Raw genomic sequence first — 57,671 nt, forward strand, 5'->3', positions numbered from 1 at the left:
CATGACCACCGCCACCGCCATGACCACCTTGTTCAAATGCAGCATGACCATATTGGTCAAACGCAGCACGCTTTTGGTCGTCATTTAGAATTTCATAAGCTTCTTTAACTTCTTTAAATAGCTCTTCTTTGTCTTTATCACCGGCATTACGGTCAGGATGAAGCTTCATCGCTAAACGTTTGTAGGCTTTTTTGATATCACGCTCAGACGCATCTTTTGATACTTCTAGCACTTCATAATAATCGCGTTTTGACATAGTGACTTCTTTTAACTGGTGTTGAAATTTTAGATATTAATTAAGTAAAATGACATTATAAATAGTTAGCTATTTTCAATGGCATTTTATAACGATTTTTAACGTAAGAAGCGCTGGTGTTTAAACCAGCGCTTATATATTTTCCGTTATTGAAGACTATTTGTCTTCTTTAACTTCTTCAAATTCAGCGTCAACAACATCGTCATCAGCTGGCGCAGCGCCGTCTGATTCAGGAGCGCCTTCTTGAGCACCGGCTTTCGCTTGAGCAATTTCCATTAACTTAGCTGATGCTTCGATAACGGCTTGAGATTTAGCTTCAATCGTTTCTTTATCATCGCCTTTGATCTCAGTTTCAAGTTCAGTTAATGCTGTTTCAATTTTTTCTTTGTCTTCGCTTGGTAAGTCATCGCCCGCTTCTACAATTTGCTTGCGAGTGGTATGAACTAGACCGTCAGCTTGGTTACGTGCTTTAACTAATTCTTCAAACTTAGCATCTTCATCAGCGTTAGCTTCTGCGTCACGTACCATTTGTTCTACTTCTTCATCAGATAAACCAGAAGAAGCTTTAATGGTAATCTTCTGTTCTTTACCTGTGTTCTTATCTTTAGCTGTTACGTGTAAAATACCATCAGCATCAATATCGAAAGTTACTTCAATCTGTGGTGTTCCACGTGGTGCTGCATCGATACCTTCAAGGTTAAATTGACCTAAAGATTTGTTTGCAGACGCTTGCTTACGCTCACCTTGAACAACATGAACCGTTACCGCAGCTTGATTATCGTCAGCTGTAGAAAAGGTTTGTGACTGTTTAGTTGGGATAGTGGTGTTTTTATCGATAACTTTCGTCATCACGCCGCCCATTGTTTCGATACCTAATGATAATGGCGTAACGTCTAATAAAAGTACGTCAGTTACATCACCAGAAAGAACACCTGCTTGTATTGCTGCACCAGCGGCAACGGCTTCATCAGGGTTAACATCTTTACGAGGTTCTTTACCGAAAAATTCTGTTACTGCTTTTTGTACCATTGGCATGCGTGACTGACCACCAACTAAGATAACATCATTGATATCACTTACTGATAAGTCTGCGTCTTTAAGCGCTTGTGCTAATGGTATTAACGTTGCTTTAACCATGTCTTCAACTAAAGACTCTAATTTAGCACGCGTTACTTTAATGTTCATGTGCTTAGGGCCGCTGCCGTCAGCTGTGATGTAAGGTAAGTTAACATCTGTTTGTTGTGCTGAAGAAAGTTCACATTTAGCTTTTTCTGCTGCTTCTTTCAAACGCTGCATTGCAAGAGGATCAGTCGTTAAATCCATACCTTGGTCTTTCTTAAATTCAGCAACAAGATAGTTGATTAAACGGTTATCAAAATCTTCACCACCTAAGTGAGTATCACCGTTAGTCGCTAATACTTCAAACGTGTGCTCGCCTTCAACTTCATCAATTTCAATAATTGAAATATCGAAAGTACCACCACCTAAGTCGTAAACAGCAATAACTTTATCGCCTTCTTGCTTGTCCATGCCGTAAGCAAGAGCAGCAGCAGTTGGCTCATTGATAATACGTTTAACTTCAAGACCAGCAATACGACCCGCATCTTTAGTTGCTTGGCGTTGTGAATCATTGAAGTAAGCAGGAACTGTGATTACAGCTTCTGTTACTGCTTCGCCTAAAAAGTCTTCAGCAGTTTTTTTCATTTTCTTTAAAACTTCAGCTGAAACTTGTGGTGGTGCAACGTTCTTATCACGTGTTGTAACCCAAGCATCACCGTTGTCAGCTTTAACAATACCAAAAGGCATAATTTTAATATCACGCTGAACTTCTTCGTCTTCAAAGCGACGACCAATTAAACGCTTAATCGCGTATAATGTATTTTTTGGGTTTGTAACAGATTGGCGTTTAGCAGGTTGACCTACTAACGTTTCGCCATCTTCTGTGTATGCAATAATTGAAGGAGTTGTACGATCGCCTTCTGCATTTTCAATTACACGTGCTTTGCCGCCATCTAGTACAGCAACACAAGAGTTTGTTGTCCCTAGGTCAATACCGATTATTTTGCCCATCTTGAGGATCTCCGAATACTAATTAAAATAAAGCTTATTAAAGTAAGATTTTTTAATAAACCTGTTGATGAAACAAATAGTGGGGGCAGTAAAATCCTTTTCAACTAATTTCCAAGAAAAAAAGTAAATTTATTTCATTATTTAGCTATTTGTGAAGATTTTTTTGTTGTTTCACACCGATAGCGATAAAACGCCCTAATAAAACTTATTTGCCTGCTAAAAACAAAAAAGCGGTAAGAAGTTTTATAGAAACTTCTTACCGCTTTTTTTAATGATATTTTTTATGCTGTGGTATCAACTACCGGAGCAGATTTAGAAACCATTACCATCGCTGGACGAATTAAACGGCCATTGAGTTCATAACCTTTTTGCATCACAGCAATAACGGTATTTGGCGCAACGCCCGGAACTTCTTGCATAGACATCGCTTGATGCAATTCAGGATTAAAAGGTTGGTCTTGTGGATCAACACCTTTAACGCCAAATTTTTCTAACGAAGCAATTAAACCTTGTAGGGTTAATTCAAGACCTTCAATAATGCCGGTATTGTTTTCATCTTCTTTATCTATATTCTGCAAAGCACGTTCTAAATTGTCTACTGACACTAACATTTCAGCAGCAAATTTTTCTAAAGCAAATTTACGTGCTTTATCGACGTCTTGTGCGCTACGGCGGCGAATATTATCAACTTCTGCTTTAGCACGAACCACAGAATCTTTTTGATCTGCGATAGTGGTTTGCGCTGAAGAAAGGCTTAACTCAAGTTCGTTAATCTTTTCTTGCTCGGCACTAATCACTTCATGGGCATGAATATGTTGAACTTCGACTTGCTCTTCAGCTTGGTCGATAATTTCTTGCGCCATAATTTCTTCGGGCGTTAAAGCTTCTGTTGATGCTTCAGCTGTATTTTTGTTTTCTGTTGACTCATTAGTCATGAAAGCTCCAAAATAAACTAATAATATATTTAACAATATAAAGGTTATATAAATCTGATAACGGTAATTATGGGGACTTCTTGCTACGATTCAAGCTTAAATACAATTTAATTAAGTTTGTTGTTACTGAGCGCTTGTCAGCGTTTTGAGAACAAATATCATTTTTTTATATATAGTCATTCTATTTAAAAGCAATTACCTGCAGTTATTCCATCGCTTAAAAACGCTTAAAGTTCTATTTTAAAAGGCTTGCAGCCTACGTTATTAGTTTCGAATGAATAAGCATTCTCTTCAATTAATGCCTTAGCCCTAAATCTTTTAAATCTCGATGAAAGCGAAAAATTTAATCAAAATGGTAGTCAGTAAATGATTTATAAAAAAGTCAACTTTACAAGCCATGAAAATACAGCGAAACTATTATTAATCCTAAGATACAAACAACTTACTGCGTAGACATGAGCAAAATTTATAACACCATAGGTTTAATAGGCAAACCAAATCACGAAGGAGCCGGCGCAACAATAACAGCGCTCTATCAATTTCTTACCGGACAAGGTTATCAGGTATTAATTGAAAGCTCAGTTGCCCCATCAATCGATATCGATAATCTAACGATTAGTACCCTAGTAGAAATTGGTGAACAAGCTGACCTGGCTATAGTCGTGGGCGGTGATGGTTATATGTTAGGCGCCGCGAGGGTTTTATCATGTTTTGATATCGGTGTTATTGGTGTAAACAGAGGGAACTTAGGCTTTCTTACCGATTTATCGCCCGATGAATTAATTGAACCACTTGAGAAAATTTTACGTGGCGAGTCGCGCGCTGAGCAACGTTTTATTATTGAAGCAGAAGTTTATCGCCACGGAAAATTGAAAAGCTCTAACAGTGCGGTCAATGAAGCAGTGCTACACGCAGGAAAAGTAGCCAGCATGATTGAATTTGAAGTTTACATTGATGGTAGCTTTATGTTCAGCCAACGCTCTGACGGCTTAATTGTGTCAACACCTACTGGCTCAACCGCCTATTCAATGTCGGCAGGTGGTCCAATTTTAACACCCAATTTAAATGCCTTATCGTTAGTGCCAATGTTTCCACACACCCTAACCAGTAGACCCATAGTCGTCGACGGCAATAGTGAAATAAAACTATTACTCGCCAATGAGAACTATGAAAGCTTACAAGTAAGTTGTGATGGCCATGTTATTTTAGCGGTATTACCAGGTGATGAAGTTATTATCAGAAAAAGTGAATATACGCTGCGATTAGTTCATCCACTAGACCATGACTACTTTAATGTACTGCGAAGTAAATTAAGTTGGGGCAATAAGCTTTATTAATTTTTAACAAATTCAATCTGTTGAATTTTTATTCGATTAACACTTGCACAAAACCACTTTACTGTATAAATTAACAGTTATACATATTTATACAGTGAATTGGTTTCTCATGCTTTTACATCTTAATATTCAAAACTTCGCCATTGTGCGCACCCTAGATATAGATTGGCGCAAAGGTATGACAACCATCACCGGAGAAACAGGTGCGGGTAAATCGATAGCTATTGATGCCTTAGGTTTATGTTTAGGCGATAGAGCGCTCACTAATGTTGTAAGACCCAATACTAAAAAAGCAGAGTTAGCCGCAACCTTTGATATCAACAAAAACATTTCCGCACAAAAATGGCTTAAAAAAAATGGCCTATCCCTAACAGACGAACACGATGCTGAGTTAGATTGTGAATGTATTTTACGCCGAGTAATATCAGCTGAAGGACGCTCAAAGGCTTACATTAACGGTAGCCAAGTTCCGCTTGCCCAACTTAAAGATATCGCACAATTTTTAATAAGTATTCATGGCCAACACGATCACCAACTCATTGTTAAGCCGGCTCAACAGCGTAAAATACTTGATGAGTATGCCGATCATCAGCACTTATTAGACGACGTTCAATATTACTATCAGCAATGGCGAAATCTCAATACAGAACTAAAACAGTTACAAGAAAGTAAAGAGCAACGCGAAGCAAAACTGCAGTTATTACAATACCAAGTGACCGAGCTAGACGAATTTTCACTACAAACGGGTGAGTTTCAAATTCTAGAAAGTGATTACAAACGTCATAGTAACGGTCAGTCATTATTGACCGGCACTTTGAAAGCATTGCAAACTTTATCTGAAAACGAAAATCACAATATTTCAGACAGCCTAAGAAACAACTGCGAACAGTTGAATGATTTAGTTCATATGGATCCTAAGTTAGCAAATATTGCTAATACCTTGAGCGAAGCACTTATTCTTGTAGAAGATGCTAATGATGAACTAAAGCACTACTACGATAAGCTTGAACTCGATCCAGAAGCTTATCAAATGATTGAAGACCGCTACTCGCTCGCTATTCAACTTGCTAAAAAACATCAAGTAGCACCCGAGCATTTGCCAACGTTACACTTAGAGATAAAACAAGCCTTACATATCATAAATTCAGACGGTTCAAGACTAGATACAGCATACGTAGACATTGAAAAAGCTAAAGTACATTACCTACAATCTGCTCAGGCATTATCAACATCAAGAATAAAGTCGGCAAAAAAACTCAGTAAAAAAATCACGCTGAGCATGAAAGAGCTCAATATGAACAACGGCATATTTGACGTATCTGTACAGCAAGTTAATGTTGAAGCTTTATCGCCGTTTGGCCTTGATGAAATAAACTTTCTTATTAGCCTTAACCCAGGGCAAAAATTAGAAGCGATGAACAAAGTTGCTTCTGGTGGCGAATTATCACGTATTAGTTTAGCCATGCAGGTTATTTTGGCTGACAAGGTGATCACACCGACTTTAATATTTGATGAAGTTGATGTAGGTATTAGTGGCCCAACAGCGGCAATGGTCGGTAGCAAGCTACAAGAATTAGCACAAAACACCCAAGTTATCTGTGTAACACATTTACCACAGGTTGCTTGCAAAGGGCATCAACAGTTATTTGTCAGTAAATTAACCGATGGCGAGTTTACAGAAACAAAAGTAACGGAACTAAGTGCTAATGGCAGAGTCCAAGAAATTGCTCGCTTATTAGCGGGAAATAAAATAACAGATAACAGCTTGGCTAATGCTCAAGAGTTACTTGCCGGTTAATAAATTAATTTTAGCGTTAAGTAAATAACCTGAGTTGAGGCACAAAGGTGCAAAATAAATTGAAAATAGTTTTGTATCTCTTCGCGGGCTTAGTTATCATCCCCATTCGAACTTATTAGGATAAATGAAAAAACATGTTATTTCGCATTTTAGCCATTACTATTGCCCTATCTCTTTCTGCCTGCTCAAGCTGGGTCTATCGTTTTGACATTCCTCAGGGAAACTTTTTAGAACAAAAAGATATCGACAAGCTTCAAATTGGCATGACTAAAGAACAAGTAAAATTTGTACTTGGTAGCCCTGTTGTTAACGATGCATTTGGCAATGATACATTGCACTATGTTTACTTATTAAAATCAGGTCGAAGTGAAGAGTTTAACGTTAAGAAGAAATTTATCCTCTATTTTGATAATGAATTATTAGCCAGCGCAGAAGGTGACTTTGTCTTAGGTGACAACTTTTACGTTCCTATGGTTAACTAATAAATATTTTAGTCCCATAAAAAAACGGCCTTAATAGCCGTTTTTTTTACTTTAAATTTTGCGAATTTTTAGCTTGCTTTATTTCGACGCGGGTCAACACGACCACCGGTAACTTTATCGGCACGCCCTTCATCTTTTGCTTTTTCAGCTCGGCGTTTTCTAACCTCTTTTGGGTCAGCAATTAAAGGTCGATATATTTCAATACGATCTAAATCTCGCAAAGTATCCGTTAACTTAGCGGCTCGATTCCAAATACCGACATTATTTACGGTTAAGTCTATTTCTTCAAAAACAGATAAAATGCCTGAAGCAATAATACCTTGCTCTAACAAGGTGCCTTCATCGACTAAAAGCGTTAATAGCTCTTGTCTATCGGGTAGTCCATAAACAACTTCTATTTGTATTTTACGTTGAGCAAGTTCTTGCTCTATCTCTATGTTATCAACCATTAGAATGATAAACCTCTTTAGCTCTTTGTGTAAAAGCTTGTACCATATTATTGGTCAAACTTGTAAAAACACGGCCAAATGCCAAATCGAATACTTTACTCGAAAACTCATACTCTAAATGCAAACTAATCTTACAAGCTTCTTCAGATAATTCAGTTAGTTGCCAGTAACCCGTCAACTTTTTAAAAGGACCGTCAACTAAATCGAGTTGCACTTTATTATTACCAATCAAGGTATTCTTGGTGGTAAACCATTTTTTTAGAACCCCCTTCGAAACCATCAAAGCAGCAGTAACTTCATTACCTTGCTGAGAAATTATCTTACTGTCACCACAATTTGGGATAAATTGAGGATAAGCAACAATATCATTAATTAATTGATACATTTGGTCAACGCTATACATCACTAAAGCGCTGCGACTAATTACGGGCATTTATTTTCCTCAACTTTAAAGGGTAATGATAACAAAGCCGTGAGCAAAAGGCATTAAACAGAAAAATTGAAATTAATCATTCAAATATCAATAATTCTCCGTATAATGTTTGCGATTGCTATTTTTGATGGCAAACAAAATGGAAATATAATGGCACAGAAAAAAAAATCAAACAGCAATACTATTGCGTTAAACAAAAAAGCTCGTCATAACTATTCTTTAACTGATAAGTTTGAAGGTGGGATGAGCCTGCAGGGTTGGGAAATTAAAAGTATCCGTAGCGGAAAAGTTAATATTTCTGATTGTTATGTACACGTAAAAAACGGTGAAGCTTATTTACTGGGTGCTGAAATAATGCCGCTCAATGCTGCTTCTAGTCACGTAGTATGCGAACCTAATCGTGACCGCAAGTTACTGTTGAATCGACGCGAATTAGAGAAAATAACCGCCGCTGTAGAGCGTGATGGTTATTCATTAATTGCCACGGCGATGTATTGGAAAGCAAATTGGGTCAAACTCGAATTTTATTTGGGTAAAGGTAAGAAAGACCATGATAAGCGTTCTGATATCAAAGACAGAGAATGGGCTGTTGATAAAGGCCGATTAATGAAAAATAAGAATTTAGATCGATAACAAGTTAACAATTAACACGTTGTTTATTTAAAAGAAGCGCTGTACAATGCGCTTTATAGACTGAATAAGTTTATAATTAAGATGTAAAAACTTTGGGGCGGATCTAGGATTCGACAAGATTCATGAAACCCGAGGTGCATGCCCAGGGGCGGTTTGCCTGGTAAAAAGCCGCAAAACTATAATTGCAAACGACGATACGTTCGCACTAGCCGCTTAGGCTAGCCATCGCCTCAAAAATTCTCCTATTGTTTAGAGGATCGATGGTCACCCCAAATAGGATAGCGAGGGAAGCACGCTTAAGGCTGAACCGCGAAATAGTATTAAGCTCACCATGACGAAGCCTGTCGATTGGCGTCTAATTGGTTAAACAAATAATCGACTAAGCATGTAGTACCAAGGATGTAGGCTTTTTGGACGGGGGTTCGATTCCCCCCCGCTCCACCAAATAAAGACCTTTTTAATCCATTAGTTATACCTAGTAACTTTTAGATTTGGCGATAAACAAACCACCGTTTATGATAAGAAACCGCTTAATTGCGGTTTTTTTATGTCTAAAATCTCCTCCCCCTAGATTTTAGCTTTCATAACTTCCCATTATAAAAACTCAAGAAGAATCATTTGATACAGCTTTCATAACTTGGACATCCATTATAAAAATTTAAGAAAATTATTGGATACAAACATATAAATGCTGCCAGAAGTTATACGCAAACCTATCGAGTAGTTGAATAAAACTTATAATATTATTGAAAAAGTCTACATATGATGGGAATTACTGTTTATGGGGATTTAAAACACACTTAACGATAGACGGTTGAGCCCATAGTTTATTACATATTATTTCACAAAATAACTATGCTAATAGTTTTTCGCAGCATGTCAGATTTTGTCGTCGTTTAAATTCATGGTGTTCATAATAAGCCGTTAACGAATCCCTATTGCCTATAGCGCCATGAAACAAGCGTCTAAAATCTTTTGTGAGTGTTAACCAGTTGTCGGTGTTGATATGTAAACGTCGTAATAATTTTGGCTTGCTTTGAACAATATAATCTTTTTTACTTTCTTTTATACAACGCCCTGTTAGTTTGACTAATTGCAGGTAATCCGTTAATTCAAAAGGTAGGCCTTTAGGCATATTAGCTTTGGGATCACCTACAAAAGGCATCAGGTTTTTGGGTTGCTTACCCTTTATAGCTTCGATGGCACGCTTTTTTACACTTGTGTATAGTGAACTCTCTGGCGCATCTGCCATACCGGCTCTAACAGGGTTTAAATCAACATAGGCCATGCAGGCTAAAATCGCTGATTCATCGAGTAAAGCTTGTGACTTAAAGCGCCCTTCCCAAAACCGGCCGGTGCAATTATCTTCTTGATTGGCTTGTCTCGCAATACGCTCATTAAGAACACGCATAAACCAACTTATATCCATTAATCGACTGCGATAGCAGGCTACCGTATTTTTTAATGTTGGAAGTAAGTATTCGGCAATCAATTCACCACGGCAATATTGTTGCGTTAAAAAAGTGCCTTTAAATATTTTATGCCAACGCTGTAATACTTCTTCTGTCGACCATGATTCAGCCCTTAGCTCATCAATAAACAGCACTAAGTGACTATGATTACTCATAACCGCATAAGCACATACATCAATAGCGAAAACTTGACTTAAACTAAGTAACTTATCTTCAATCCAGCCTCTGCGGTGCTCAAAACTCTTACCTGTGAGTTTATCTTCACCGCAAAGAAAAGCTCGGCGAACACAGCGAGAAATGCAGTGGTAATATGGGGTATCAACTAAACTAATCAGTTTTTTTCTGGCAGTAGTCATAAAGAAAATCCTTTTACTTTGACTCTTTTAGTAAGCCTAGTAGAGGGAATGCTATCTTTCAAATTAACTATGGGTGTCCTGGTTAATCCTGTTTAATCGTGCTGGATTGTCTCTTCCGAAATGGGTGCATCCTACTGGCTCACTTAGAAAATTTGAGCCTCTTCCTTTTGGTAATTGACAAACTGCTTGTATGCCGCAACAAAAAACCCAGTGAATGTTATCTGTTCAGCTATGTCTGATGAGCCGTCATGCTTTAGCAGTTCATCCACTACAATAACCCAGCATTGAAATAGGTCCCACACATCAGTCATGTCGGTGGGTTGCCAAGAAGGGGTCTTTAGTGTGTCGCTCGTAATCCTATCAAACTCAAAGGCGGTATCAATAATTAAATCAATTGCGCGCAAGGCTTCCGTCGAGTTGAAAAAAGCCATTACATCGTCTCTGTGAGATGATGATATAGATTCTATAGGTGTTACGTGTATTTTTTTTGGTAATGAATTCCTGATGTTTTTAGACACCACTTCTATTTTTTGCACTGCTTCTGTGAACCGTGTTATATGCTCTGTATTTGCACTCAAAGAGCCTTTCGATAGGAGGTCAGGGTAGAGAGCGTCATGGGCAGCACGGGTGTTTACGAACAATAATTTCACCTCGGGAGCTGTCATTTCCGCAATAAACCTATCCAAGTGCAGGAAATAATTCGCAAACCTATTCTGCGACGACTGCAAATCCGCCATCATCAAAGTTTGTGCCGACCGATGACTTGCTATCATGACCGCTCCCAGTGGGAATGCGAGTGATGCTATAACTAGCGGAACCTTGAAGTGGGTGTAGGCGATTCCAATATTCACACTATTCCATACAGCCAATGACAAGTCATCTAAGTAAAAAATTATAACCATTAATATCACACAGACAACCAAAGGTGTCATGGTTGCGAACCAAAACATCGGGAGTGAAAGTAGGTGTTTATTTTTATCTCGGGTCATATTGCCACCATAATGACTGAGTGGACTGTCAATCCGAACGCAACCATAATCATTATCAAGGGTAGGAAAAATGTGATTGTGGATGGGTATCTTGTTGCTACCGCTATCTTGAGTCTGAATATGGTTAGCTTGTTCTTTAAGGGGGGCTTCTGGGCTCCTGCGAACGTCACTTGATACTCGCCGTCAATGCCCGCCCTTCGGGCTATACCGCTAAGTCTGTTGGCGGGGATGTCCGGCCACTTCGCAGGAAAAGCCAATGACTTTATTATCAGGCTTTGAATGTCGCTAAACTTCCTTGGTAGGTGTTCCCATTCAGAGTCAACCACTCCCCTAAACCCACCCCAAGCACCAAGTGCGAAATACCTATAAGTCCACCATGCCATCATCATCATCCATAAGACGTATAGTAGTCGCTCTGGGTTGTTGAACTTGACATCACTCAGTGGTAATTTAATTGCATCTCCAGTTACAGGAAGGTAACCACCCGCAAAGAAGAATACTATTATCATGAATGACATTACTGTTATGTTTCTGCGTATTGCTTCTAATGTGCTTGCGCTAAGGTCTTGTGTCATAAGAAATTACCAATTTGCTCGATTATCTCTCGAATTACCTGACCAATGGCTTGGTTGGTAGCCATGTCCATTATCTTGGATTTTACTGATGACTTACTGTCTGGGTTGACCTTGACTTCGCATTTTTCGATAAAGCTCGGTGCTGTCTCGGTGATTTCGACCGATGGTGAGCTGGATAGTGTTATGATTGCATCGTGTGCCGTGTAGTTAATGTTACCCGTTTTTCCGACAACAACTATGTGACCACTTTGCTCATCAAGAGCTTCGATTATCCATTGTTTCGTTAATTCTTTATCTGTTGCCGAGTTTAGTATTGCCCTAATCTCATTTTTGATTTTATCTGTGCTATCCATTTCATCATCATCGTTATCAATACTCGTGACCAAATCGTATCACTTGCATAATCAAAGCTCCAAACTATTCATTTAAACAGTCACTTATTAATATTCCGACAGTTAACTATGACAATCCTGCCAATGTAGCTCTAGCACTATTCCGACAATTAATTGTGATAATCCTGCTAGCCATCCCCAATCACTAAAAATAACAGTATAACGCACAAAAACAGTGACTTACAATAACAATCCGGACACCCATTATAAAGATTCAAGAGGAATTATCGAATAGAAACATTTAAAGCTTTCACAAGTTTCACTCAAACCTATCGAGTAGTTGAATAAAACTTATAATATTATTGAAAAAGTCTACATATGACGGGAATTACTGTTTATGGGGATTTAAAGCACACTTAACGATAGACGTTTTGAGCCCATAGTTTATTACATATTATTTCACAAAATAACTATGCTAAAAAATAACTATGCTAATAGTTTTTCGCAGCATGTCAGATTTTGTCGTCGTTTAAATTCATGGTGTTCATAATAAGCCGTTAACGAATCCCTATTGTCTATAACCTATAGCGCCATGAAACAAGCGCCTAAAATCTTTTAGCGGCTTTTTATATATCAAAGCACTTATAACGTTTCTTTGGCTTTATTCGCTGTCCAGACACCGGGCTCTGTTTTGCCTTGTATTTCGACATCATCAAGTAAAAAAGTAGGCTTACCATTTTCTTTGAGTTTCTCGCGAAAGTCTTTAGTTAAATTCAATACGGTTGGGGTCAGTAAAATAATGGCGTAGATATTCACCAACGTCATTAATCCTAGTGCCATATCTGCTAATCCCCACACTTCTTTCAACGAAGCCGTTGCTCCCCAAAACACCATAAATAAATAAATGCTGGTATAAAAGAGTCGCCCTACTTTATTGTCTAGTTTAAATAAATGTAAATTACTCTCTGCATAAGCATAATTAGCAACCACAGAGGTGAAAGCGAATAAGGTAATCGCGGCGGCAACAAAATAGTTTCCACCACTACCAAAATGGCTCGTCATCGCATCTTGTGTCATTCGAATACCTTCCATTTCGCCACTGATATTAATATCTGACAACAAAATAACTACTGCTGTGCAACTACAAAGCACCATGGTATCTAAGAAAACCCCTAGCATTTGTACATAACCCTGAGCAACAGGATGATTAGGAACAGGTGAAGCGCCTGCGGCTGCATGAGGCACACTACCTGCTCCAGCCTCATTTGAATATAAGCCTCGTTGAATGCCATTCTTAATAGCTGCACCTAAAGCGCCGGCACCCGCTTCATTTAAACCAAAAGCTGAATAAAATATATCGACAAACATTGATGGTAAAAGTTGAATGTTCATCAAGGTAATAACGACCGCTGTCCCGACAAAGGCTAACCCCATAAAAGGTACAATAAGTTCGGCAAATCGAGCAATACTGCGCATACCACCTACAACGATACTGCCGGCGAGTACCGCAATAACTACGCCTGAATATTCACGAGGGATGGTAAAAGTATTGTTTAATGCATCTGCGATGGTGTTGGCTTGCATTGCACTAAAAGTAAGACCGTAGCCTAAAAAGAGACAAAGCGAAAAAAGAATAGCCAGCCAAGGTTTGTTGAGTCCGGCCCGAATATAATAAGCGGGGCCGCCCCTGAATTCTTTATGTTCATCTCGCACTTTATATAACTGGCCAAGAACACTTTCAGCAAAGCCGGTCGCCATACCCAATAATGCAATGACCCACATCCAAAATACCGCGCCACTGCCACCCAGCGAAATAGCCATGGCAACACCCGCTAAATTCCCCGTACCAACTCGCGCTGAAAGCCCCGTACATAAAGCTTGAAAAGAACTAATACCTGACTTGTCAGATTGCGTACTGCCTTTCATCACCGTAAACATATATTTGAATTGCAGTATCTGTATCCAGCGAAGTTTGAACGAAAACCAAAATCCGGCAAAAAGTAACAAGTAAATTAATATTTGGCCTTGGCCCCAAAGGATATTGTTGATAGCGCTTACAATCTCATTAACCATTTACTTGCCTTGTTTACTCTTTAATTTTCAGTATAGTACGATACTTTTTTAAATTATATGCTTAATTTTTTTGACTCAATCGTTAATCAATAAATTATCTTTTTGACAAGTGAACCCCTGCCAACATGCAACGTACTGAGCCACCAGCCATTTCAATGGCAGAGACATTCAGAGGAACCAATTTCACTGTTTCTTCTAGCAAGGTTATTTGCTGTGGTGTTAATGCGTTATAGGCAGTTAACGAAAGCGCAAGTATGCGCCCTGAAGTCCCTTGCAATTCGAGTGCATTACCGCAAAATTGATTGATTTGCTGCTCGGTTAAATAAATAATTTTTTTACCTGCATTTTCAAAGCGCTTAATAATTTCATCTCGGCGTTTAGGGTTGGTCATCATTTCAAAGCCGGCCATGACAAAATCACTGCCAATACACATTAATACATTGGTATGGTAAACACGAGTGCCCTTCTTGTCTTGAGCATCGAAAACCATAGGTTCAAAATTAAAGTGAGCGCAAAAGCGTTCAAGGACATGTGAATCGGTTCTTTTTGAACTAACCGCATAAGCAATGCGTTCAATATGGTCTAGCACCATAGCACCAGTACCCTCTAAGTAAATATCATCATATTCTAATCCAGAATAATCAAAAACGACTTGCACACGATATTGTTGTTTAAGCATGGCGATAATGTCTGTGCGGCGTTCCTTGCGGCGATTTCTTGCATACATAGGGTAAATTGCGACTTGACCACCACTATGTGTTGAAAACCAATTATTAGGAAATACTGAATCGGGTGTTTCAAGTCCTTCATCTTCAAAGAGGTGAACAACAACCCCTTCTGCTGCAAGTATGGTTGCTGCGCTAGTTACTTGATCAAAAGCGAGGGCTTTAATTTGGTCTTGGTTTACAAGCTCTGTTGACTGAAAGCTATTGTCTTGCTTTGTTTCTTCGTTAGGAAAAAAGTGATGTGGGCGGATCATCACGACCGCATTTGGTGCTTGTGGAAATACTGGCATAATTTCTCTCTGTTACCTTGTATTTTATGCTTTATCATAATTTCTCTCTTGGCAGATAAAGCAGAGCGCTATACAAAGCTGTTATTTAACTGAACCCTATACTATCTGCTGAAGGTGCTAATCAAAATGGCAATATGTTGCAATTATTGAGTAAATATTTATCATATTGTTTAGTTTTATTATCAAAATGATAATTTGGAGCCGAGTATGACCGAGAACAAGAACCTGAAGAAGCGGGTATTTCTTTACGATGCTATTGATAAAGATCTCATTGCTATTTTACGCCTTGATGCTAGGGCCTCTATTTCTAAGTTGGCAAAATCACTCCACGTCTCGCGTGGCACAGTACAAAATAGAATGGATCGACTGATTAATTCTGGCGCTATTTTGGGATTCACGATTCGAGCTCATGATGAGTTAGAGACTGAAGTCGTTAAAGCTATAATGATGATAGAAGTTGTCGGTAGGTCGACCACACAAGTGATTAATAAACTGCGTGGTATTGCCCAACTTGATAAGATTCACACAACTAACGGTACTTGGGATTTAGTGGCTGAGGTTAAAACATCAAATTTACTCGAGTTTGACCACGTACTGCGAGATGTTAGAACGATAGAAGGAGTGCTTAACAGTGAGACCAGTATTCTTTTAAGCTCAGTTTAACCATTTTCAATTCATCTAGGATATTTATGGGTAATTACACTCAAACGCCCTCTTTGTTAAAGCTGATGGCTTTAATTGCTGCTTATAAGATAACTTTCGCTTTTATCTCTGATAAAACACAATACTAGCGTTAATAACGATAGTATTTTTCAAGCAGTTTATGGATAATATCTCACTTTTAAAGAAATGCTCAATGTGGCATTTTAAGCTGAGCTTTTCCTATGCATGAAATTAGTGGTCGATGGCAACTGGGGTTATTTTTATCCCTTACTACGGCAATATTATGGGGCGTTTTACCGATTGCGCTCAAAGAGCTATTGCAATATATGGACGTAAATACCATTACTTGGTTTCGTTTTCTTATTGCGGCCGTATTTTTGGGCGGATACTTAGTTATCACCAAACGCTTACCTTCATTATCATCACTTAAGAACAATAGAGTCATGGTGTTAATGATACTTACCGTCTTTGGTTTATTAGCAAACTACATTCTCTATATGATGGGCTTGGCCTTAACATCACCAGAAAGCACACAGGTCATGATTCAAATAGCACCGATGTTATTACTTATTGGTGGTGTTTGTGTTTTTAAAGAGTCGTTTAATACCAAACAAAAAGTGGGCTTGTTAACCTTTATCTTAGGACTGGTATTATTTTTTAATCAGCGATTTGAACAATTATTTAGTTTTCAAGGTAACTATGCTCTTGGCCTTTTCTTTATTATTCTTGCGGCAATTCTTTGGGCTATTTATGCCTTAGCACAAAAGCAACTGTTGAAAAACTTTGCCTCTGAAGAAATTATGATACTGATTTATTTAGCGGGAACCTTGGTATTTTTACCGTTGTCGGCTCCGTCTTTAGTGTTTGAACTAGATACTATAGGCTGGTTACTGTTGATTTTTTGTGGGGCAAATACGCTTTTGGCTTATGGCGCTTTTGCAGAAGCTCTTGAACATTGGGAAGCGTCTCGTGTTAGCGCAACGTTAGCCATAACGCCATTATTGACCTTAATTTTTATGCAGATCATTAATTATATTTCTCCAGGAGCGATTACAAACGAACCACTCAATACTACCAGTATTGTCGGTGCAGTGATCTTAGTTATTGGTTCTGGTGTTACGGCGTTAAGTAAAAATAAAACCAAAATAGTATTAACCTAATGGCTTAGATGTCGGCAAGCAAACCGACTCTTTGAAGCCATTAATTATAGATATTTACCTGATAGCCCAGTCATTAACTATCAGTTTTTAACCTTTACTAACTAAATAAAACTGCCCGTATCGGGCAGTTTTAAATTCAACAATCTCCAACAACGTCTTAAAACAACCTAGCTATATCGTATCGATTAAGTACTATAACTACAGGTTTTAAAGGCTATTGTCAGTGAACTATTTGACAATAAACGACCGATATTGCAACCGAAACGATTCAACTGTCTATTTTTATTTAATCTACTGACTTGGTTTATTTTCAGCCCAAACAGCCGTACCTTTATAGGCAGTCTGAAAGATAAACAACCTATCTTCAGAATAAGTGACTTTTATTTCAGCTAAGCTAGGCATGTAACCTATTTTTTTATTTCTGATCGTAATATCTGACATTTCAGTTAGGCTTTGATCACTAACCATGTAATAAATAGTTTCTTCAAATGCTCCCCCGGTGATCCAAGAGAAAAGTAACTTATTATCTAAGTTTTGAATATTAAAATAACTTCTATCTCCTGCTTCACCAATGCTAGCACCTCCAGAAGTAGTTTGCTCTGCGACAGTTATGACGTTAGAAGATACCTTTACATCTGTTAGCAAACCATCACGGCTAATTATTCTGGCTTTAATTGCCTCGTCACTCAAACCTTCACATGTACTACAATATCCCCCTTGTACCCATGAGAAAACAAAGCCATTATCGATGGGGGTTAAATCTTGGAATCGTGCAGTATTTACATTATTTTCATCTATGATTGAAGGTTCAATTTTCCTGACAACGTCAATATCAATATCAATATCGTTAATAAATTTTCCATAGGTAACTATAGGGAAATCATCATTATTCGACTCTTTAGTTGACCAAGAAACTAAAATTTGATTGTTACTAATAGCCGCTTTAATCGTATTATCAATAAGACCGTCTACATATTCATGAATAGAAAATATCTCTGAAGTGACACCCGAAGTATCAATGTAACGCCCCATGATATGTTCACTGCTATTTCCTGTTTTCCAGCGCCAAGTAACTAAATATTTATCATCATCAAAAAGAATGTTTATTTCTTTGTTGTTATTACTAAGTGAAAACTCTCGTTCTAAATATAAATCTATGTATTTACTATAAAATGATACTGGAATACGAACATCATCTAAAACCACTCCCGTTTTTGAGACTCTTTTAGCAACAAGGTGTCGATCATTATAATCAGCGCCATATACAACGAGATATGAACCTTGACTGTATTTAGCATTGACATTTAAACAACCTAAAGATTTATCATCAATTAAAAATTGTTCACTAAAAGTGAGCTCCTGCGACATAATTTTGCCATAGAGCTGATATTCATTAGAATTCTGTGCTGATGGTTCACAAATCAACAATAAAAAATCATCATCTGCCTTTGTTACACTTATCTCGGTAGTCTCATGCGTTAATATACTCAGGTGCGAAGTCCGGGCAATATAGCGAGAAACTTCGATATACCGATCAAACTCTTGGGCTTCCGAAAAAAAGAAAATAGAATAGTAAACGGAGTTCACTTCCACATAACTTTGCATAAACTTTAACGCAACATCGTCAATATTCGCCGTAAATATAACCTCTGTTCCCTCAAAGCTCGAAAAGTTAATGGGCTTAGAAGAGACTTCACTTATGTTTGATAGTCCTTGCCTACTTTGAATAAAACTGTCAGTTTTTACGATAGTAATAACTTTAGGAGAAGTACCTTCGGAATAAAAAGTACTAAGTACAAGAGGCTCTGGATCAAGGCTTTGTTCTTGATACCAACTAAGAGGAATTTTTAAAGTGATCCCCCCTCTAAAAACAGCGTTATATTTGTTTGATATTTCATTTTTATATTTAATACTTTTATAATCAAGAGGAACAACGGCCACATTGGTGCTCGTACCATTAGTTTTAGTGCTGTCACTACTAGAACCTCCTCCACATCCTTGAACAGATAAAATAAATAAAACAATCGTTATTAACTTTTTCACATATATTCCTTTATAAATATATTTTTTGGTCATTAAAATACCTTAACGAAAACGACTATCTGGTTTAACCGTTTTAAGTGGCGATATATAATGAGCAAAAAGGGGATGAACGAAAAATAAAGTGTAACTTTTCTTTGTTCATTGATTTGTTATGTTGAAATTTTATCACCCTTTACAAAAAAAGTAATATAACGCTAAGCAACAATATTAACAAAAAGTTAACGTTAAATCTTTAAAAGGTCGGTTTTAATATAAATAATGTTTGTCAGGCTAACTAAGATAATAAAATAGCGGGGTTATGGTGATTCTAGTTTACTGTATGGATAATATTTACTGCTTCGTTGTCATTTTCTTTAGGTGTTTCTTGCATCTAACAAGCGATAGTTCGCCCACTGTTTTTAGCTTTATATAAAACCACATCAGCAAGTTTTATCAGATCTTCTAATTCATTCATTTGAGCATTAAAATCAGCCACACCAAAACTTGCAGTCATGTATAGAGAAAGACCATCATGTAAAACACTCAGTAAGTTCTCGCTGCGACTTTGTTGAGTGGTTTTTCAGCAATTTTAGTGTTAATCTTTTTTATCTATAAATCAAGGAAGATTAACCCTATAGTGACCACCTACAATAAAATCAAATACTTAACCTTGTTTCTTTGCTTTTTTACGCTATCAACAAGCTCACAAGAGATTACTTTTCAGCCTCATATTGAAATCGTAACCGAGCACCTGCCCCCTTTTCAAATAGATACACCCAATAAAGTAATGGGATTCGCCACAGAAATAGTCTCTTCGGCGCTGTCGAGTACACCGTACACATTCAATATCAATGTCTATCCGTGGGCGAGATCACTTAATATGGCTTTGAATAAAGAAAACACCTGTATTTATTCTATTGCCCGAACCCCAGCACGTGAAGAGCAATTTATTTGGGTAAATACCATCGCCGAGCGTAATATTTCTTTTATCGGTTTAACTGCACGAAAGCTAAGTATTACTTCATTAGAAGATGCAAAAAAACATATGATTGCCGTGATCCGTGACGATGTTACCCACCAACTTTTAGTGAAAGAAGGCTTTACAGAAGGTCTCAATTTAACTGTCGTTAATAATACTCATTCATTATTAATGCTGTTAGTTAAGCGTAAAAGTATCGATTTGATTTTAGCCGATGGATATACCATTAGGTATCGCGCTCAATTTAATAATTTAAACCCTAATTTATTTGAAAATGTTTACCAACTAAATACAAAGCCCTTAGACTATTATTTTGCCTGTAATAAAAAAACATCACCCTATATAATTGAACAGTTACGCTATGCAATTAATCAACTGAAGATAACGGGAAAGATTGATAAAATAATCAGTGAGTGGCAATATCCCGTTATAAGAGTTAATTAACTACAAAGGCTTCATTGATAATTTTAGTGCTATTAATTTTAAAAATATCAGCAACTAACGGTTAATATATGTTACTTTTCTTATCCATTGTATATTCAAAAGATTTTAAATAATGAGCCTGTGGTTGAAGGATGATTTTGCATCCAGAAAAGTAGTTTTACAGCGTGCGGTACTTTTCTCCACAGTTACCTTATTCGTTTTATTTGTATTCCAGCCTTTTGGCACCAACAACCATACTATTCCCTTCAAATTCTTACGACTTTCCGGGTATGGCTTGGTAACCTTTTGCGCGCTATTACTCTCTGGAGCATTAGAAATAGCTTCAACTCGCTTGAAAATTAACAACATATTACGTTTGATGATCATACCTTGTTTATACATTGCTATAGTTTCTGCCTTTAATCACAGCTACTTTGTCGTGGCTATTCTTGGCTCCTGGCATTGGCAAAACCAATTACTGTTCATTTTATATACTTTTGCTATTGGACTGTTTCCAATCATTTTTATGTATCTTGTCAATCGCCATGCGCAGAAAACGGCTTTACCAAGACAAGTTATCGAAACTGACAATGCAACGAATCAACAAAATGAAAATGTTATTAATAGCGAGCGAATATCAACTCAGCCATTAACCTTAACCGGTGATAATAAAGGCGACAAATTACAAGTAGCTTTATCACAGCTGTTATTTATAAAATCCGCTGACAATTACTGTGAGTTAGCCATTATTAAAGATAACAACGTTAGCTATCAATTATTACGCAGTTCACTGATCAGTATCTTAAAACAACTTCCTGTTGACTCAACGGTGATGCGCTGCCATCGATCTTATGCTGTAAACCTAGCCTTAGTAGAACTTAGCACCGGCAATGCTGGCGGTTTGAAATTAATGATGAAACCCCTTGATGTTACTATCCCCGTATCTCGTTCTTATGTAGAGACAATAAAACAAGCCTTGTCATTAGTCCCAAAAGCTTGTTAATCATCCCAATATATTGTTAGTAATACCTTTTTTATTAGCTTACCCCTAATTTATGGATATTCAATTGAGTGTTAGTCATGCTTAATTTGAAATTTAAACTTTAGTTAAGCAGGTAAATATGAATAACAAAATTAAAACACTAATAATGATCACTACCTTTATATTCTGTCGCTATAGTATGAAATACTTTTGGGGAGATACTTGGAGTGAAGCTTTACTGGCACTAGATAATCAATCACACCTTTTATTAACACCCGCGAGCTACCTCTTTATATATAGTCCCTTAGTGTTAGTGGCAAGCTTACTATTTAAGGACGTTGATTTAACTGAGATTTTAGGTCTAAAAATAGCAGGATTTCAACATTACTTTTTAGCGGCGGTTGCCTGTTGCTTGCCGATGACAATCGGTTACGCCTATTTAAGTAGCGAGTTGAACCTTGCCCTATCAGGGATAATGGTTGGCTCGGTATACGCGGGGGTGTTCGAAGAAATTCTTTTTAGAGCGGTATTGTTTGGCGTTTTATTTCGATATTGCCACTTAGGATTTATACCTGCTGCCTTATTTAGTTCTGTTATCTTTGGTTTTGGGCATATATATCAAGGGCATGACCTAATGTCAGCCTTTGCAGCTTTCGCAATAACTTCGGTAGCCGGTACTTGGTTTGCATGGTTATTTTGTGAATCTGGTTATCGAATTTGGTTCCCTTTATGGATGCATATTTTCATGAATGCAGCTTACGGAATATTTGGCATGTCAGGTGGTGCAGCGGGAGACTTAGCGGGCAATATATTTAAAGCAAGCTCAATTATTTTAACTTTGCTTTACATTCATCTGCTTGTTTGCCGTGGTAAAAATCGTGAAATAACCTTTTTAAACTTGTGGAAAAATCAGTCGACCACAAGTACAAAAGCGACATTAACCACTCAAAGTATTTAAAGGGAATTAGCTATGTTTGAATTATTTTTAGTCATGATAACACTGACATCACCGGTATTAATAATTATCTTGGTTCGCCATTACTTTCGTTACAAATCAGCAGCCAATCAACAATTATTAGCGTTACAAAAAGAAACTAATAGTCATACCGCCAGAGCAACACAAGAGAAATTAGCTATACTGGTTGAAAGAGTGATCGTACTGGAGAAAATCGTCACCGATAGCAACACCACACTTCGCCAAGAGATAAAAAAATTATAATGATGTTATTGATATCTCTGTTATACGACCTTGATTATTAAGTCGCTAACTCGACCTAAACAGTGGTATCGGTGTTGTTCGTTATTTTATCAACAAGAGTAACGCCTTAACGCTGATATTCATGGGCCTTTAAAACATCTAATGAGACCACTGTTAGTGCTTTTTGGTTGGTTGCCTCAAGCACAATAGGTGGAGCAACATTGGCTGCAATAGCGTGATACCAGCGAACAGCGCATAAACACCATTTATCACCCGCTTTTAAGCCAGGAAAATTATATTGAGAATTAGGGCTGATCAGATCATTGCCTTGTAATTTTGAGAACTGAAGAAAATCGTCGGTCATAATTGCGCAGACACTGTGGTTACCAAAGTCAACTTCGGGCACAAAACAAAACCCTTTTCGGGTATAGCCCGTATTACTACAACATAACTCTAAATCTGTACCTAATACATTCAGTTGATTGTCCATAAAGGTGCCTTGTGTTAATTAACAAAAATAAAATGGATATACCTACCATGTTAGACAAAAGTAAGCTTAATCCAGTGAAAAATAATACCATTAAACACACGCCAGCTGGTAATTTTAGTCCAGCAGAAATCGCTAAATTTAATAAGTTCGCTGAAAGTTGGTGGGATCCAAACGGTCAATACAAAACGGCACTCGAATTCAATAGAGTACGCGTCGCGTATTTTATTGCAGAAATTTGCGCCTTCTATGGTCGCGACCCTAATCATATAGCACCGCTGCAAGGATTAAAAATTTTAGATGTTGGCTGCGGCGCAGGTCTGGTTTGCGAACCTTTAGCAAAAGCCGGAGCTACAGTGGTCGGTATAGACGTGAGTGAGGTAAGTATTGAAGTAGCAAAACGCCATGCGGTCAAATCTCAACTTGATATTGAGTATCGCAACGAACATGCGCAACATACCAGTATAAGCGATGAACATCGCTACGATGTGGTGATTAATGCGGAAGTCATCGAGCATGTTCCCAACCAAAAAGACTTGGTAAAACAGTGTAGCCAATTATGCAAAGTGGGTGGCTGTGTGGTAATGGCAACGCTAAATCGCACGATTAAATCCTACCTAGTAGGCATTCTTGGGGCTGAATATATTATGCGTTATTTACCTATAGGTACACACAGCTGGCGAGCCTTTGTAACACCACTTGAATTAAACACGATGGCGACGCTAGCACATATGCACTTGGTGACAGAAATAGGCATGGCCTACAGTCTCCTAACCAAAACTTGGCGTACAACCTCAAGTTTAGAAGTCAATTATGTACAACTATATAAACATCTAGCAACCAGTTAGCCTTTCGATAATATCGGCTATAAAAAATAGACAGTCGCTTATTTATTTAGCCAACAATTACCTGATAATAAATGTAAATGTGTCAACACATTCACCCTGCTAAGCAATACAAAGCTCAATAGCAGGTCAACAGGGTAGTGCCCCCTAATGATACAAAAACACCAAGTTTGGACAGATACCTGCTGCCTTATTTACTAAAAAATCGTAATCTTCCCTTGCAATAACACTCGTTTTATTATTAATACAATACTAATAGGTAAACACTGTGCAATAGAGTAAGTATCAATATCTTAATTTTCCCTCAATCAAAATTGGCTAGAAAGCCGATATGAATAATATAGTTAAGCAAGCGATTGTTGCTCTATTATTGTTTGTATTCTCATGGGCAAGTTATGCTCAGCAACTGAGATTTGTTACAGAAGATTTACCCCCCTTTCATTTTATGGGCGCAGATAACAAACCGGCTGGAGCTTTAGTTGATGTTATTGAAGCTTTAATGATTAAAACTCAGCTTTCTGCTCAAATCGAGTTTATACCTTTTGCACGTAGTTATGATTTAGCCTTAAATAATAAAGATATTTTTATGCTATCTTTAATGAAGAGTACTGACCGCAAAGATCTTTTCCAGTGGGTTGGTCAAATATTTAAGAGCAAAGCTTTTTTGGTGGGTCTTCGCAACCGCGAAGATATCAATATTAGTAATATTGAAGAGGCAAAGTCGTTTATCGTGGGTACAATCCGTGGCTATCACTCGGAGCAATATTTAAAAAACACAGGCTTTCTAGAGCAAAAAAATTTACATTTGTCCGTTAGTTATAAACATATGTGGAGCATGCTCTTTGAACAACGAATAGACTTTATTTTAACAAACTTTATTGCAGTAGATAGAGAAATGAAGAGTATTGGGTTTAACAAAGATGACATTAAACCTTTTATTGAACTACATGACTTTCCTGGCGATCTTTTCATCGCGACTGGACTTAAAACAGCAGATAAAACAGTGACTATTTTATCTGCTGCATTACAACAAATAAAAGCCGATGGCACCTATAAAAATATTATGGATAAGTGGGGTTTATAAGTAGCATAAATGCTATTCAACCAATCCATTTCTGCTCTAGTAACCATGAGGTCCTTGAAATCAAGCCTCAAGGAATGGCAGTTTATTACTTATACATAGTTTATCAAATTTTAGGCCTAGTGATCAGGCCCAGCTTTTTACAAAGATGAACGACAGGATATTGTTCATAATCTCCGTAATCGTTTATTTCACCACAGAGCTTTAATCAGCAAGGTTATAATTTAGCTGTTGGCGTGCTAATTGTTAGATTAGCACGTAGCAAATTAATACGGGTTCATTTTTCAAAGCCAACACTTAATGTTTTTCTGATGACTTAAATAGTCATAAAATTCAAATTTCTATTTTTAATACATTGTTGTTTGAGATGTTGTTAGAAGAAAATAAAGGCCATAAGTCATGATGAAAAAAATACGGAAATTAATTATCTCCTTTATTCAAATAGCTGCTGTGTTAATGGTAAATGCGGCAATGGCAGCAAACAGCGAAAAAAACCATTATGAAGCCGCACTTCAAGCTTATAACCAAGGAAAGATTGAAACAGCTTATATTCATTTAAAAAATGCTTTGCAGCAAAGTGAACGTAATTTACCGGCCAAATTATTACTCGCTAAGGTTTTAATAGATAAAAATTCTTACCCTGCTGCTGAGCAAGAACTCAATGATCTACTTGCTCAAGGTGTTGATAATAATTTGATTGTTTTTCCACTTGGTGAGAGCATTTTAAATCAAGGTAAGTTTGATCAAGCTTTAACATTTGCCAGTAAGATGACGCTAAAAAAAGAAGGAGAGTTAGCGTATAACCAAATAAAAGCACGAGCTTATATTAGCTTAGATGACCTAGAAAACGCCAAAATAACCTACCAAAGTATCCTTACTCTGTATGCCAATAATATTGACGCATTATTAGGGTTAGCAACAGTTTATATTTATCAAAAAAATAATATCAAAGCTAAGGTACTGCTTACTAAAGCGAACAAAATTGCGCCTAATAACGAAATACTCTGGCAATTAAAAGGTCATCTTGCTCGTAGTGATGGTCAATTTAATGATGCTATTAACTACCTAACTAAAGCGAATGAACTGAATCCGAAGAATATTGAAACGTTGCGAATTTTAATCGGCTGTTATGTCGATATTCAAAACTTTAACATGGCTAATCAGGTTGCAGATAAAGTACTTGAGACCGCAGAAAATGACCCTCAAACAACATTTATGAAAGCTCTCATTTTAAAAGAGCTTAACCAAGTAGAATTATCAAAAAAAGTGCTTGTTGAACTCAGTAATCAATTATCTAAGCTTGATGAGTCATATCTCCTTTCTCAGCCGCAATTATTATTGCTTGATGCCATGAGCAGTTATGCTCAAGAAAATTGGATACAAGCTGAAAGTAAATTCAAAAGATATCTAAGTCAAAGCTCTACTCAAACTGAAATGAGTGAGATTATGCTGCTTGCTGATGTTTACCAGCAACAGCAAGAACCAAAACATGCCTTATTATTACTCGAAAAGAATGAGAAAGATCTGATCTTCAATAAACAGTACGCCTTGATATTAGCTGGTTTATATCTTAAATTTGACCAAAATTATAAAGCTGATTTTGTTTTATCAAAACTGCGCGTTGATTACCCTACAGATGAAGCGGTGTTGATTCTCTCAGCCAATGTACTAGAAGGCTCTGGCCGTATTGAGCAAGCGCTTGCTTTATTAGAAGATGCAAATATCAAAGGGGGTGAAAGTTATCAATACGCGTTGTCACTGTTGTCATTAAGGGTAGGAGCTTTCCAAAAAAGCTTAAATTATATAACACCATTAATCGATACTTATCCAGAGAATGTCAGCTATCATTTGATAACTGCACAAATATTGATTGAATTACAACAATTTAGCCAAGCCCAAAAAATTATAGAAAGATTGTATTTAAAGCAGCCACAAAATAGTGAAATCAGTACCAGTTATGCATTATTACAACTTAATCTTGGCAAACTAGACTTAGCAAGAAAGATATTGAGCGATGTGCTAAATAAAAATAAAAATAATAATCAAAGTGCATTATTACTTGCCAAAGTTGAATATCGTCTTGGTAATAAAGAGGCGGCTATTGTTGGGCTTGAGCAGCAAGCTAAAATACCATCAGTACAGACAGTTGCACTGACTGAGTTAACGAATATTTATATTGCTGAACAACAATGGCAAGATGCACTGTTAGTTATTGACCAAATGTTGCGGGATAACAGACTAAACATTCAGGCTTTATTTAAAAAAGCTGAAGTATTATTATCATTAGATCAACCGAAAAAGTCTCAACGTAAATTAGATATATTGGCGGGATTGGTTGATGAAAATGTGCCACTATTAATGAAACTAAGTCGACTACAGCTAAAAGTAGAAGACTTTGCTGGCGCAGAGTATAGCCGGGAAAAAGCCTTTAAATTTGCGCCTAATTCATTACCCATTGTTATTGAACTTATTAAGATTAAAATTCAATTAAATAAAATTAACGAAGCCATTGAGTTACTTGCACAAACTCAACAAAGAATACCTAAAGACAATGTCGAGCTTACTATTTTACAAGGCGATATTTATAATGCTGGCAATAATAAGCCTCAAGCTTTTAATTCATACTTAAAGGCGGTTAGTCAAGATCATACTAATTTAACGGCTTTAAGTAAGTTATATCAAATCAGTAAAACAGCCTCTTTGTCAGAAAAATTTATTGCCGAATTAAATAACCTTATCACTGAATATCCTCAATTGTTATTGCATCGTCATTTGTTGGCGGATCATTTGCTAGAAAATAAACACTTTGAAAAAGCAAAAAAACAATATCAAATACTGCTTAAAAATAATATACCACCAACAAAAAGAGCGTTAGCACTGAATAATTTAGCGACTATTTATATTAGAGATAAGAACTTTACTATGGCAATAGAAACCGCTAAACAAGCTTTGAACCTTGACCCTAGAATGCCTTCCATTATAGATACTATTGGCTGGGCATTGGTTTTATCTGAAGAGTTAGATTTGGGTCTATCTTACTTAAGACAGGCATTCAGCTTATCTTCCACTAGCCCAGATATTCAATACCATATTGCTTATGCCCTAGCAAAGTTGCAACGTATCCATGAGGCAAAAAAAGTATTAATTAAATTAATAGCTTTACCTGATGATTTTGAAGAACATCAATTGGCTCAACAATTATTTGATAAATTAGAAAAAAAATAAACAAAATTTACAGCAACTTAACAACTAAAGGTAATTATATTTACAATTAAACGTGCGTTTATTGTACAAATGCCCTGCTCCCACCTATTATATATTGTGTAAAGTATACAACTTATGGATTAAGTTTTTTCGTCTGAAATTTTAAGATATATGACATGGAGTCTATTATGCAGCGCCTTACTCACCTCTTTTTTATCTTAATGATAATCTTAGTTTCTAGTGCAAACGCAAGTTTTCACCCTCTGCTAGATTCAGATCTCAATGATCTATCAGTCTATGCAAACGGTACAATAACAATGGCTGATGGTGTGATTACTCATGGTAATATGCAGGCCCTCACTACAATAACATTAGCGGCCAATGGCCAAGTTGGTGGGAATATTGAGGCTGGTTCTACAGCAACCCTAAGCGATAATGTTATTGTCGCTGGCTATATAGAAGCGAGCACTACCGCAACGCTAGGTGCCGATGTAAACGTTATGGGTAAGGTTCAAACGGGTACCACAGCAACCTTCGGCGCCAATGTGTATGTTGATGGAAATATTGAAGCAGGAAGCACAGTAACGTTAGAGCAAAATGCAGTGGTTATGGGGAATGTTGTAGCAGGAAGTACAGTGACCATAGCTGCGGGGTCACATATTCATCAAAATGTTGATGCCGGAACTACCGCAACCATTGCTGCTAATGTTATTATTGATGGTGGACCAGCTACCAGCGACTCATCAAAAGCCCCACCTCCTGCTCCTGTCGTTACCAGTAAAGAAAATCAAATTACCACGGTGCAAGCCGAGCTAAAAGCATTGGTAACCGATCAAGAACTAGATTGGGATGATTTTGGCGACAACGATGAGTCACTCGTCGCTGGCGTTTATAATTCTGTTAATTATCTCACTATTGCCGCAGGAAAAACACTGACCTTAGATGGTAATGGTATGGATGGCTCTTGGGTTTTCAATATTGCCAATAATCTAAGCTTTGGCATTGACTCCAAGGTCGTATTGTTAAACGTCACCGATAACAGCAGTATTCTTTGGAATGTACTGGGAGAAAGCACAGCAGGCTTAACATCACTTGGGGCAGGTGCAGAAGTTAGAGGTCATATTCTTTCTAAGGGAGCCATTGATGGCGGGGCTATTTCTTTAGTAACAGGTATAGGTGACAGTTGTGGTGGTGTTTTTTCAGCAACCAGTACCGTCACATTTGCCGCAGATAGTATCATTGGACATCAAGGTTGCGGAGCAGTTGACGTACCTGAGCCTGCCACTATTTGGTTATTAGGTTTAGGTATATTTATGATAGTGAATAGAAAGCACAGATAAATGAGAGTTGTGGTGGTGTTTTTTCAGTAAGCAGTACCGTCGCATTTGCTGCAACAATCAGTATCATTGGACATCAAGGTTGCGGAGCAGTTGACGTACCTGAGCCTGCCACTATTTGGTTATTAGGTTTAGGTTCAGGTTTAAACATAGCTATGATAGTGAATAGAAAGCACAGATAAATGAGAGTTGTGGTGGTGTTTTTTCAGTAAGCAGTACCGTCACATTTGCTGCAACAATCAGTATCATTGGACATCAAGGTTGCGGGGCGGTTGACGTACCTGAGCCTGCCACTATTTGGTTATTAGGTTTAGACATAGCTATGATAGTGAATAGAAAGCACAGATAACCTTTGAATATTTAAAAATAGCCCTTAAGTGGCCTTTATATTTGTGCTAACTATGCATTTTGGCTATGGCTCGTTTTACTACATTATTTAACAAGACAGTTATAATTGTGATCTGCCTGCATCACATCTCGCTAACCTTTTTGTGCATCATGTTAACCTATTGACGTATTATGTTAACTTATGAACATATCACCTGCTTTGTAATAAAAAACAAAAGAACTTAATTACAATAACTTACGATATAAATATTCAAATAACAAACAACACACCGTCTTATCTGCTATTATACAGTTGTACAATTCTTGGAATAAGTTTTTTTGTTCTATAAAAATTAAGTTTTTTTATATGCTGAACGCTCAGCTATATGAAATGGTGTCTAATTTGAAACTTATCAATTCAATCCTCTGTATTGTGGTGTTATTTGCTGTGTCTGACGCACAAGCGAGTTTTCAACCTTTGCTAGGCTCAGAACTAAATAACCAGTCGCTTTATGCCAGTGGTTATATAACCATGGGCGCACGAACAACTATTGGTGGCAATATCCAAAGTGCTACGGCGATAACACTAGCAGCTGATGCAATTGTCGGTGGTAACGTTGAGGCTGGAACCGCAGTAACACTTGGCGCAGCTGCCGGTGTCGATGGCTATATTCAAAGTACAACAACCGTTACCCTAGGCGCTTCTGCTGTTGTCGACGGCTCTATTATTGCAGGTACCACAGCAACTATTGGTGCGAGTGCAAAAGTTGATGGCGAGCTAAGCGCTGGCACAACAGTAACCATAGCGGCAACCGTTGAGGTTGGCGGCGATGTTTTGGCTGGCAGCACAGTAACCGTTGGTGCAGGCTCACTTTTCGGGGGCGATGTTGATGCTGGAACCACCACCACTATTGGTGCAAGTGTTGAAATCGTTGGCGCGCTTACTGCTAATTCTTTGAAAATGGTTGCACTGCCCACCATCGTTGATAGTCAGGAAGTGCTTATTACGTCTGTGCAACAAGATATAAAAGACATGGGTACAGGAACAGAACTTGTATCCACCACTTTTGGCACCAACGACGAAACACTTGAAGCGGGTATTTACAGCACAATAAATTATTTAACCATCGCGATAGGTAAAACCTTAACGCTTGATGGTAAAGGTATCGATGGCTCTTGGATTTTTAATATCGCCAACTATCTGACCTTCTCTGCAAACTCAACAGTGATATTGAAAGATGTTACCGATAACAGCACTATTATCTGGAATGTTCTTGGCGATAAAACCGGCTCAGCAGGTTACACACAACTCGGCGCCGGCGCTGAGGCTAGAGGTTATATTTTTGCTAGAGGTTTTGTTCAAACAGGTGCTGATTCAATGATAGCGGGCATAGGCGATGATTGTGGCGGCGCTTATTCAGCAAGTAATTTTATTGAATTTGGTGCTGATACTGTTATTGGTAAAAAAGATTGTACCAATGGCGAGTCCAGAGCTTCTGCAGATAGCATTGCCGTCACTCAAGTTCCCGAGCCTGCAACACTGTGGTTATTCGCTCTAGCACTTTTCGGTTTGGCAATTAAAGCGCAACGTAAAAAAACGTAAATTCAGTATCACCAATAAAAAAGGCTCCTTTGGGAGCCTTTTTTATTTGGGTCTTTGATTAATTTATGATCTTAACGTTAGTGTAACCAAGGCAATACCGTGATCGGTACTTTCGCCATCTCGTTCAAAGATAGGATTAATTAAATGTCGATCATAGGTGTCGTACGCACTGACCTGATAAAGACTATCGTGATAACTAGCGTCAAAATCACATGATAATAATATATAATCAAGTACTGAGCTGCTCGCACCAAAATAATGTGTCGGAGTGCGCTGTATTTTTTCCTCTTGATGAGTTTCATTTTTCACTGCAACTTGAAATAAATCCCAAGCATCTTGCAAGCAATATTTAGCAAGATAGGCATCACGGTCAATGGCCGAAACAAAGCGTAGGGTGTTAGTCAGTAGATGACTTAGCACACCATCAGTTAAGGTATTATTGAAGTCGCCCATTAATACCATTGGCTGACCGGTAGTCTCACGCCGCGCTATTATTTCAATCATTAATAACGCCGCTTCACTGCCACGTTGTATCGTTGAGCCCCAACCACCTGCCACTTGTGCTTTTAGGCTTTCAATAATGGTTTGCTCTGGCGTGCGACTTATATTTTTATCATCGACTTCAATCATAGAGCGCTTAGATTTAAAGTGCACAACATAACAATCACAGTTACCCATATGAGGCACATCAACTGTTGCCCTTAACACTTTTCGGCTAAAAGAGAATTTATCAGTTAAACCTAATGATAGTGCAAGCTCAGTGTTTGCTTTTACCGCAGCAACTTCAACAATAGGGTAACGAGATGCTATGGCAACAACAGGACGTTTGTAAATAAAATCATCTATCACTTGAGGTTCATCAACCACGGCAAAATAACAATAGCCCTGCTCTGCAACTAATTGCTCTAGAGACTCAGGACTAAAGACTTCTTGGAAGCCAATAATGTCAGGTTGATATTCACGTAAATATTCAGCAATCCAATGTTGCTTTTTACGCCACTGCTCAGCACTATAAATTCGTTCAAATTCATAGAAAGCATTGGGCGGTTCAAGGTAATTAAACAAATTAAAGGTAGCTATTTTAAGCTGTAAATTTGATACAGCTATAGAAGGCAGTATGGGATCTATTTCTTCTGGGGCTTTTTTATCTGGATAGTCGATAATGTTAACTCTAATAAACGTTGAACTGTGAGTATACCTGAGATAAAAAATTAAAAACCAACAAGATAAATTACCATTTAGTTAACAGCTTACTTACGTCACTTTTTGCTGTCTTTGATAACTTCTGTATTAATGCAAAAGGTACAAACTCGTGGTTAATTTTTTCTTCAATATCATCAAGCATCAACAACCACAATTTTGCCGTCATCTCAGCATCAAATAACGCCCGATGAAAAGCCCCATCAGATGGAATATTTTTATAACGAATAAGCGTACCTAATTTATGATTAGGTGCATCTATATTGATTCTGCGAGAGACAAGTAATGAACAAATAAATTGCCCAAAGTATTTTCGATTAATATTATTAAGCTCAGCGTCCAAGAATTTTTGATCAAAGGAAGCATTATGGGCAAGTAAATTATCATCACCCAGAAAATCGGCAAATTCTGCCATCACTTCACCACAAGAGCCGACCTTAGCAAGCATCTGATTAGATATTCCGGTGTATTGCTCAATAAAACCACTGATCCTAAAACCAGGATTCATTAATGATTGAAATTTATCGGTAACCTTACCGTCTACAATTCTAACCGCACCTATCTCTATCGCTCTATCACCTTGATTGGGTGATAGTCCTGTGGTTTCAAAATCAAGTACCACTAACGAATTGGCATTTTCATGCATCTAAGTTAACCCTATAAATTTATGCAGCGCTGATTTTAACGGCTATATTTCAAAATGAAAGTAATCATTACTCGTAAGCAATGTTAAATTATTCTGTTCAATAATCAACTTAGAAACTATACTGTATAAAAACACAGGTGAGATTTAAGTAATGAAAGTTATTCCTATTTACATTGAAGCAGGTATTTCAGGGTTTGAATCACCCGCAGCCGAATATAAAGAACTGGGGTTATCATTAGATAAACTTCTTATTAGGCATCCTAATGCCACATTTATTGGCCAAGCATCTGGTGAGTCCATGCAGGGTGTGGGCATTTTTGATGGTGATTTACTTATCGTTGATCGCTCACTCACCGCCAGAAATGGTGATGTCATCGTGGCAAATTACAATGGCTGCTTTGTCTGTAAGTTGATTGATAAAAAGCAAGCTCGGCTGTTATCAGCGTCTAAAGATTTTGCGCCAGTTAGCATCAAGCCCGAAGACGACTTTCAATTAGAAGGTATTGTTACTCGCTCTATTCGACTCCATCATCAAGCTCCTGAATTAACCGCATGTATGCATTAGTTGATGCAGTATCTTTTTATGCCAGCGCAGAAAAAGTCTTCGACCCGAGCATAAGAAACAAGCCCGTTGTTGTTTTAACGAATAACGACGGCTGCATTTGTGCTGTTTGTCCTATTGCTCGACGGCTGGGTATTCCAAAATTCACCCCCTATTTTCAGATAAAGGACTTACTACATAAGCATGGTGTAGTGGTACGCTCTTCCAACTACGAGCTATATGCTGACTTAAGTGAAAGAATGATGAATGTTATTGCTAGGTATTGTGATGACCAATATATTTACTCAATTGATGAGTCATTTTTACATTTTAAAAAATATAGTGGCGTTATTAAAGATTGGCACCAATACGGCCATGAAATAAGACGTGCTATTTGGAAAGAAACCCGGTTACCGGTGGGAGTTGGCTTTGGCACAACATCAACCTTAGCTAAAGCAGCAAATCATGCAGCTAAAAAACTTGACGGTTACCAGGGTGTTGCCATTATTGATAACGCGCAAAGTGCGAAAGAAATATTAGAAAAAATGGCGGTAAATGAGGTTTGGGGGATTGGTAATAAAATATCTCAGCGACTAAAACAGCAAAATATTAGCACAGCTCATCAATTATCAATGCAGTGCCCTAAAATTATGCGCAAGCAATTTAGTGTTATCACTGAACGTACGGTTAACGAATTAAAGGGGATTAGCTGTTTAAGCTGGGATGATGTAAAAGCACCTAAACGGGAAATATTCTCTACACGTAGTTTTGGTCAACGTATTGTAGATATACATACATTACAAGCAGCCTTAATCACCCATAGTACGATAGTCGCTAAAAAAGTAAGGCGTCAGTCTTCACTTATCAAAAAACTGCTCGTGTTCGCTTCAAGCTCCCCCCATGATGAAAATTATTATAAACAAACAATGGTTTATACTTTTCCTTTAGCAACAGATAATAGTTGTGATATTGCTACAGCGGTCAGCTTAATACTCGCTGAAATATTTATACCCGGTGTGCATTTTTATCGTTGTGGTGTCGGTGCAATCGCCTTGGAAAGCAGACAACATCAACAAGCTGATTTATTTTTATCTGATCATTCAAACCCAATACTAATGAATTGTCTTGATAGTATTAATAGTCGTTACGGTAAGGGGACATTGACCTTGGGCGCAGAGGGAAAATCAGACTCCTGGCAAATGAAACGGCACTTTTTAAGTCCACAGTACACAAGTAACTGGCGAGACATACCCAAAATTAGTTGCTAAACAAATGAAAAAACACTTTTTAAGTCAACAACACAAGAGTAACCACAAGTAACTGGCAAGACATTCCCAAAATTAGCTGCTAGGCAAATGAAAAAACACTTTTAAGCCAACAACACAAAGGTAACCACGAGTAACTGGCAAGACATCCCCAAAATTAGCTGCTAGGCAAATGAAAAACACTTTAAAACCAACAACACAAAGGTAACCACGAGTAACTGGCAAGACATCCCCAAAATTAGTTGCTAGGCAAATGAAAAACACTTTTTAAGCCAACAACACAAAGGTAACCACGAGTAACTGGCAATACATCCCCAAAATTAGCTGCTAGGCAAATGAAAAACACTTTTTAAGCCAACAACACAAAGGTAACCACGAGTAACTGGCAAGACATTCTCAAAATTAGTTGTTAGTGTTATTCGTAAGTTTAGCCACTGTAACCTTGAACTCATAATATTTAAGGATAAAGTTGCTAGTGATATAAAATGTCAAAGGGCTACCACCTTAAAAGATGTTCATCCCCCACTTTAATGCGTCGTAATAACAATTTAACAGTCTAGTTTCAGAAATTTTATTACTGCCAATACAACGAGTAACACGCTTACTCGTTGATACTTCATAATGCTTAGCCAATGTTAATAGTTCTGACAATTCACCTTGTTGCTCAGATAACGCCAGTTTGATATCTGATGAAAAAAGAAAACTCTTTACAATATCTGCCATGGGTAAATTTAATATGGCATCTAAATTACTCAATATTCCGGTTAGAAAAGCTTTTTCATTAAGGTGACTGAATGATTTTTCTTTCGTTATGAGTTCCATCATTTTAGCGCGTACTAAAGACTCGATAAAAAGTTCTGGTGAACTTTCAGATGATAATGCTGACATTGATATAATTGCAACATACGGCTTTATTTTATCTGTTCCCAAATAGGTAATAGCTTGCTTAATAGAGGTAATTTCAATATTGCCACACTCTGCGGCACTGTTTACCAACTTTAATATACCGCTAACTAACGTTACATCACGGCTAATAATTTCAGTCAGTTGGTTGAAGTCTAAGTGTGGTTTGTAAGCTTCTAAAAAAAGTTGAATTAAATTAATTTTTAGAGGAGATATAGACGTGCCGGACTTTATCTCGGGTTTGTGAAAAAAGTAGCCTTGATAATAGTCTATAGCTAGCGCTTTAAATTGTTGGTACTGCTGATTCGTTTCAATGCGTTCAGCAATTATTTTTATACGACTATTAGTTGATAATAGGCGTTTTTTCAGCCCTTCTATTTGAGTGAAAGTAACCTGTTCAATGTCAACTTTAATAATAGAGATATATGGAAAAAACACTTCCCATTTACTTTCGAAATTATAATTATCCAACGCAATGACATAACCCTTTTTATGAAGTTGAGCAACATTGAAAACGAGTTCATCAGAGATGTTAACTGTTTCAATAATTTCAACCACGATATTTTTTGGGTTAAAGAGCAAAGGCGACTTTTGTAATAAGGTAAACTCATCAAAATTAATAAAGGCCAATTTTCCAAGGCAAACATCGGCTAAATCACCCAATATATGGTTTTGAAGTATAACTTTTGAGGTTGCTTTTTCTGGAGAATCCCCATTAAATACATTCTCTAAACGGTCTCTAAAGAGTAATTCATAACCGATAGTTTTAAGATTTATATCTAAAATCGCTTGCCTTGCGATGAAAGTGTTTAATACTATTTCCATTAATCAAACCTATGAGATTTCGTCCTTTAATAGTAGTTGCTTTTCCTAGAAAATCTATGTAAATACTTATAAAACATAATAAAACCTATCAACGTATGGTTAGTTAGGTGTACAGTGACAGCAGACTAAAAAACACGCATTGCAAGATTAAAACGAGTCGATAAACTTTAATCTTGTCAATTCAGTGAACAGGCTGAATTTATTAGTATTCAAATAATAAACAATATTACAGCAGTAGCCGTAAACACCTTATTTATTAGCAATTAACCTCAATTTAAATGATAAAGTTGATATTAATGCAGACAAATCAATGAAGAATATATGTGTGATATAAAATTAACACTTCAAAACGAAGATAAAGATTTATTAATGACCATCACGCCTGTTAAAGGACAGCCAAAAGCTAACTTAAAAAAACTACAAACAACATTCAAATTATCTACATATTCTACTTTTTTACTGATTGACGGGGCGATGGAGTTACTACTAGCAGAAGTGGCTAAAAGTGATGAGAGTGATGAGAGTGATGAATCAAAAGCGACGACAGGTATAAGTTCAATCATAGCAAATGCTGTTGATGCGAATTTAAAGGTCACGTTGGGGCCTGAAAATATGTTAGCTACATTAGAATTTACCGCAGCTTATGGTGGTAAAACCATTGAAAATACTGATGTTATTAATGTATTAAAAGAAAACAATATAACCAAGGGTATCATTAAAGAAAACATCATCAATATTGTAAAAGAGGGGCAGTTACTTCAAGGAGGTAAAAGTATATCTACCGAAATAGCAAAAGGTAAAATGAGCAGAAATGGAAAGGATGGTTACGTAAAATATTTAGTCGATAACCCCGCAGAGCAAATTATGTGTCCTAAGAAGCTCGAAAATGGCAATGTAGATATGCGTGAATTAGGTAATTTAATTCATGTAAAAGCAGGTAAAAAATTAGCTAAGCTAATACCACCAACCGATGGTATTAAAGGCTTTGATGTAACCGGAGCGGCTATAGATGCAGTATCAGGTGAAACATGTTTTTTAGAGGAGTCTGAAGGTTCGTCTTTTTTAGATGAAAACAACAACATTCTTGTTGCTGCTATTGATGGTATGCCCAAGTATTTAGATAATAGTGTCGCTGTGCATAAGTTACTGGAAATTGAAAATATAGATGTTGGCACCGGAAACATTCGTTTTGATGGCTCTATTTATGTGCAAGGCAATGTTTGTGAAGGTATGCAATTATCCGCAACTGAAGACATCGTCATTGGTGGGTTAGTTGAAACCGCTTCAATTTCTGCAGGCGGCAATATATCGATTGCACTGGGCATTATTGGTCGACAAATATCAGACAAAAATAAGTTAAAAAACAGTACAGTGATCAAAGCAGATGGAGATATTAGCGCGCAGTTTGCACAATATGTCGATTTTTTTTGTAAAAAAGATATTAACATTACACAATATATTTCTCATAGCCACATTACAGTTGAAGGTGATTTATGGGTGGGTAATATCGCTAATGACAAAGCGGATGGAAAGTTGTTTGGTAGCCATGTACTCACAGGAGGTTCCGTTCATATAGGCACTCTTGGTTCAGCTTGTGGCGCAATGACCTATTTAAATTTCAATTATTGGCCCAAAACTGTCGAAGAATTAAGAATAAGTGCAGACGAAGCAAACTATAAAATAATTAGGCGCTTACCTAGAATATATAAATTATTACGAAAGGCTAACGACCTAGATAACGAAAATACTAAACAGATAAATCGTATTACCCATGCATTAAAGCAGCACTTATACTTGTTAGGTAAACTCAATAAAGAATGGCTAGAAAAAGCGAATAATATCAATGAGCATTTAGCGATTTTTGAGCTAACAGCTTATCAGTCAATACTTTCGGGTGTAAATATTGAAGTCGCCAATAAAAACTATGCTTTTAAGCGTGACCATGAAGCCACACAGATAAAGTGGCTTGAAAATAAAATCAGTATAGAGCCAATAGTTAATTAATTGAAATAACTTAAATGAATTAACCTTCGAACACCATACTGATTCACTAGAGAAACCTTAGATTTTTAAATATTTATCCATGTATAATCCTAGAACATTAATGACTCAGCAATAAATCACCGGGTTCACCACAGACATTGCTCAAATTAATGAACAGCACAGCCATCACTTTATAAGTTCTGCATGCGCTTTTTTAATCTCTCTAAATCAATCGCGTTTGAGCGTACTGTAAGTTTAATGTGACTATACTCATAGTCTTCCTTGGTAACACTCATGCTCGATCGAATTTCACCTATGATACCTTTAGCGGTATAAGGAATAATAATCTCATCTTCAATCATATCGTCCTGCGCTGCGTTAACAATATATTTATGCAGCTTAGTGATATCAAGAGGATTTCGAGTAGAGGTGATCATAGCATCAGGAAACTCTTCCATCAGTGCTTGTTGTTGCTCAATACTAAGTTGATCAGATTTGTTGAGTACCAGTAATTTCTTACTGTCTTCAACACCGACTTCTGCCAGTACTTCGTGCACAACATCGAGTTGTGAACGAAAGGAAGCATCCGAAGCATCAACCACATATAAGAGTAACGAAGCATCATGAGCTTCGGCTAAGGTTGAATGGAATGAGGCAACCAAATCGTGCGGCAACTTTTTAATAAATCCAACCGTGTCTGACACTAATATCCGTGGTTGTGTGGCTGGGTATAGTGCACGAACTGTGGTATCAAGTGTTGCAAAAAGTTTGTTTTCGCCAACAACATCACTACCGGTAATCGCTCGCATCATTGATGATTTACCCGCATTGGTATATCCCACCAATGCCACACAAAAAAGCTCAGAACGTTGAGTACGTCGGCCTTTCATTTCATGTTGAACACTGACCAATTCGCGTTTAAGGTCGGCTAATTGGTCGCGTACTGCTCGGCGGTTAAGTTCAAGCGTTGTTTCACCTGCACCTTTACCCATCTGACGTTCTTTATCACCACATGATGTTTCACGAAGTCGTGGTGCTACATAATTAAGACGAGCAATTTCAACTTGTAGTTTTGCTGTTTTAGTACGCGCATGACGACTAAATATTTCAATAATAATACCGGTGCGATCAAACACCTCTACGCCTAACTGATTTTCGACGTTACGCAGTTGAGATGGACTTAAGTCACAATCGAAGACCACGACATCTGCACAACCAAAAGGCAGGTTTTCTGATGGGATATCTGAAGGCACAGCAGAAATGTCAGTTTCATCGAGTAAATCATCAGCGTCATCTAAGCCTTCAACGACACCCTGGTTACCCGTAAGGTGAGCTATTTCAGCTAATTTCCCCAAGCCCAGTACATTAACTTTCTTAGTCGAACTCTGCTTTTGAGATTGAGTGCCAACCACTTTGAAGCCAAGTGTTGTCACTAAGCGCGCAAGCTCTGCAAGTGATTCTGTTGCTTCATCACCTTTAAAGTGCGGTGTGCAAATAGAAATAAGTAAAGCGTTAGTAAGTGATGCTTTTGCTGTTAGTTGCATAATTATTTATGTTAGTGCACCTGAAGTGCAAACCTAAGTTTTTATCTAAAGTAGTGTTATCCTACGCTGTTATAGCTAAGCTTTATAGGGCAATGGCAGACTAAATAGCGAGTTTATTTTAGTTGATAAGAAATCACTGAATGATGTCGGTAGCAGATCCCGCGATTAAGAGAATAAACGCGGCTTAGTATGATGCACGCGATTATGATTCACCGCCAACTAAAAGCCTAAAACTTGCTGTAATCTATTAATAAAAGATTAATAATATCAACAGATTTAAATTACCTTATTTACTATTATTTAACTACACTCTTAATCAATGAACAATTAGTTGTGGTGTTATATTCATGTCAAAAATATTAAGCGGCCTACTTTTTACCTATCTACTTTTATTCTCAACGGTGTCAACGGCGCAGCAAGTCATAAAAGTGGGTGTAGGTAACTTTCCTCCTTATTTTATTGAAAAAGGCACACAAGGCTTATTTGTTGAAATCATTGATGAAATATTCAAAAAGCTGCCACAATATAAAGTGCAATACATCCCCATGAGTAATAACCGGATCTTACATGAAATTAACTATGGTAAGTCAATTGATGTTGCTTCTAATATTTTTCCCAGTTCAAAAGTAAAAGCCTACTTATCAGAGCCAGTGTTTCGCTTTAGAGATGTAGCAGTTTCGAAAAAGTCAGCTCAGTTAATTATTAATAATATAAGTGACTTGCAAGGAAAGTCTATTGCCGCATACCAAGGAGCTACAGAGCTGCTTGGTGAAAAATTTAAGAATATAGCAAAAGAAAATACAAAATATTCAGAGCATGCCCACCCTAAAGAGACCACTCAACTGATGCTTTCTGGAGAAAATGTGATTAGAGTCGGTGATATCAACGTATTTTGGTATGATTTGAATAATAAATATTATAGTGATGAAGCGAGCATAGCCCGTAACAATTTTACCGTACATTATTTATGGCCCTTTACCTACTCGAATATGGCTTTTAAAGACAAGTCACTAAAAGATGCGGTAAATAAAGTGATCAAAGAATTAAAACAAAATGGCTCAATAGAAAAAATTTATGCAAGCCATGAAATGCAAAAGTAAGTTGCAGGGACTTATGATGACTCAATAACAATGCTTTATATTACGCAATAGAGACAAGGTAGAGTATCTTATATTTCAACTCAATTGCTGTAATCAAGTGCCCGTAAGCAATTTTGCTTTAAGCCTGTTAACACTTTTTATCTATTACCTATTATCAGTTAAAGTCCACCCATAATAAATAAGACGGATAGTAACAGGTTACAGAAAACGCAATACCGTTATTTAACATCACCACACTGCCGCTTAGCGTTATATAATCATAATGAGCGTGCTTTGTAGTACTTCTTTTACGATAACTAATTTATTAGAGGTCAATAACTCTTTCATGGGTAAAGGTGCACTTGGGTCTGTTATCGCTTACCAGCCATCATCCCAAGGTACCGTAACGGCTGCTACTATTATCGTGAACATTAATGACACTAAAAAAACAGCCTTAAAATTAAATAGTGATTTTCAATTAATTATTCGTTAACTTAGTTAGTTGATGCGCTAAAATTAAAAAGGTTACAACTTTTTTGAAAAAACAATCTTCCGCTACTTTAAGCCAAGATATCGATAAAGAAGATGAACTAGTTGAGGGGCTGATCAATAATAATGCTTTCGCTTACGAGGCATTAGTACGTCAATACAGCGCAAAAATGTATACCCTTGCATGGCGCTTTTTTTCCACCGATGACGATGCACAAGAGTGTTTACAAAAAGCCTTCATTCAAGTTTTTAACAATATAACCTCTTTTAAAAAAAATTCAAACCTGTCGACTTGGCTGCACCGTATTACGGTAAATGAAGCGCTAATGATGCTTCGACAAAGAAAAAGGCAAAACACTACCTCAATAGAAACATTTTATCAGCAATACAATGACTATGGAGAGCGTACGCAATTTGCCGATAATTTAGGCCATAGCTTAAACGATAACCTAAATAATAATATTGAAATGCTATTTGAAAAAGGTGAAGCAAAATTATCGCTTAATAATATTATTTACCAACTTCCTGAGAAATATTGTAACGTTTTACTGCTTAGAGACATCCAAGAACTAAGTACCAAAGAAACGGCTGAAATTTTAGCAATATCTGAAGCTTCAGTGAAAACTCAATTACACCGAGCTAGGTTACTTTTAAAAACTATTTTAGAACAGGAAGACATAAATAACGCAGAAAAAAATTGGAAGGTAAACTGATATGTTAATGATTAAGCGATTAATAGCCCAGCACATGCCAGGTATGTTGACCTGCGAAGAGGTTGACAATTTTCTATATGATTTTCATGGCGGTAATTTATCTTACATTGAAAGCTTTAAATTTAAACTACACTTAAGTATGTGCCCAGAATGCAGAGATTACTTAGAGGGCTATAAAAATGCCATTCGTCTTTCTCAAACAGGGTTTATTAAAGCAGAGCAGAGCCCAGAGGTCCCAGAAGATCTTATACAAGCTATCTTAAAGAGTCGAACGTCTAAATAGTTCATTTTATTAATTCTACTATTGGAAATTTAAAAAAGAATGATCATCAGTCAATTGGAAATTATTGAACAAGGTCAGTTGTATCTTAATACTGTCTCTAAAAAAAATTATACACAAATCGTTCAACCTAACTTTATCAGTTCTGCAGGCACCCATATGCGGCATATTATTGATCATTATTTAGCGATAATGTCAGGTATTGAAAATAAGTTGATTAACTATGATCTTAGGATGCGTGGTGGCCAAATAGAGTTATCTCCTGAACTTGCTATCGCTAAATTAAATGAAATAGCTAATTGGATTCAAGGCATGTCCGAAGACAAGCTCAATCAAGTGATAACATTAGCGACAGAAGTATCGGTAACCAATAAAAATATACAAAAACTACAAACCTCTGTCGCTAGAGAATTAGTTTTTGTCGGTAGCCATGCTACTCATCACTATGCGATGATTGCTCAGATAACTTTTGCTCAAAAAAATGCGCTACAAGCAACCGAATTACCCCAAGATTTTGGCTTGGCGCCTGCTACAGCAACTTTTTTAAGACAGTGTAATGAACAATCTACTGATGCTAAAAGTAAAAATAAACTTTTATCTGTGATTAATTAAATGTGCACGTTAACGTATTTACTCAATGATAATGGTTATGAGTTATTTTTCAATCGTGATGAACAACGTTCTCGCTTATTAGCTATTCCCCCTAAATATTATCCAATAAGTGGCGCCATTTATCCCGTAGACCCTGTTGGTGCGGGTACATGGATAGCTGTCAGCAAAAAAGGCTTATCGCTCGCTTTATTAAATAATTATCAAGCACCGGCTAATAATCACAATAACGTGATCAGTCGTGGACAACTTATTCTTTCTTTACTGCAAAACCAAACGAGTGTTATTGAGCAATTAGAAACTATGGACCTAAAGGTTTTCCAACCTTTTCAACTGTGCATTTTCCCTGAAGATTTATCGATTAAAAAACCAAAAATTCACTGCGTAAAGTGGAATGGTAAGCAACTGATTGAGGTAAGCGTTGATGGTAAAGCTGACTTACCGATAACATCATCAAGTATTGATTTTATTGACGTGCGCCAAAAGAGAAAATATCGCTTTGAACAGTCTGTTAATGGTAAAGAATTATTATCAAAGCAACACAAAGACTTTCATTTTTCGACAGAAAAAGACGGTAAATATGCGGTTAATATGCAAAGAGAAGATGCGAGAACAGTCAGTATCTCTCACTTATCAATAAAAACTTGTCTCGCTAAAGAAAGTGAAATTTGTTTTGAGTACTTTGATAATGTTTTACAAAAATCTCACACAGTTTTGTCTCCAAAAGAAGAGAGCATTGAATTCGCATAATATTTATTATTCTCAAATGGCACTTAACTCACCACTTTTAGCATAATTTATATACGCGGCTTTAGATGAACCTAAATAAAGCTTTAATAGCTTGTCAGGTGCTGCTGGTAAATTAACACTAAGCAACAAGCCTGGCGTGTCATTGAAATTAACATCTATGCCCGTGCAATGAAATTTAGCCCCTAACTTATAATATTGTTTCAATAATACCGGGACATCTTTACCATCTTTTTCGATGCCCATCACTAATGCCGACAACTGATTTAAAGAGACAGGTGCTGCGCTAATAAAATCTTTTACTTCTGGATGAAGTTGCCCGGCAAAGGATTTTTTAGCGCTAACGCCCTCTTTATCTGTCACCATAATTTCATCAATTAAGGCAACTGAGCGAGGATCATATAGTTTGCTTAATGATACCGTGCCATACAATGTTCGGTAATGTGGGTTTTGACAGACAAAAGCGCCAATGCCTTTCCATAATAACAGTAAGCCATGAAAACTGTTTTGGTGCGCAGCAATGATAAATGAGCGGCCCATTTCTAAACAAGGTTGTTGTTGATTAATAAACTCAGGCGCAAAATCAAACATTTGCGCAAGATAAAGTTTTGATACATCGCCATTTTTTTGTAAAAGGTCGGTCTGTCCTATTCGATAGGCACCAATAATCTCTTCATTTTTATGATCAAAAATAAATAAATGCATGTACGTTGCATCAAATTTATCGGTATCGCACGCTTCACCACTCCCTTCATCTAAAGTTCTAAACGTTATTTCCCGTAATCGAGTAATTTCTTCTACACAATGTGGAATTTGTTGTTGATAACCATAATAGACAGAGAATGATTTAAAATCTAATAAGTGTTGTATTTCAGGCAGTTGAGCAAGCTCTTTTTTCATTACTTTTTTATCCACCATAGGAATAACCGCTTCAAATGATGTTCTTTGCTCATGCTCAAGCCAAGGGCTAAAATAGTTATCATCGTTTAAATAGCATTGTAAGCGGACAAAATCATTCATTCTTTTAGTACCATTAAATTCATTAAGTTGCTTTATGGTGAGCAGATTATTGGTTTTTAAAGCGATGTTATGTGCTTGTAATTTAAACATTTCATGCGCTAACATTAGTAGTCGAAAACGATAATAAACTCTCCCCATATTATGAAAAAGTTTGCTATTAGCACCTGATATAAAAACAGGTAAGATAGGCGAGTCGGTTTTTGTGGCAAGCTTAATTGCGAGTCGATTCCAATCAGCATCGGCAATTCGTTGTTTATCCGCTTGAAAAAAAGAAACACGCCCTGCAGGAAATATGACCAACAAGCCATCTTTTTCGAGATGTCGAAAACATTGTTTTATTGCCAAGCCATTGATCAAAGCTTTAGGCTTTAATGGATTAGCAAAGATAAAGTAATCTTTAATTTCTTTAAATATTGTTAAACCGACGTTTGCCATGACCTTAGTATCAGCACGAACCTCGGTTAATAAATACGCAATAATAACCCCTTCAATCATGCCATAAGGATGGTTACAGACAATAATACAACGGCCACGTTGCGGTATTTTTGCCAAAACACCATTAATACCAGAAACCTGAACACCTAAACCATTGAGTAATTTTTGTGAAAATTCTTGTTTGTTTAATCCAGATAATTCACAAGACTCATAAACCCTGCGCAGTTTACTTATCCCTAATAACTTATCCCAAAAAGGCCCGGTAATTTTAAGCATTGTGCCCAGCAATGTATTAGGCGCCATAGCCGCAAGACGTAAATCTGAATAAGGTTTTTCTAGTGGTTCATTGTTCATAAAGTCTTCAGTTATAAGGAAATGATTATATTAACGCGATCGAAGGGCTTCCCCGTTAACTTTTGATACTATTTTAGATGTTACACGCAAGATAAAGGTTACAAATTTCACTAAAAAATTAAAGTACTTATAATGTTTTATCACACAAAGGCTGAATTTATCAATAAGAGCTATAACACACTTGGATTAGCCTATGATCCCGCCCCCTCGACAAAGGAATATAGTCTTTAGGTGTATTATTGGTATTTATAACTTAAGCATCTGATAAGGTTTAGTTAACTATAGTCATTATCTCGCATATTGTTGTTAAATAAATTTCATAAAAACGAGCTTTTTACTTAATTTTAACTAAGATTATAAAACAACTAATAATGCTGACACGCTATGTTGTTAATGAGGGAATATGAAATATGGGCTATTTGGACAAAGCGTTAATGAAAGACGAAATAACTGCGGGTATTCTAACATTAAATGCTAACTACATATTAGTAGCAGTAAACACTGAATACTTACTGATGACAGGGCTTGATAAGACCGACTTACTCGGTTATTCAATTGATAAAATACACAAGTTTTCTGCAGATAAAGTTCAGCAAAATAACAGTAACCCTGACTTTGGTCACTTCAGCTCAACTTTACAGCAAAAAGATAACAGACAGCTTCCTGTAGACGTTTGTTTTTTTTCTTTAACAAAAAATAACGAAGAACAAACATTACTCTTTTTTAAAGCAACTAATTATAACGATATTACTAAATCTAATATTTCTATTATTGAACAAATTTTTAACCACTCCAATGAAGCGATTGTAGTGACTGATAATCAAGGTTATATACAAATAGTCAATAAAGGTTTTTCTCATATAACCGGTTATACGCAAGAAGAAGTTTGGGGGAAAACCCCAGCTATCCTAAGCTCTGGAAAACAAGATAAATATTTTTATAAACAATTTTGGCAAAAGCTTATTAATGAAGGGGGTTGGCAAGGCGAAATTTGGAATAAAAGAAAAAATGGTGAAATTTACCCTGAGTGGTTAAATATAAGCAGTATCAAAGACAGTAACGGTCACATTTCTAATTATATTTGTCAGTTTACCGATATTACCAGTCGAAAAAAATCTGAAGAAGAAGTTCACTTTCATGCCTATCACGACACATTAACTAGCTTACCTAATCGACATCTATTATTTGAAAAACTTGAACATTTATCTGAACTTCATCGTGAAACCCCCACTTACTTTGCTGTGCTTTTTTGTGATCTAGACAGGTTTAAATCTATTAATGATTCTCTAGGACACGAAGTAGGAGATGAGTTATTAAAGAGTGTCGCAAATAGGCTTAATGCTAAATTACGTGACAATGACATTATAGCAAGAAGTGGTGGTGATGAATTTATAGTTGTTGTTGAGGGAGAAAAGTCACTAAGAAATTTAGATAAAATTTGTGAACAAATATTATCCCTTTTTGAAAAACCTTTTAAGACCAAATTTGGTGAGTTTAAAACAACGATAAGTATTGGTGTAAGTACATTTCCTTTAGATTCACTTGATGTTAAAGAGCTTATTTCATTTGCTGATGTTGCTATGATGAAAGTAAAAAAGTCAGGAGGAAATTATTATTCATTATTTGATACTAAAGAAAAAGAGTTAATTAAACGTAGGATGGAACTTGATAGAGAAATTTATCAAGCAATTGAAAATAAACAGTTTGAAGTCTGGTATCAACCACAAATAAATGCTGATAATGGTGAAGTTTATGGCATCGAATGCTTACTTAGATGGATTCACCCTGAGCAGGGGATTATATCACCCGCCCTTTTTATTCCAATAGCAGAAGCAAACGGAGCTATTAAAGAGCTAGGCCACTTTGTCTTAAAAAGCGCATGCCGGCAATTACGAGTGTGGAGAATTAATAATTTGTTTACTGGGGTTATGGCGATTAATATCTCATTGCGACAGTTTGATCGCAATGATCTTTTTGCTCAGGTACAAAAAGTATTAACAGAGGAGATGATCCCTGGTAATGCTATTGAACTTGAGGTCACTGAATCTCTTTTTTCTGAAGATAATAATCATCACACTGCTATTTTGGTGGCTTTGAGAGAATTAGGAGTCAAAATCGCAATTGATGATTTTGGTACTGGCTATTCTTCGTTACAACGCTTAAAAAGTTTACCTATTGATAATGTAAAAATTGATAAATGCTTTGTTGATAATATTGTAAATTGTCCAGAAGACAGAGCAATAGTAATGGCATTAATTTTGCTATCGAAAACCTTCAACGTTAGCCTCATTGCTGAAGGTATAGAAACGCAAGAACAAGCAGATAAGTTGTGTGAGTTAGGCTGTAGCAACCATCAGGGTTTTCTTTATAGTAAACCGCTAAGTGCGAGTGATTTTGAAAAGTGGTTGTTAGCATTCAAACAAAAAAATCAACATAACGCTCAACACAAAGAAAATGGCTAATGAAATCATTTAACTTACCGAATCATCCTGACACTGAAGATCATATAAGAAAGCACGCTGAGCTAAGAAATAAATTTCATTTACTAGAAGAAAAACTCACACATTATAATATCGATATACATCATAAAAGAGCGATATTTCTTTATAGCTGGCTAGCTAAACATATTTTAAAATCTGACATGGAGTATAAGTCTTATGCACTATCGATAGATGAAGGAAGTTTTATAAAGTGATATACGCTAAACAAGGTCGATATGACGTCCCTTTCGCCATAAAACAACTTTATTAATGAACCTTCCTTAACGATGAGGCAGCGTTGGAGGGCGACTAATTAAAGCGTTCATCTTATTTTAGTCGCGCTATATTTAATGGCCCTTTTTATCTAGCGCCTATAAAGTTATTGAACAAGCCAAGATTGTTCAATAATAATTTCTTCATTTTTATATATTTTAGCGGTAAATAACTGACCCGAATTTATAATGCCCACACCTTTAGGCGTGCCAGTCATAATAATATCTCCATCTTCAAGGGTTAAGAAACTTTGTATATCAGTGATTAACATTTCAGGTTTGTTGATCATCAGTGGGTAATTAGCGAATTGTATAAGAAGGTTATCTATAAATAACTCCATTTTATAACTTTTATAATCGCCATCACAGTTAACAAAGTTGCTAAATACGGCCGATTTATCAAAAGCTTTAGCTCGCTCCCAAGGTAGACCTTTTGATTTAAGCACATTTTGAAGCTTTCTTTTTGTCAGATCTAAGCCAAAGCCTATACCAGAAATTTGATTGTTCTTAATAATAAAACTGATCTCACCTTCATAGTGTATTTCATCAGATTGATGGCTTTCTATCTCATTAGAAATGGCGGAGTTAGGCTTAATAAAAACTACCGGCTCTGCTGGAATTTCATTGTTTAGCTCTTCAATATGCTCGACATAATTTCGGCCAATGCAGACAACCTTTGAAGGGATAAAGTCGAGACCATCATGCTTAACACTGTTCATTTATGTTGTTCCTTTGTCTTAATAGGTTAACTTAATTTTTATTAATATCAGTTAGCGGGGCCATCGGCTAATGAATAGCTAAGTAAAACACCCTAGCATCAAAATCGTAACATAGGATAACTTAATCATTTATCGATATCGTAGATAAATATAATTTAATAGATATTTAGAGAAATTAGCAAAGAATATTGTAGCTAGATTAGCCAAATATGATAAATCAGGGGGATTGATTGAAGTGAAGTAAAAGTAGCGATTTAGTCGAAGCTTAGTGGTTATATCGCTAAGATTCGACTTAAATCATTGCCTCAACTCATGGTGTTGAATTGAGGGTTTATCTTGTTATTAAGCTTGGTATATCCATTCTAAAAAACATTTAGAATCGGTGTTATTGCCAAACTTGATTAACTTAGTACCATTTTGATCGTTAACAACAACATTGTGTTTGTTAACTGAAATGAAATTAATAGGTGATTTAATTGAATAAATCGTTCCTTTATATGTATAAGACATAATAAAACTCTTTAATTTGCGCTGCTGCGCATTAATAATAAAAGCCATATTACTGTGTGAAAACGTTTAGATATTTATAAATATCTGATCAAGAAATAATGGATCTTGATAACCTCAGACAACAATTTAGGCTTAGTAATTTGAGTGATGACTGACTGTGAAAGGGAAAGACATAACATTGATTATCACAAGTACTAATCACAAGTGATAATAGGTTAAATAAACGAGAGGGGGATAATTAACAAAACAACTATAAACAGCTTAAACGTGAAAGTAAACATTTTTTTAAATTATTATCTATTTATTATTGTTTAGCCTCTATTCCTTACTATTTTAAAAAGTAGAGGCTGTTATACGACTAAAATCTATCGCTTATTTGATGGTACTTAACTGCTGGTATAAATCGATAAACTTTACACGTTTGCGATAACCTTCAAAAAAGTATTTATGAAAGATAGTCCCTGCAGGGTCAATAATCACAACACCAGGATAAGGAATGCCATAATTATCATCGCCCATTTGGTAATCTTTATTAAGAATACCATAGGCTTTTACCGTCGCCGCCGCTTGATCTGACAACAAAGGATAGGTTAATTGATGCGCCTTAGAGAAATCGTTTAAGATGTCAGTACTGTCATAAGAAATAGCCGCAACACCGTAACCTAACGCTTTAAATTTATCAGCATATTCATTGAATTCAATTAAGTGGCGTTTACAAAAGGGACACCAGTCAGCTGAACGAAAAAATAAGATGATTAATCCTTTTTCAGCGGTTAAGTCCTCAATGTTAACCACTGATTTTGTTGCATCTGTTACCGTTAAAGCCGGTGCTTTGTCACCCACTTTAGGCCCAACGTTTATTGAAGTCTGCTTGGCAAAAGCGCTGTTAATAAAAAGCATAGAGAAAAGCAAAGTGACAATGACCGGTATATATTTTTTGTTATTAACCATAATTTTTATAAACTCTTATATGAAGTAAATGTTTGTACTAAAACTATAGACCGTGCATGTGCATTATTTACTTCATCTAGTTGTTATTAATTTACCAGAGATAATTACTGTAGTTTTGGCGCAACGCGATGTTGAGTCGCTTGTTCATAACCAAAAGCAGCTTCAATCAAGATACCTTCTTGTAACTTGCCGGAAAACATTGATAAGCCAACAGGTAAGCCATGTACATAGCCCATGGGTAGCGTAATATGAGGGTAACCTGATATTGCCGCAGCAGAAGATGCAGCACCTAAATAATGGTCGCCATTAACCCAATCAATTTTCCACGCGGGCCCTGTGGTTGGGGCAATAATCATATCAAGATTGTGCTTTTCAAGTAACGCATCGATGCCTGCTTGTTGTGTTAAACGTTTCGCTTTTGCGAGTGCATCAAGATAAACTTTATCAGTAATGTCCCCTTTAGCTTGTGCCATCAAAAATATTTCTTGTCCAAAATATTTCATTTCAATATCAGCATTTATTTTATTGAATTCAATCATTTCACTGAGTGATTTTGGCATGCCTGGTGCTGTTTTTGAAAGATACTTATTGAGCTCGTCTTTAAATTCATAAAGCAGCACTTCAAATTCAGCATCGCCCCACTGATCTTTTTTTTCAAAATTAACGTCGTCTACGATCACTGCACCTTGGCTTTTAAGATCTTGTACTGCCTGACTAAAAACATTGTCTAGCCCTTGATGATAACCCATTAGATTTCGAGCAATACCGATACGCTTACCTTTAAGACCATCAAGCTTTAAATGTGAGAGGTAATCTATCGTTGAAGACATTCCATCTTGATCACTTGGGTCTGCTTTTACCATTGCCGCTAACAAAATAACCGCATCGGTTACATTTCTCGCCATAGGGCCCGCTGTATCTTGACTATGCGCAATGGGGATAATACCGTCGCGACTAACGGTGCCTAAGGTTGGTTTTATTCCAACAACCCCATTAATTGCCGCAGGACAAGTCACTGAACCATCAGTTTCAGTACCTATTGTTACCGTAGCGAAGTGAGCCGCAGCAGCAATACCAGAACCTGAACTAGAGCCACAAGGACTAGTTGTTATATCGTAAGGGTTTTTACTTTGTCCATATAAACCGCTCCAACCACTTGATGAAGCGGTTGAGCGAAAGTTTGCCCATTCACTTAGATTGGTTTTTCCTAAGATAATCGCGCCAGCTTCTTTGAGTTGTTTAACCAAAAAAGCATCATCATCTGGAAAATTATTGGCTAAAGCAGTTGAGCCTGCTGTGTTTGCCATACCATCAGTAGTATCTATATTGTCTTTAAGTAGAATAGGAATACCATGCAAGCTGCCTTTAAAGCCATTTTTAAGGAAATAAAGGTCAAGTGCTTTAGCTTGCTTGAGGGCATTTTTATTTAATTGCACCACTGAATTTAGCGTCATTCCTTTGTCATCATATGTCGCAATGCGTTTTAAATAGAATTGCACCAATTGTTCGCTGGTTAATTGTTTACTTTGCATTTGCTGATGAATGTCGTTAATGGTGGTATTTTCATTAATATCGGCACGAACATTAAAAGCCATTACCGAGCAAAAAAATAATAAAGCTAACGGTTGAAAAATTTTCATCTTAATTCCTAAAATATAACGTTGCGCATTTTATAATTTAAATTGGGGGTACTTGTCTATAGATGGCTAATAATTAAACGAAAAGAATCTTTAATTGCTGTTATTAAATCGATACAAAAACGATAAGTTGTTTAATACTTATCGTTTTATAAGGTTATTTTGTCTGAATTAAGCTTTTGAATGTTCCTGTACTTTCGTCCAAGCCAACGCTGAAATTGCGAGTGCAATAGCACTAATTTGAAACACTACACTTTTATCGGCAACTTTACTGATGAATAAACCAATCGCTAAGCTAACTAACAACTGCGGTAATACAACAGACAAGTTGAATAGGCCCATATATAGGCCCATACGAGACTGTTCAACCTTTTCAGACATAATGGCAAACGGTAAACTAATAATAGCAGACCAACCAATTCCTAATAACGCCATAAGTAAGTAAAGCACTTCTTTTACATCTCCAAACATGACGACTAATCCATAGCCAACGGCCATACTGGCGATGCAATAGGTATGGGTTTTTACTCGTCCTATTTTTTTAGCTATCGGTTCAAGCACAAATGCCGGTAATAAAGCAGACACTGCACTTAAAATGAGAAAACTCATCGCTATAACTTTGCCTAAATCATCGTCTGACAAACTTGGCATTTTGTCTTGAAGAAAAGCAATAATAAAAACAAACATCGTTTGTACGCCAATCCAACTGAAGGAATGAGCGGCTAATACTTTTCTAAAACCAATGCTGTTATCACTGCAACTCTCTTTAGCAAATAAAGTAATAACAACAAAATACAAGGTAATGATTGCCGCAATAACTTCAGCCCAGTAATGATCGGTTTTTATACCTGATATTTGTAAAGCCATCGCATAAATATCGTAAATAATGAAGCCCCACAAGGGTTTTATGTTCATCAACACCATTGTAAACGAGACTTTATCTTGAATAACATCGCGTTGACTTACTAATAATTCTTTGGGTTCGCTAATAAAAAAAGGAGCTAATATTGATAGAAAAAACACTAATCCTGCGCCTAAATAAATAAGTATAAAGTTCCCCCACGTAGCACCAACCGCATAAGCCAATACACCAAAAGAGCCTGATACCGTTTGCATCCAGGTATAACCTTTAGTGCGAGCATCACCTTCAGGGGTTACATCCGCGATAATGGCACGTGTTGGATTAAAACTAATATTTATCGATAAATCTAAGGTTAACGCAACAGCAATCGCTACGCCGAGCAATCCTGAGATGCCAAGTGATGAAGAAACAATATCAATATTGGGTAAAGCCAATAACATCATAGCGGCTAACACACCACCGATGAGGATAAACGGACGGCGACGGCCATTCCAAAACCAAACATTATCGCTAATAATACCAACTATAACTTGTCCTAAAATCCCCGCAATAGGTCCTGCGGCCCACACTAAGCCGACCTGATGAATATCAAGACCGTATTGAGTAGTTAATATCCAGCTAAGCGCTGATATCTGTACTGATAAAGCAAACCCCATCGCTGTTGCGGGTAGGCTCAATAGCATATAGAAAGATTTACTAAGGTTTTTTTGAATGGCCAACATTTTTATTATTCTCTTTTTATTATTTGCAGTCGCATTAAAGGTTATTGACTAAAATAGTCTTGTACAAACTCAAAACTATTTTTACCTATTTTCTCACCAATTAAGCGACCGGTAATATCATCGGCAGGTGGATGAATACCTCCCCAAATACGTGACAGACTACATTGATCAGAAGCATCTTGATAAGTCGCCCATTGCAGGGTCATATTGACACTTGGCCCTTGTTCAAAAACTAAAAACTCATTGGCAACCACGTCAAATTCGCTCATTCCGCCAGGGAAGTATCGTGAACCTGTCATTGCGGTCATTAATTCGGCAGCGGCTCTAGAATAAGTAGAATGCCCAGATACATAGCCGGCAAAAGGTGGGGTCACAAAAGAGGGACGCTGATAAGGCCACCAATTCTCAGCTAAAATCCAATCAACACCGGCTTTATCAGTAGCGGGGTTGTTAATGTAATCTGGGCCTTTCCAGCCATAAATTTTAATTTTTCCGACATTTTGTTTATTGTCCCCTGCTAATGCATCGTTCGCTCCAACAAGTTCGATGTAACCATCAACAAGAAGAATTCCGTTAAGGTGATAAGAAGGTAACTGCTCATCGCTACTTTGTCCTAGGTCGGCCATTGCACGAATGGCTGAAACAGGTCGAATATAATCGTAGCGCCCCTTGATCCCCCAAGCTGCGATTGCCGCGTCATGCATAGTGCCCCCCATGGCAAAATAGCTTTTTATGTCCCATTCTAAATTACCTAATATTTCGCCAGTACCCGCCCAACGTTTTTCAAGTAAATTATGGTCGCTAACGGTATTTAGGATGACAAACCAGTGACCCGGCGGTGTTTCAGACTCAGGACCGTCTGCCCAGAACTCGGCGAGTACTCGGCCATAGTCGCCACGAGGCACAATCTGCTCTTGGTAAGGTTGGTTAGTTACTGGGTTAAGGATATAACCGGCACTGGTATCTCCGCCGTCAAGTTGATTGTAAAACTCATTATATTGAGAAAAGGTTGTTGGAAAGCTATTAATGTTACCGATACTTTTTGGCGATATATCCCATTCGACACCGTCATTCTCATCTAAATGAGCTGACCATATCGCGACTAACGAAAAGCCCCACTTATATAAATCCGCTGTATCTGAACCTATCAACGGCGGCATCCCTGGATCATGGTAAACCTGATAGTCAAATCCATCACGGGTAAAAACAGTTTTGTCATTTGCAGATAAGGAAAATGGAACAACTTGTCCCCATTCTGGGCTTAGAAATTCAGGCATATCGTCAACAGGGTTTCCTGCTTGATCAATATATCCCTGAATAGAAAGAGGTTGCCAGCGATTTAAGTCAACAATAGTCGGGTTACCCGACTGCCCAGTTCCCAAAGCTAACGCAGGGTTAACCGATTGGTAATGGCGATTACTGTAAAACTGTTGTTCGTTAGCGCCATCTTGTAAGCCAAAATTGATATAGCATTGGGCGATAGCATTACCAAGAGCTGCAGCTGAACCATTAGCATAGTCGACAGAAGTATCATCAACATCAAAGCCTAAGCGCGTCATTAAAGCATCCGCTGTGGCAATAATATGATTGGCTCCAGGTGATAAGCGAAAACGATGTTTGATCATTTTATAACTGGCGAAACTTATCGCTTGCTCTTGAAAAGGGATAATGTCGATAGGCAAATCAACGGCTTGTGCAAGACAATTAAACCCAGCAACATTATTGCCCCATAAAAAAGGTTTCACTTGCGGGCGATAAACAGACCAAGCGTCAAACATTGCTGATGAAATATGGAATAAGTTTCGAGCATGTATCGTAGGGCGCGCATAGTCATTTCGTATCGCATGCAGTAAAACTTCATTCCACTGTCTTGCAACTGACTGTCCACTTCGCTCGGGTGTTATTGTTATTGGCGCAGCAACAATCACTTCATTTTTACTGCTTGAACTTGAACCACCGCAAGCCGTTAATAATAATGGGCTTAACATGAGTGGCAGGATAATGTTTTTTACTATTTTCATTTTGCTCGGCTTAATCATAAGGTCTACTTATTATTTTTATACTTATTTTGATTCTAACAATTATTGGCTAGCAACTAAATAATTAGTCAATAGCGGCTAAATACGCTCGATAGTCACAAATTTATTGACCGCTACTTGAGTGATCACTGACTCTTCGCCATCAGGCCACACCACACGTATACGGGTTATTATTGACGACTTACCTAAACCAAAGTGTGCTTCAACCGGGTTTTGTGAGACATAATTTGTCCCTGATTTTAATTCCCGCATTTGACGAATATCACCACTACTGACATATATCCTTGCCCCTAGGGCCTGAGAATTAGTGGTTGCATCAATCAATTTGATATTGATAAAGTTATTCTGACCCGTCTTACTGCCGCCATTATTACAAAACAACTTAGGTGGCTCATCATGGTTAGCAATATAAATATCTTGATCACCGTCTTTGTCATAATCAAAACATACTAAGCCTCGCCCCATCGACTTGTCATCAATACCGACATCGATGGATGACTCTTTAAAAGTACCATCACCATTAGCAAGAAAGAGTCGAGAAGGATCGTCTAAAAACATTTTTTCAATATTTTCGCCATACATACCATTAACAACAAATAAATCTTGTAAGCCGTCGTTATTGAAATCACTAAAACAAGTCGCCCATGCCCAAGAGCTATGACGAACACCAAGCTCGTCTGTTTTATCAAGAAAAGTGCCATCGCCCTGATTCTGATAAAATCGATTGCCTGGAGACAGCCAACCTAACTTTGCCGGTTCGTCTCGATAAGATATTGCGCTAACAAACCAGTCTAAGTCGCCATCATTGTCGTAGTCAGCTACTGCTGAGCCCATGCCAGTATTATCTGTTATCACTTCATGGTCAGTGATATCGGTAAACGTGCCATCTTTATTGTTTTTGTAAAGACGGGTTTGCGCATAATCTGTTACTAAGAGTAGGTCGACCCAACCATCGTTATTAATATCAGAGAATGTTGCGGTTAAGGTTTTATCGGCATTACTGGTATTTTTTATACCGGCTTCAAAGGTGACATCTGAAAAGGTTGAATCGCCATTATTCTGCCAAAAATAGGCAAAGTAACCGCTACGCTCTTCGGTCCAATGAGTAACAAACAAATCAAGGTCACCATCTTTATCGTAGTCAGCCCAAGTGCCTGAAAAATTATTACCCGGCAGTACCAGACCTGAACTCGCAGTAATGTCTAGGTATTGTTCATTTCCTTGATTAACATAAAGCTTTGCCGCATCGCCACCGACACCACCAACAAATAAATCTAATAAGCCGTCACCATTAAAATCACCAAAAGCAGGACCACTGCCTTTATTTTTT

General features: G+C 37.1%; 51 protein-coding genes, 1 other RNA gene and 1 pseudogene (1 of these 53 running past the window's edge). 28 read left to right on the forward strand and 25 right to left on the reverse strand.

Annotation, left to right across the window (positions count from 1 at the left end):
* From H4J69_RS12375 to grpE, 3 genes are all read right to left on the reverse strand, one after another.
* Positions 1-256 (reverse strand): DnaJ domain-containing protein (locus H4J69_RS12375; RefSeq protein ID WP_182251971.1); only part of this gene is annotated, 256 nt, incomplete at its 3' end.
* Between the two features lie 156 nt (positions 257-412).
* Positions 413-2,326 (reverse strand): molecular chaperone DnaK, encoded by a 1,914-nt coding sequence (dnaK, locus tag H4J69_RS12380; protein ID WP_182244506.1) that lies wholly within the window; start codon positions 2,324-2,326, stop codon positions 413-415.
* Positions 2,327-2,607: 281 nt separating this feature from the next.
* Positions 2,608-3,261, reverse strand: coding sequence for a nucleotide exchange factor GrpE (grpE, locus tag H4J69_RS12385; protein ID WP_182175999.1), 654 nt, complete (start codon positions 3,259-3,261; stop codon positions 2,608-2,610).
* A 455-nt stretch (positions 3,262-3,716) separates the two neighbouring features.
* Here grpE and nadK point away from each other — a divergent pair, with 455 nt between their 5' ends.
* From nadK to H4J69_RS12400, 3 genes are all read left to right on the forward strand, one after another.
* Positions 3,717-4,598 carry an NAD(+) kinase gene (gene nadK / locus H4J69_RS12390; RefSeq protein ID WP_070374309.1) on the forward strand — a complete coding sequence of 294 codons (882 nt, stop codon included), beginning with the start codon at positions 3,717-3,719 and terminating at the stop codon, positions 4,596-4,598.
* Positions 4,599-4,707: 109 nt separating this feature from the next.
* A complete protein-coding gene (gene recN / locus H4J69_RS12395) occupies positions 4,708-6,396 on the forward strand; it encodes a DNA repair protein RecN (RefSeq protein WP_182230832.1) in 1,689 nt (562 codons plus the stop codon).
* 134 nt (positions 6,397-6,530) lie between these two features.
* On the forward strand, positions 6,531-6,878 hold the full coding sequence (locus tag H4J69_RS12400; protein ID WP_070374311.1) for an outer membrane protein assembly factor BamE: 348 nt from the start codon (positions 6,531-6,533) through the stop codon (positions 6,876-6,878).
* A gap of 68 nt (positions 6,879-6,946) precedes the next feature.
* Here H4J69_RS12400 and H4J69_RS12405 read toward each other — a convergent pair whose 3' ends face one another.
* Together H4J69_RS12405 and H4J69_RS12410 are read right to left on the reverse strand one after the other, a co-directional pair.
* Positions 6,947-7,327: an RnfH family protein gene (locus H4J69_RS12405; RefSeq protein ID WP_182222292.1), complete on the reverse strand. Its 381-nt coding sequence runs from the start codon at positions 7,325-7,327 to the stop codon at positions 6,947-6,949.
* Positions 7,320-7,760, reverse strand: a complete 441-nt coding sequence (locus tag H4J69_RS12410) for an SRPBCC family protein (RefSeq protein ID WP_070374314.1) — start codon at positions 7,758-7,760, stop codon at positions 7,320-7,322. Before H4J69_RS12410 ends, H4J69_RS12405 begins: the two co-directional genes overlap by 8 nt.
* Before the next feature lie 150 nt (positions 7,761-7,910).
* On the opposite strand from H4J69_RS12410, the gene smpB reads away from it, so the two are divergent.
* Together smpB and ssrA are read left to right on the forward strand one after the other, a co-directional pair.
* Positions 7,911-8,393 carry an SsrA-binding protein SmpB gene (gene smpB, locus H4J69_RS12415; RefSeq protein ID WP_070377008.1) on the forward strand — a complete coding sequence of 161 codons (483 nt, stop codon included), beginning with the start codon at positions 7,911-7,913 and terminating at the stop codon, positions 8,391-8,393.
* 94 nt (positions 8,394-8,487) lie between these two features.
* Positions 8,488-8,837, forward strand: a transfer-messenger RNA (tmRNA) gene (gene ssrA, locus H4J69_RS12420).
* Between the two features lie 409 nt (positions 8,838-9,246).
* Here ssrA and H4J69_RS12425 read toward each other — a convergent pair.
* The 6 genes from H4J69_RS12425 to ctlX all read right to left on the reverse strand — a co-directional run bounded on the left by H4J69_RS12425 (position 9,247) and on the right by ctlX (position 15,205).
* The gene (locus H4J69_RS12425; protein ID WP_182214058.1) at positions 9,247-10,221 is read right to left on the reverse strand and encodes a transposase; all 975 of its coding nucleotides are present in this window, start codon (positions 10,219-10,221) and stop codon (positions 9,247-9,249) included.
* Between the two features lie 143 nt (positions 10,222-10,364).
* Positions 10,365-11,210: a hypothetical protein gene (locus tag H4J69_RS12430; RefSeq protein ID WP_182230831.1), complete on the reverse strand. Its 846-nt coding sequence runs from the start codon at positions 11,208-11,210 to the stop codon at positions 10,365-10,367.
* Positions 11,207-11,785 (reverse strand): hypothetical protein, encoded by a 579-nt coding sequence (locus H4J69_RS12435; RefSeq protein WP_182230830.1) that lies wholly within the window; start codon positions 11,783-11,785, stop codon positions 11,207-11,209. The genes H4J69_RS12430 and H4J69_RS12435 overlap by 4 nt, the downstream gene beginning before the upstream one ends.
* On the reverse strand, positions 11,782-12,171 hold the full coding sequence (locus H4J69_RS12440; RefSeq protein ID WP_182230829.1) for a hypothetical protein: 390 nt from the start codon (positions 12,169-12,171) through the stop codon (positions 11,782-11,784). Before H4J69_RS12440 ends, H4J69_RS12435 begins: the two co-directional genes overlap by 4 nt.
* Positions 12,172-12,759: 588 nt before the next feature.
* Positions 12,760-14,190: a sodium:alanine symporter family protein gene (locus tag H4J69_RS12445; RefSeq protein ID WP_182214064.1), complete on the reverse strand. Its 1,431-nt coding sequence runs from the start codon at positions 14,188-14,190 to the stop codon at positions 12,760-12,762.
* A 94-nt stretch (positions 14,191-14,284) separates the two neighbouring features.
* Positions 14,285-15,205: a citrulline utilization hydrolase CtlX gene (gene ctlX, locus H4J69_RS12450; protein WP_182214066.1), complete on the reverse strand. Its 921-nt coding sequence runs from the start codon at positions 15,203-15,205 to the stop codon at positions 14,285-14,287.
* Between the two features lie 207 nt (positions 15,206-15,412).
* Between ctlX and H4J69_RS12455 the strand changes: the two genes are divergently transcribed.
* Positions 15,413-15,868, forward strand: coding sequence for an Lrp/AsnC family transcriptional regulator (locus tag H4J69_RS12455; RefSeq protein WP_182230828.1), 456 nt, complete (start codon positions 15,413-15,415; stop codon positions 15,866-15,868).
* Between the two features lie 221 nt (positions 15,869-16,089).
* Entirely contained in the window at positions 16,090-17,028 is a 939-nt protein-coding gene (locus H4J69_RS12460) for a DMT family transporter (RefSeq protein ID WP_182230827.1), read from the forward strand.
* A gap of 291 nt (positions 17,029-17,319) precedes the next feature.
* Here the strand turns inward: H4J69_RS12460 and H4J69_RS12465 are convergent, their stop codons facing one another.
* Complete coding sequence (locus H4J69_RS12465; RefSeq protein ID WP_182244505.1) at positions 17,320-19,071, reverse strand: hypothetical protein; 1,752 nt, start codon at positions 19,069-19,071, stop codon at positions 17,320-17,322.
* Positions 19,072-19,441: 370 nt separating this feature from the next.
* Positions 19,442-19,609, reverse strand: a pseudogene (locus tag H4J69_RS12470) (diguanylate cyclase domain-containing protein); the annotation flags it as partial.
* A gap of 78 nt (positions 19,610-19,687) precedes the next feature.
* Between H4J69_RS12470 and H4J69_RS12475 the strand changes: the two are divergent.
* The 4 genes from H4J69_RS12475 (at position 19,688) to H4J69_RS12490 (ending at position 22,653) form a co-directional block, all read left to right on the forward strand.
* On the forward strand, positions 19,688-20,473 hold the full coding sequence (locus H4J69_RS12475) for an ABC transporter substrate-binding protein (RefSeq protein ID WP_182230825.1): 786 nt from the start codon (positions 19,688-19,690) through the stop codon (positions 20,471-20,473).
* Positions 20,474-20,585: 112 nt separating this feature from the next.
* A complete protein-coding gene (locus H4J69_RS12480; protein ID WP_182244504.1) occupies positions 20,586-21,455 on the forward strand; it encodes a LytTR family DNA-binding domain-containing protein in 870 nt (289 codons plus the stop codon).
* Positions 21,456-21,573: 118 nt separating this feature from the next.
* Positions 21,574-22,392, forward strand: coding sequence for a CPBP family intramembrane glutamic endopeptidase (locus H4J69_RS12485; RefSeq protein WP_182244503.1), 819 nt, complete (start codon positions 21,574-21,576; stop codon positions 22,390-22,392).
* 12 nt (positions 22,393-22,404) lie between these two features.
* On the forward strand, positions 22,405-22,653 hold the full coding sequence (locus H4J69_RS12490; protein ID WP_182222325.1) for a hypothetical protein: 249 nt from the start codon (positions 22,405-22,407) through the stop codon (positions 22,651-22,653).
* Positions 22,654-22,759: 106 nt separating this feature from the next.
* On the opposite strand, the gene H4J69_RS12495 is transcribed toward H4J69_RS12490, so the two are convergent.
* Positions 22,760-23,122, reverse strand: coding sequence for a DUF2237 family protein (locus H4J69_RS12495; RefSeq protein ID WP_182169595.1), 363 nt, complete (start codon positions 23,120-23,122; stop codon positions 22,760-22,762).
* 11 nt (positions 23,123-23,133) lie between these two features.
* Between H4J69_RS12495 and ubiG the strand changes: the two genes are divergently transcribed.
* The 7 genes from ubiG to H4J69_RS12530 all read left to right on the forward strand — a co-directional run bounded on the left by ubiG (position 23,134) and on the right by H4J69_RS12530 (position 31,516).
* Positions 23,134-23,967 carry a bifunctional 2-polyprenyl-6-hydroxyphenol methylase/3-demethylubiquinol 3-O-methyltransferase UbiG gene (ubiG, locus tag H4J69_RS12500; RefSeq protein WP_310733605.1) on the forward strand — a complete coding sequence of 278 codons (834 nt, stop codon included), beginning with the start codon at positions 23,134-23,136 and terminating at the stop codon, positions 23,965-23,967.
* Positions 23,968-24,295: 328 nt separating this feature from the next.
* Entirely contained in the window at positions 24,296-25,048 is a 753-nt protein-coding gene (locus H4J69_RS12505) for an ABC transporter substrate-binding protein (RefSeq protein ID WP_182244502.1), read from the forward strand.
* Positions 25,049-25,444: 396 nt separating this feature from the next.
* Positions 25,445-28,270 carry an XrtA/PEP-CTERM system TPR-repeat protein PrsT gene (gene prsT / locus H4J69_RS12510; protein WP_182244501.1) on the forward strand — a complete coding sequence of 942 codons (2,826 nt, stop codon included), beginning with the start codon at positions 25,445-25,447 and terminating at the stop codon, positions 28,268-28,270.
* 167 nt (positions 28,271-28,437) lie between these two features.
* Positions 28,438-29,589 carry an ice-binding family protein gene (locus H4J69_RS12515; protein ID WP_182244500.1) on the forward strand — a complete coding sequence of 384 codons (1,152 nt, stop codon included), beginning with the start codon at positions 28,438-28,440 and terminating at the stop codon, positions 29,587-29,589.
* Between the two features lie 65 nt (positions 29,590-29,654).
* Positions 29,655-29,768 (forward strand): PEP-CTERM sorting domain-containing protein, encoded by a 114-nt coding sequence (locus tag H4J69_RS20490; protein WP_404842498.1) that lies wholly within the window; start codon positions 29,655-29,657, stop codon positions 29,766-29,768.
* Between the two features lie 65 nt (positions 29,769-29,833).
* The gene (locus H4J69_RS20495; protein ID WP_404842822.1) at positions 29,834-29,935 is read left to right on the forward strand and encodes a PEP-CTERM sorting domain-containing protein; all 102 of its coding nucleotides are present in this window, start codon (positions 29,834-29,836) and stop codon (positions 29,933-29,935) included.
* A 381-nt stretch (positions 29,936-30,316) separates the two neighbouring features.
* Positions 30,317-31,516, forward strand: a complete 1,200-nt coding sequence (locus tag H4J69_RS12530) for an ice-binding family protein (protein ID WP_259367748.1) — start codon at positions 30,317-30,319, stop codon at positions 31,514-31,516.
* A gap of 63 nt (positions 31,517-31,579) precedes the next feature.
* Here H4J69_RS12530 and H4J69_RS12535 read toward each other — a convergent pair whose 3' ends face one another.
* Together H4J69_RS12535 and H4J69_RS12540 are read right to left on the reverse strand one after the other, a co-directional pair.
* A complete protein-coding gene (locus H4J69_RS12535; protein WP_259367749.1) occupies positions 31,580-32,581 on the reverse strand; it encodes an endonuclease/exonuclease/phosphatase family protein in 1,002 nt (333 codons plus the stop codon).
* A 166-nt stretch (positions 32,582-32,747) separates the two neighbouring features.
* Entirely contained in the window at positions 32,748-33,362 is a 615-nt protein-coding gene (locus tag H4J69_RS12540) for a PolC-type DNA polymerase III (RefSeq protein WP_182230818.1), read from the reverse strand.
* 151 nt (positions 33,363-33,513) lie between these two features.
* Between H4J69_RS12540 and H4J69_RS12545 the strand changes: the two genes are divergently transcribed.
* Both H4J69_RS12545 and H4J69_RS12550 read left to right on the forward strand, forming a co-directional pair.
* Entirely contained in the window at positions 33,514-33,927 is a 414-nt protein-coding gene (locus H4J69_RS12545; RefSeq protein WP_146801079.1) for a LexA family transcriptional regulator, read from the forward strand.
* Positions 33,915-35,171: a Y-family DNA polymerase gene (locus H4J69_RS12550; RefSeq protein WP_182230817.1), complete on the forward strand. Its 1,257-nt coding sequence runs from the start codon at positions 33,915-33,917 to the stop codon at positions 35,169-35,171. Before H4J69_RS12545 ends, H4J69_RS12550 begins: the two co-directional genes overlap by 13 nt.
* 501 nt (positions 35,172-35,672) lie before the next feature.
* Here the strand turns inward: H4J69_RS12550 and H4J69_RS12555 are convergent.
* Complete coding sequence (locus tag H4J69_RS12555) at positions 35,673-36,896, reverse strand: EAL and HDOD domain-containing protein (RefSeq protein WP_182244499.1); 1,224 nt, start codon at positions 36,894-36,896, stop codon at positions 35,673-35,675.
* 321 nt (positions 36,897-37,217) lie between these two features.
* On the opposite strand from H4J69_RS12555, the gene H4J69_RS12560 reads away from it, so the two are divergent.
* Positions 37,218-38,900: a DUF342 domain-containing protein gene (locus tag H4J69_RS12560; RefSeq protein WP_182230815.1), complete on the forward strand. Its 1,683-nt coding sequence runs from the start codon at positions 37,218-37,220 to the stop codon at positions 38,898-38,900.
* Positions 38,901-39,070: 170 nt separating this feature from the next.
* On the opposite strand, the gene hflX is transcribed toward H4J69_RS12560, so the two are convergent.
* Positions 39,071-40,423, reverse strand: a complete 1,353-nt coding sequence (gene hflX, locus H4J69_RS12565; RefSeq protein WP_070374388.1) for a GTPase HflX — start codon at positions 40,421-40,423, stop codon at positions 39,071-39,073.
* Between the two features lie 347 nt (positions 40,424-40,770).
* On the opposite strand from hflX, the gene H4J69_RS12570 reads away from it, so the two are divergent.
* From H4J69_RS12570 to H4J69_RS12595, 6 genes are all read left to right on the forward strand, one after another.
* Positions 40,771-41,523 carry an ABC transporter substrate-binding protein gene (locus tag H4J69_RS12570; RefSeq protein WP_182230814.1) on the forward strand — a complete coding sequence of 251 codons (753 nt, stop codon included), beginning with the start codon at positions 40,771-40,773 and terminating at the stop codon, positions 41,521-41,523.
* Between the two features lie 325 nt (positions 41,524-41,848).
* Positions 41,849-41,995, forward strand: coding sequence for a hypothetical protein (locus tag H4J69_RS12575; RefSeq protein ID WP_157470823.1), 147 nt, complete (start codon positions 41,849-41,851; stop codon positions 41,993-41,995).
* A gap of 43 nt (positions 41,996-42,038) precedes the next feature.
* Positions 42,039-42,704 (forward strand): sigma-70 family RNA polymerase sigma factor, encoded by a 666-nt coding sequence (locus H4J69_RS12580; protein ID WP_182244498.1) that lies wholly within the window; start codon positions 42,039-42,041, stop codon positions 42,702-42,704.
* A 1-nt stretch (position 42,705) separates the two neighbouring features.
* On the forward strand, positions 42,706-42,987 hold the full coding sequence (locus H4J69_RS12585) for an anti-sigma factor (RefSeq protein WP_070374390.1): 282 nt from the start codon (positions 42,706-42,708) through the stop codon (positions 42,985-42,987).
* 39 nt (positions 42,988-43,026) lie between these two features.
* The gene (locus tag H4J69_RS12590; RefSeq protein ID WP_182230812.1) at positions 43,027-43,596 is read left to right on the forward strand and encodes a hypothetical protein; all 570 of its coding nucleotides are present in this window, start codon (positions 43,027-43,029) and stop codon (positions 43,594-43,596) included.
* Positions 43,597-44,343 carry an NRDE family protein gene (locus H4J69_RS12595; RefSeq protein ID WP_182244497.1) on the forward strand — a complete coding sequence of 249 codons (747 nt, stop codon included), beginning with the start codon at positions 43,597-43,599 and terminating at the stop codon, positions 44,341-44,343. It begins immediately after the preceding gene.
* 12 nt (positions 44,344-44,355) lie between these two features.
* On the opposite strand, the gene H4J69_RS12600 is transcribed toward H4J69_RS12595, so the two are convergent.
* Positions 44,356-46,149, reverse strand: coding sequence for a lysophospholipid acyltransferase family protein (locus tag H4J69_RS12600; protein WP_182244496.1), 1,794 nt, complete (start codon positions 46,147-46,149; stop codon positions 44,356-44,358).
* A gap of 410 nt (positions 46,150-46,559) precedes the next feature.
* Here H4J69_RS12600 and H4J69_RS12605 point away from each other — a divergent pair, with 410 nt between their 5' ends.
* Complete coding sequence (locus H4J69_RS12605) at positions 46,560-48,611, forward strand: EAL domain-containing protein (protein ID WP_182222333.1); 2,052 nt, start codon at positions 46,560-46,562, stop codon at positions 48,609-48,611.
* 397 nt (positions 48,612-49,008) lie between these two features.
* On the opposite strand, the gene H4J69_RS12610 is transcribed toward H4J69_RS12605, so the two are convergent.
* The 6 genes from H4J69_RS12610 to H4J69_RS12635 form a co-directional block, all read right to left on the reverse strand.
* Positions 49,009-49,620 carry a fumarylacetoacetate hydrolase family protein gene (locus H4J69_RS12610; RefSeq protein ID WP_182222334.1) on the reverse strand — a complete coding sequence of 204 codons (612 nt, stop codon included), beginning with the start codon at positions 49,618-49,620 and terminating at the stop codon, positions 49,009-49,011.
* An 882-nt stretch (positions 49,621-50,502) separates the two neighbouring features.
* Complete coding sequence (locus H4J69_RS12615) at positions 50,503-51,081, reverse strand: peroxiredoxin family protein (RefSeq protein ID WP_259367750.1); 579 nt, start codon at positions 51,079-51,081, stop codon at positions 50,503-50,505.
* 104 nt (positions 51,082-51,185) lie between these two features.
* Positions 51,186-52,721, reverse strand: coding sequence for an amidase (locus tag H4J69_RS12620; protein ID WP_220465310.1), 1,536 nt, complete (start codon positions 52,719-52,721; stop codon positions 51,186-51,188).
* 168 nt (positions 52,722-52,889) lie between these two features.
* Positions 52,890-54,302 carry an MFS transporter gene (locus H4J69_RS12625; protein WP_182214106.1) on the reverse strand — a complete coding sequence of 471 codons (1,413 nt, stop codon included), beginning with the start codon at positions 54,300-54,302 and terminating at the stop codon, positions 52,890-52,892.
* A 41-nt stretch (positions 54,303-54,343) separates the two neighbouring features.
* Positions 54,344-56,323, reverse strand: a complete 1,980-nt coding sequence (locus H4J69_RS12630) for a vanadium-dependent haloperoxidase (protein ID WP_182244495.1) — start codon at positions 56,321-56,323, stop codon at positions 54,344-54,346.
* A 96-nt stretch (positions 56,324-56,419) separates the two neighbouring features.
* Positions 56,420-57,671: the 3' portion of a CRTAC1 family protein gene (locus H4J69_RS12635; RefSeq protein ID WP_182244494.1), read on the reverse strand. It continues 473 nt past the right edge of the window; 1,252 of the gene's 1,725 nt are visible here — the last part of the coding sequence; its start codon lies off the right edge, out of view; the stop codon is at positions 56,420-56,422.

This window comes from Colwellia sp. BRX10-9 (assembly GCF_014077405.1).
Lineage (GTDB): Bacteria > Pseudomonadota > Gammaproteobacteria > Enterobacterales > Alteromonadaceae > Colwellia_A.

Coding starts and splice junctions, on each gene's coding strand:
- dnaK (WP_182244506.1), bottom strand. CDS start 2,326: ATGGGCAAAATAATCGGTATTGACCTAGGGACAACAAACTCTTGTGTT.
- grpE (WP_182175999.1), bottom strand. CDS start 3,261: ATGACTAATGAGTCAACAGAAAACAAAAATACAGCTGAAGCATCAACA.
- nadK (WP_070374309.1), top strand. CDS start 3,717: ATGAGCAAAATTTATAACACCATAGGTTTAATAGGCAAACCAAATCAC.
- recN (WP_182230832.1), top strand. CDS start 4,708: ATGCTTTTACATCTTAATATTCAAAACTTCGCCATTGTGCGCACCCTA.
- H4J69_RS12400 (WP_070374311.1), top strand. CDS start 6,531: ATGTTATTTCGCATTTTAGCCATTACTATTGCCCTATCTCTTTCTGCC.
- H4J69_RS12405 (WP_182222292.1), bottom strand. CDS start 7,327: ATGGTTGATAACATAGAGATAGAGCAAGAACTTGCTCAACGTAAAATA.
- H4J69_RS12410 (WP_070374314.1), bottom strand. CDS start 7,760: ATGCCCGTAATTAGTCGCAGCGCTTTAGTGATGTATAGCGTTGACCAA.
- smpB (WP_070377008.1), top strand. CDS start 7,911: ATGGCACAGAAAAAAAAATCAAACAGCAATACTATTGCGTTAAACAAA.
- H4J69_RS12425 (WP_182214058.1), bottom strand. CDS start 10,221: ATGACTACTGCCAGAAAAAAACTGATTAGTTTAGTTGATACCCCATAT.
- H4J69_RS12430 (WP_182230831.1), bottom strand. CDS start 11,210: ATGACCCGAGATAAAAATAAACACCTACTTTCACTCCCGATGTTTTGG.
- H4J69_RS12435 (WP_182230830.1), bottom strand. CDS start 11,785: ATGACACAAGACCTTAGCGCAAGCACATTAGAAGCAATACGCAGAAAC.
- H4J69_RS12445 (WP_182214064.1), bottom strand. CDS start 14,190: ATGGTTAATGAGATTGTAAGCGCTATCAACAATATCCTTTGGGGCCAA.
- ctlX (WP_182214066.1), bottom strand. CDS start 15,205: ATGCCAGTATTTCCACAAGCACCAAATGCGGTCGTGATGATCCGCCCA.
- H4J69_RS12455 (WP_182230828.1), top strand. CDS start 15,413: ATGACCGAGAACAAGAACCTGAAGAAGCGGGTATTTCTTTACGATGCT.
- H4J69_RS12460 (WP_182230827.1), top strand. CDS start 16,090: ATGCATGAAATTAGTGGTCGATGGCAACTGGGGTTATTTTTATCCCTT.
- H4J69_RS12480 (WP_182244504.1), top strand. CDS start 20,586: ATGAGCCTGTGGTTGAAGGATGATTTTGCATCCAGAAAAGTAGTTTTA.
- H4J69_RS12485 (WP_182244503.1), top strand. CDS start 21,574: ATGAATAACAAAATTAAAACACTAATAATGATCACTACCTTTATATTC.
- H4J69_RS12490 (WP_182222325.1), top strand. CDS start 22,405: ATGTTTGAATTATTTTTAGTCATGATAACACTGACATCACCGGTATTA.
- H4J69_RS12495 (WP_182169595.1), bottom strand. CDS start 23,122: ATGGACAATCAACTGAATGTATTAGGTACAGATTTAGAGTTATGTTGT.
- H4J69_RS12505 (WP_182244502.1), top strand. CDS start 24,296: ATGAATAATATAGTTAAGCAAGCGATTGTTGCTCTATTATTGTTTGTA.
- prsT (WP_182244501.1), top strand. CDS start 25,445: ATGATGAAAAAAATACGGAAATTAATTATCTCCTTTATTCAAATAGCT.
- H4J69_RS12515 (WP_182244500.1), top strand. CDS start 28,438: ATGCAGCGCCTTACTCACCTCTTTTTTATCTTAATGATAATCTTAGTT.
- H4J69_RS12540 (WP_182230818.1), bottom strand. CDS start 33,362: ATGCATGAAAATGCCAATTCGTTAGTGGTACTTGATTTTGAAACCACA.
- H4J69_RS12545 (WP_146801079.1), top strand. CDS start 33,514: ATGAAAGTTATTCCTATTTACATTGAAGCAGGTATTTCAGGGTTTGAA.
- H4J69_RS12550 (WP_182230817.1), top strand. CDS start 33,915: ATGTATGCATTAGTTGATGCAGTATCTTTTTATGCCAGCGCAGAAAAA.
- H4J69_RS12555 (WP_182244499.1), bottom strand. CDS start 36,896: ATGGAAATAGTATTAAACACTTTCATCGCAAGGCAAGCGATTTTAGAT.
- H4J69_RS12560 (WP_182230815.1), top strand. CDS start 37,218: ATGTGTGATATAAAATTAACACTTCAAAACGAAGATAAAGATTTATTA.
- hflX (WP_070374388.1), bottom strand. CDS start 40,423: ATGCAACTAACAGCAAAAGCATCACTTACTAACGCTTTACTTATTTCT.
- H4J69_RS12570 (WP_182230814.1), top strand. CDS start 40,771: ATGTCAAAAATATTAAGCGGCCTACTTTTTACCTATCTACTTTTATTC.
- H4J69_RS12575 (WP_157470823.1), top strand. CDS start 41,849: ATGGGTAAAGGTGCACTTGGGTCTGTTATCGCTTACCAGCCATCATCC.
- H4J69_RS12585 (WP_070374390.1), top strand. CDS start 42,706: ATGTTAATGATTAAGCGATTAATAGCCCAGCACATGCCAGGTATGTTG.
- H4J69_RS12590 (WP_182230812.1), top strand. CDS start 43,027: ATGATCATCAGTCAATTGGAAATTATTGAACAAGGTCAGTTGTATCTT.
- H4J69_RS12595 (WP_182244497.1), top strand. CDS start 43,597: ATGTGCACGTTAACGTATTTACTCAATGATAATGGTTATGAGTTATTT.
- H4J69_RS12600 (WP_182244496.1), bottom strand. CDS start 46,149: ATGAACAATGAACCACTAGAAAAACCTTATTCAGATTTACGTCTTGCG.
- H4J69_RS12605 (WP_182222333.1), top strand. CDS start 46,560: ATGGGCTATTTGGACAAAGCGTTAATGAAAGACGAAATAACTGCGGGT.
- H4J69_RS12610 (WP_182222334.1), bottom strand. CDS start 49,620: ATGAACAGTGTTAAGCATGATGGTCTCGACTTTATCCCTTCAAAGGTT.
- H4J69_RS12615 (WP_259367750.1), bottom strand. CDS start 51,081: ATGGTTAATAACAAAAAATATATACCGGTCATTGTCACTTTGCTTTTC.
- H4J69_RS12620 (WP_220465310.1), bottom strand. CDS start 52,721: ATGAAAATTTTTCAACCGTTAGCTTTATTATTTTTTTGCTCGGTAATG.
- H4J69_RS12625 (WP_182214106.1), bottom strand. CDS start 54,302: ATGTTGGCCATTCAAAAAAACCTTAGTAAATCTTTCTATATGCTATTG.
- H4J69_RS12630 (WP_182244495.1), bottom strand. CDS start 56,323: ATGAAAATAGTAAAAAACATTATCCTGCCACTCATGTTAAGCCCATTA.